Source organism: Pseudomonas sp. P4_C1, assembly GCF_056402155.1.
Genome location: NZ_JBFUHY010000002.1, coordinates 119,965 through 177,635 on the forward strand (window position 1 = coordinate 119,965; position 57,671 = coordinate 177,635).

The 57,671-nt window shown below is 60.7% G+C and carries 49 protein-coding genes and 1 pseudogene (2 of these 50 only partly in view); 28 read left to right on the forward strand and 22 right to left on the reverse strand.

From position 1 onward, the window contains the following. The 8 genes and pseudogenes from AC1DU9_RS02005 to AC1DU9_RS02040 all read right to left on the reverse strand — a co-directional run. A pseudogene (locus AC1DU9_RS02005) lies at positions 1 to 351 on the reverse strand (RHS repeat-associated core domain-containing protein); its annotated part reaches 9 nt to the left of the window's first position; the annotation flags it as partial. 133 nt (positions 352 to 484) lie between these two features. Beyond that, the gene (locus tag AC1DU9_RS02010; RefSeq protein WP_223456807.1) at positions 485 to 1,051 is read right to left on the reverse strand and encodes a GNAT family N-acetyltransferase; all 567 of its coding nucleotides are present in this window, start codon (positions 1,049 to 1,051) and stop codon (positions 485 to 487) included. A gap of 111 nt (positions 1,052 to 1,162) precedes the next feature. After that, positions 1,163 to 1,933 carry an electron transfer flavoprotein subunit beta gene (etfB, locus tag AC1DU9_RS02015; RefSeq protein ID WP_108216968.1) on the reverse strand — a complete coding sequence of 257 codons (771 nt, stop codon included), beginning with the start codon at positions 1,931 to 1,933 and terminating at the stop codon, positions 1,163 to 1,165. A 15-nt stretch (positions 1,934 to 1,948) separates the two neighbouring features. Further along, a complete protein-coding gene (gene etfA, locus AC1DU9_RS02020) occupies positions 1,949 to 3,169 on the reverse strand; it encodes an electron transfer flavoprotein subunit alpha (RefSeq protein WP_007985970.1) in 1,221 nt (406 codons plus the stop codon). Next, on the reverse strand, positions 3,169 to 5,115 hold the full coding sequence (gene dgcB / locus AC1DU9_RS02025; RefSeq protein WP_223456805.1) for a dimethylglycine demethylation protein DgcB: 1,947 nt from the start codon (positions 5,113 to 5,115) through the stop codon (positions 3,169 to 3,171). The genes etfA and dgcB overlap by 1 nt, the downstream gene beginning before the upstream one ends. Positions 5,116 to 5,299: 184 nt before the next feature. Next, complete coding sequence (dgcA, locus tag AC1DU9_RS02030) at positions 5,300 to 7,360, reverse strand: dimethylglycine demethylation protein DgcA (RefSeq protein WP_056726570.1); 2,061 nt, start codon at positions 7,358 to 7,360, stop codon at positions 5,300 to 5,302. A 15-nt stretch (positions 7,361 to 7,375) separates the two neighbouring features. Further along, a complete protein-coding gene (locus AC1DU9_RS02035) occupies positions 7,376 to 7,906 on the reverse strand; it encodes a DUF5943 domain-containing protein (protein WP_008048169.1) in 531 nt (176 codons plus the stop codon). A 78-nt stretch (positions 7,907 to 7,984) separates the two neighbouring features. Continuing rightward, positions 7,985 to 8,962 (reverse strand): dipeptidase, encoded by a 978-nt coding sequence (locus AC1DU9_RS02040; protein ID WP_108216971.1) that lies wholly within the window; start codon positions 8,960 to 8,962, stop codon positions 7,985 to 7,987. A 223-nt stretch (positions 8,963 to 9,185) separates the two neighbouring features. Here AC1DU9_RS02040 and AC1DU9_RS02045 point away from each other — a divergent pair, with 223 nt between their 5' ends. From AC1DU9_RS02045 to AC1DU9_RS02060, 4 genes are all read left to right on the forward strand, one after another. After that, positions 9,186 to 9,587 (forward strand): lysozyme inhibitor LprI family protein, encoded by a 402-nt coding sequence (locus AC1DU9_RS02045; RefSeq protein WP_223456803.1) that lies wholly within the window; start codon positions 9,186 to 9,188, stop codon positions 9,585 to 9,587. Positions 9,588 to 9,800: 213 nt separating this feature from the next. Beyond that, positions 9,801 to 10,055: a type II toxin-antitoxin system RelE family toxin gene (locus AC1DU9_RS02050; protein ID WP_056726567.1), complete on the forward strand. Its 255-nt coding sequence runs from the start codon at positions 9,801 to 9,803 to the stop codon at positions 10,053 to 10,055. Beyond that, positions 10,039 to 10,362 (forward strand): helix-turn-helix domain-containing protein, encoded by a 324-nt coding sequence (locus AC1DU9_RS02055; RefSeq protein WP_056726566.1) that lies wholly within the window; start codon positions 10,039 to 10,041, stop codon positions 10,360 to 10,362. Before AC1DU9_RS02050 ends, AC1DU9_RS02055 begins: the two co-directional genes overlap by 17 nt. Before the next feature lie 33 nt (positions 10,363 to 10,395). Then, positions 10,396 to 10,812: a DUF3010 family protein gene (locus AC1DU9_RS02060; RefSeq protein WP_108216975.1), complete on the forward strand. Its 417-nt coding sequence runs from the start codon at positions 10,396 to 10,398 to the stop codon at positions 10,810 to 10,812. A gap of 139 nt (positions 10,813 to 10,951) precedes the next feature. On the opposite strand, the gene AC1DU9_RS02065 is transcribed toward AC1DU9_RS02060, so the two are convergent. Beyond that, the gene (locus tag AC1DU9_RS02065; protein WP_223456801.1) at positions 10,952 to 11,896 is read right to left on the reverse strand and encodes a GlxA family transcriptional regulator; all 945 of its coding nucleotides are present in this window, start codon (positions 11,894 to 11,896) and stop codon (positions 10,952 to 10,954) included. A gap of 210 nt (positions 11,897 to 12,106) precedes the next feature. On the opposite strand from AC1DU9_RS02065, the gene choX reads away from it, so the two are divergent. From choX to AC1DU9_RS02095, 6 genes are all read left to right on the forward strand, one after another. Further along, the gene (choX, locus tag AC1DU9_RS02070) at positions 12,107 to 13,051 is read left to right on the forward strand and encodes a choline ABC transporter substrate-binding protein (RefSeq protein ID WP_223456799.1); all 945 of its coding nucleotides are present in this window, start codon (positions 12,107 to 12,109) and stop codon (positions 13,049 to 13,051) included. A gap of 95 nt (positions 13,052 to 13,146) precedes the next feature. Then, entirely contained in the window at positions 13,147 to 14,034 is an 888-nt protein-coding gene (gene cdhC, locus AC1DU9_RS02075) for a 3-dehydrocarnitine:acetyl-CoA trimethylamine transferase CdhC (RefSeq protein WP_008048151.1), read from the forward strand. A 144-nt stretch (positions 14,035 to 14,178) separates the two neighbouring features. Next, the gene (locus AC1DU9_RS02080) at positions 14,179 to 15,144 is read left to right on the forward strand and encodes an L-carnitine dehydrogenase (RefSeq protein ID WP_223456797.1); all 966 of its coding nucleotides are present in this window, start codon (positions 14,179 to 14,181) and stop codon (positions 15,142 to 15,144) included. Positions 15,145 to 15,308: 164 nt separating this feature from the next. Further along, positions 15,309 to 15,785 carry a thioesterase family protein gene (locus AC1DU9_RS02085; protein WP_223456795.1) on the forward strand — a complete coding sequence of 159 codons (477 nt, stop codon included), beginning with the start codon at positions 15,309 to 15,311 and terminating at the stop codon, positions 15,783 to 15,785. A 13-nt stretch (positions 15,786 to 15,798) separates the two neighbouring features. Next, positions 15,799 to 16,962 carry a gamma-butyrobetaine dioxygenase gene (locus AC1DU9_RS02090; RefSeq protein ID WP_223456792.1) on the forward strand — a complete coding sequence of 388 codons (1,164 nt, stop codon included), beginning with the start codon at positions 15,799 to 15,801 and terminating at the stop codon, positions 16,960 to 16,962. Between the two features lie 403 nt (positions 16,963 to 17,365). Beyond that, the gene (locus AC1DU9_RS02095) at positions 17,366 to 17,629 is read left to right on the forward strand and encodes a hypothetical protein (RefSeq protein ID WP_223456790.1); all 264 of its coding nucleotides are present in this window, start codon (positions 17,366 to 17,368) and stop codon (positions 17,627 to 17,629) included. Between the two features lie 113 nt (positions 17,630 to 17,742). Here the strand turns inward: AC1DU9_RS02095 and gbdR are convergent, their stop codons facing one another. Then, positions 17,743 to 18,846 (reverse strand): choline metabolism transcriptional regulator GbdR, encoded by a 1,104-nt coding sequence (gene gbdR, locus AC1DU9_RS02100; protein WP_007975492.1) that lies wholly within the window; start codon positions 18,844 to 18,846, stop codon positions 17,743 to 17,745. A gap of 552 nt (positions 18,847 to 19,398) precedes the next feature. Beyond that, positions 19,399 to 20,775 (reverse strand): L-serine ammonia-lyase, encoded by a 1,377-nt coding sequence (locus tag AC1DU9_RS02105; RefSeq protein WP_477809688.1) that lies wholly within the window; start codon positions 20,773 to 20,775, stop codon positions 19,399 to 19,401. Positions 20,776 to 21,210: 435 nt separating this feature from the next. Between AC1DU9_RS02105 and AC1DU9_RS02110 the strand changes: the two genes are divergently transcribed. The 3 genes from AC1DU9_RS02110 to choV all read left to right on the forward strand — a co-directional run bounded on the left by AC1DU9_RS02110 (position 21,211) and on the right by choV (position 24,256). Next, positions 21,211 to 22,158, forward strand: a complete 948-nt coding sequence (locus AC1DU9_RS02110; RefSeq protein ID WP_477809689.1) for a choline ABC transporter substrate-binding protein — start codon at positions 21,211 to 21,213, stop codon at positions 22,156 to 22,158. A 77-nt stretch (positions 22,159 to 22,235) separates the two neighbouring features. After that, a complete protein-coding gene (gene choW, locus AC1DU9_RS02115; RefSeq protein WP_110662211.1) occupies positions 22,236 to 23,081 on the forward strand; it encodes a choline ABC transporter permease subunit in 846 nt (281 codons plus the stop codon). Continuing rightward, complete coding sequence (gene choV / locus AC1DU9_RS02120; RefSeq protein ID WP_218431157.1) at positions 23,078 to 24,256, forward strand: choline ABC transporter ATP-binding protein; 1,179 nt, start codon at positions 23,078 to 23,080, stop codon at positions 24,254 to 24,256. Before choW ends, choV begins: the two co-directional genes overlap by 4 nt. Before the next feature lie 256 nt (positions 24,257 to 24,512). Here the strand turns inward: choV and AC1DU9_RS02125 are convergent, their stop codons facing one another. Then, complete coding sequence (locus tag AC1DU9_RS02125; RefSeq protein WP_223457004.1) at positions 24,513 to 26,453, reverse strand: BCCT family transporter; 1,941 nt, start codon at positions 26,451 to 26,453, stop codon at positions 24,513 to 24,515. 381 nt (positions 26,454 to 26,834) lie between these two features. On the opposite strand from AC1DU9_RS02125, the gene betI reads away from it, so the two are divergent. The 9 genes from betI to yccS all read left to right on the forward strand — a co-directional run bounded on the left by betI (position 26,835) and on the right by yccS (position 40,634). Beyond that, positions 26,835 to 27,428 (forward strand): transcriptional regulator BetI, encoded by a 594-nt coding sequence (gene betI / locus AC1DU9_RS02130; protein WP_223456782.1) that lies wholly within the window; start codon positions 26,835 to 26,837, stop codon positions 27,426 to 27,428. Between the two features lie 62 nt (positions 27,429 to 27,490). After that, positions 27,491 to 28,963: a betaine-aldehyde dehydrogenase gene (betB, locus tag AC1DU9_RS02135; RefSeq protein WP_223456780.1), complete on the forward strand. Its 1,473-nt coding sequence runs from the start codon at positions 27,491 to 27,493 to the stop codon at positions 28,961 to 28,963. 153 nt (positions 28,964 to 29,116) lie between these two features. After that, positions 29,117 to 30,817: a choline dehydrogenase gene (gene betA / locus AC1DU9_RS02140; protein ID WP_477809690.1), complete on the forward strand. Its 1,701-nt coding sequence runs from the start codon at positions 29,117 to 29,119 to the stop codon at positions 30,815 to 30,817. Between the two features lie 284 nt (positions 30,818 to 31,101). Then, on the forward strand, positions 31,102 to 32,544 hold the full coding sequence (locus AC1DU9_RS02145; protein ID WP_223456778.1) for a TldD/PmbA family protein: 1,443 nt from the start codon (positions 31,102 to 31,104) through the stop codon (positions 32,542 to 32,544). Further along, positions 32,544 to 33,881, forward strand: coding sequence for a TldD/PmbA family protein (locus AC1DU9_RS02150; protein ID WP_223456777.1), 1,338 nt, complete (start codon positions 32,544 to 32,546; stop codon positions 33,879 to 33,881). The genes AC1DU9_RS02145 and AC1DU9_RS02150 overlap by 1 nt, the downstream gene beginning before the upstream one ends. Before the next feature lie 146 nt (positions 33,882 to 34,027). Then, positions 34,028 to 35,455 carry a multidrug transporter subunit MdtD gene (gene mdtD, locus AC1DU9_RS02155; protein WP_223456776.1) on the forward strand — a complete coding sequence of 476 codons (1,428 nt, stop codon included), beginning with the start codon at positions 34,028 to 34,030 and terminating at the stop codon, positions 35,453 to 35,455. A gap of 105 nt (positions 35,456 to 35,560) precedes the next feature. After that, positions 35,561 to 36,898: an ATP-dependent RNA helicase DbpA gene (gene dbpA / locus AC1DU9_RS02160; protein WP_256589093.1), complete on the forward strand. Its 1,338-nt coding sequence runs from the start codon at positions 35,561 to 35,563 to the stop codon at positions 36,896 to 36,898. Positions 36,899 to 37,051: 153 nt separating this feature from the next. Next, positions 37,052 to 38,230 carry a BaiN/RdsA family NAD(P)/FAD-dependent oxidoreductase gene (locus tag AC1DU9_RS02165; RefSeq protein ID WP_223456775.1) on the forward strand — a complete coding sequence of 393 codons (1,179 nt, stop codon included), beginning with the start codon at positions 37,052 to 37,054 and terminating at the stop codon, positions 38,228 to 38,230. Between the two features lie 220 nt (positions 38,231 to 38,450). Then, on the forward strand, positions 38,451 to 40,634 hold the full coding sequence (gene yccS, locus AC1DU9_RS02170) for a YccS family putative transporter (protein ID WP_223456774.1): 2,184 nt from the start codon (positions 38,451 to 38,453) through the stop codon (positions 40,632 to 40,634). A gap of 157 nt (positions 40,635 to 40,791) precedes the next feature. On the opposite strand, the gene AC1DU9_RS02175 is transcribed toward yccS, so the two are convergent. After that, complete coding sequence (locus AC1DU9_RS02175; protein ID WP_223456772.1) at positions 40,792 to 41,529, reverse strand: substrate-binding periplasmic protein; 738 nt, start codon at positions 41,527 to 41,529, stop codon at positions 40,792 to 40,794. Positions 41,530 to 41,785: 256 nt separating this feature from the next. Here AC1DU9_RS02175 and AC1DU9_RS02180 point away from each other — a divergent pair, with 256 nt between their 5' ends. After that, positions 41,786 to 42,238, forward strand: a complete 453-nt coding sequence (locus AC1DU9_RS02180) for a GNAT family N-acetyltransferase (RefSeq protein WP_223456770.1) — start codon at positions 41,786 to 41,788, stop codon at positions 42,236 to 42,238. A gap of 108 nt (positions 42,239 to 42,346) precedes the next feature. Here AC1DU9_RS02180 and AC1DU9_RS02185 read toward each other — a convergent pair whose 3' ends face one another. Genes AC1DU9_RS02185 through AC1DU9_RS02195 form a run of 3 tightly spaced genes read right to left on the reverse strand, consistent with a single transcriptional unit; the run spans position 42,347 to position 45,338 of the window. Beyond that, positions 42,347 to 42,643, reverse strand: a complete 297-nt coding sequence (locus AC1DU9_RS02185) for a winged helix-turn-helix domain-containing protein (RefSeq protein WP_007894945.1) — start codon at positions 42,641 to 42,643, stop codon at positions 42,347 to 42,349. Positions 42,644 to 42,680: 37 nt separating this feature from the next. Next, positions 42,681 to 43,169, reverse strand: coding sequence for a YgjP-like metallopeptidase domain-containing protein (locus tag AC1DU9_RS02190; RefSeq protein ID WP_223456768.1), 489 nt, complete (start codon positions 43,167 to 43,169; stop codon positions 42,681 to 42,683). A 45-nt stretch (positions 43,170 to 43,214) separates the two neighbouring features. Next, complete coding sequence (locus tag AC1DU9_RS02195) at positions 43,215 to 45,338, reverse strand: putative bifunctional diguanylate cyclase/phosphodiesterase (RefSeq protein ID WP_223456765.1); 2,124 nt, start codon at positions 45,336 to 45,338, stop codon at positions 43,215 to 43,217. 321 nt (positions 45,339 to 45,659) lie between these two features. On the opposite strand from AC1DU9_RS02195, the gene AC1DU9_RS02200 reads away from it, so the two are divergent. Continuing rightward, complete coding sequence (locus AC1DU9_RS02200) at positions 45,660 to 46,325, forward strand: polysaccharide lyase family 7 protein (RefSeq protein ID WP_223456763.1); 666 nt, start codon at positions 45,660 to 45,662, stop codon at positions 46,323 to 46,325. A 106-nt stretch (positions 46,326 to 46,431) separates the two neighbouring features. Here the strand turns inward: AC1DU9_RS02200 and fba are convergent, their stop codons facing one another. The 6 genes from fba to tkt form a co-directional block, all read right to left on the reverse strand. Then, entirely contained in the window at positions 46,432 to 47,496 is a 1,065-nt protein-coding gene (fba, locus tag AC1DU9_RS02205) for a class II fructose-bisphosphate aldolase (protein WP_007981624.1), read from the reverse strand. 262 nt (positions 47,497 to 47,758) lie between these two features. Further along, positions 47,759 to 48,091: an MliC family protein gene (locus AC1DU9_RS02210; protein ID WP_223456762.1), complete on the reverse strand. Its 333-nt coding sequence runs from the start codon at positions 48,089 to 48,091 to the stop codon at positions 47,759 to 47,761. Between the two features lie 56 nt (positions 48,092 to 48,147). Continuing rightward, on the reverse strand, positions 48,148 to 48,369 hold the full coding sequence (locus AC1DU9_RS02215; protein ID WP_223456761.1) for a hypothetical protein: 222 nt from the start codon (positions 48,367 to 48,369) through the stop codon (positions 48,148 to 48,150). Positions 48,370 to 48,404: 35 nt separating this feature from the next. Then, on the reverse strand, positions 48,405 to 49,568 hold the full coding sequence (locus AC1DU9_RS02220) for a phosphoglycerate kinase (protein WP_223456760.1): 1,164 nt from the start codon (positions 49,566 to 49,568) through the stop codon (positions 48,405 to 48,407). A 12-nt stretch (positions 49,569 to 49,580) separates the two neighbouring features. After that, entirely contained in the window at positions 49,581 to 50,633 is a 1,053-nt protein-coding gene (gene epd, locus AC1DU9_RS02225; protein WP_223456759.1) for an erythrose-4-phosphate dehydrogenase, read from the reverse strand. Between the two features lie 151 nt (positions 50,634 to 50,784). Next, a complete protein-coding gene (gene tkt, locus AC1DU9_RS02230; RefSeq protein WP_223456758.1) occupies positions 50,785 to 52,782 on the reverse strand; it encodes a transketolase in 1,998 nt (665 codons plus the stop codon). A gap of 272 nt (positions 52,783 to 53,054) precedes the next feature. Here tkt and AC1DU9_RS02235 point away from each other — a divergent pair, with 272 nt between their 5' ends. The 4 genes from AC1DU9_RS02235 to AC1DU9_RS02250 all read left to right on the forward strand — a co-directional run. Further along, positions 53,055 to 54,050 carry an ArsR/SmtB family transcription factor gene (locus AC1DU9_RS02235; RefSeq protein WP_223456757.1) on the forward strand — a complete coding sequence of 332 codons (996 nt, stop codon included), beginning with the start codon at positions 53,055 to 53,057 and terminating at the stop codon, positions 54,048 to 54,050. 18 nt (positions 54,051 to 54,068) lie between these two features. After that, a complete protein-coding gene (gene metK / locus AC1DU9_RS02240; protein WP_223456756.1) occupies positions 54,069 to 55,259 on the forward strand; it encodes a methionine adenosyltransferase in 1,191 nt (396 codons plus the stop codon). 294 nt (positions 55,260 to 55,553) lie between these two features. Continuing rightward, positions 55,554 to 57,233: an NAD-dependent DNA ligase LigB gene (ligB, locus tag AC1DU9_RS02245; protein WP_223456755.1), complete on the forward strand. Its 1,680-nt coding sequence runs from the start codon at positions 55,554 to 55,556 to the stop codon at positions 57,231 to 57,233. Between the two features lie 96 nt (positions 57,234 to 57,329). Continuing rightward, a protein-coding gene (locus AC1DU9_RS02250) for a DUF1090 domain-containing protein (protein ID WP_108217011.1) crosses the window boundary here: on the forward strand, positions 57,330 to 57,671 show its 5' portion. The gene runs 54 nt beyond the window's last position; 342 of the gene's 396 nt are visible here — the first part of the coding sequence; it begins with the start codon at positions 57,330 to 57,332; its stop codon lies beyond the right edge, outside the window.

The window sequence follows — 57,671 nt, forward strand, 5'->3', positions numbered from 1 at the left end:
GAACGGACTCAACCGATCCGGGCTGTGGAACCGCATCAGCACCGGGTTATAGACCCGATGTCCATTGCCCAGGTGATAGCAACCGGTAGGACGCTCTCTGAGTTGCCCATTGAAGCCCAATGGGGTCGAAGCCTGATGCAGGCTGCTTTGCAAGCCATAGGGGGAATACGCAAAGTGGTTCGGACCATTGCGGTCCAACTCAGCGAGTATGCTTTGTTGCAGGTCCGTAGCCAGCAACAGGGTCCGGGGGTACGGCGGAGCCGCTGCAGGAGAGACTACTTCACGCTGGGTTTGGGCGGATGTGCGCATCAGCAGGATCCTTGATGAGGTCTGATCAACCCGCTGCGCCATGCATGATTCGGCATCCGAAGCTCTGACAAGCCCTGCTGGCGAAAGCGGGTATTAACTGCTCAGTACCCTAACAAGTCATCAGTAATGCGAACACTATCAGTTCTGCTAGGGTCACCCCTGCGCAGGAAACCCGCTAAGGCCATTGCATCAAAAAGGCTTCGCCCGTGACCCGAATCATCGGATGCGGCGTAACCTGGCAGCTATCAACGATGCGGAAGCCATGGCGCTCATAGAAACGCCGGGCACCGGTATTGGCGGCATAGTCGATGAGGCTCAAGCCATTGAGCCCGAGCTGGTTGGCGCGCGCCCTGGCATGGGCCAGGAATTGCACGCCAAGACCCCGGTTGCGCCAACCCTCATGCAGCGCCAGGCTCGAAATGTAGAGCGTGTCCGGGATTTCCATGTCGGCGTACGGCGCCAACACCGGGTCTGTTGTCGGTTCCGCCTGCAGATCGTGGCGCATCACGTAGCTGTGCATCATGCCGATGACTTCTCCACCGGCTTCGGCGATGAGGCAATTCTGGTAGGAGAAGTCCACATCGTCGCGGGCATAACGAATGGCGCCGACGTCCAGCAGATCCTGCCCGGGTTTCGCAAGTTGGCTCCAGATGTAATCCGAAGCGCCCTCCGACGAGATTTGAAACAAACGGGCAATCTCTCGCGCATCGGCGCGCACGGCCGAACGAAACACAACAGTCATTTACCTGAACTCCACAGGACAAGGAGCACCCGTTTTACCCGGGCGCTTACGGCGCGACAACTCGCCGGAGGGGCGGTTTTATATCCGGTTGTTGCAGCTTGAGGCGCCGCCTTAGCGGACCACGCCTTCTTCAATCAACAACTTGAGTATCGCCTCAGCCCCAGCTTGCGCCGTCACGCCTTTGAGCACCTGCCCGCCTCCACCACTGGCCTTGGCTGTCGCGGCTTTCATACGATCGGCGCCGCTCTTGGCCTTGATCACCTTCAGGCGCTTGGGCCGTGGCTTGGCTGGTTGCAGGCTGGCGACCGCAAGCAATTGATCATCGATGACTTCAACTTCCTGCGCTTGCAGCACGCCGCGTCGGGCCGGGCCGTAAGCGCTCTGGCGAGGCTTGGGCGCGGCGTTATCCACCGTTGCCAGAAACGGCAGGCGTACCTTCAGCCGCCGGCGTTGACCGCGCGGCAAGGCCTGCAGCACCAGCGCCGAACCGCCGTCAATGGACTCGACCTGCGCCAGCCCCACCACCAGCGGCCAGCCCAGGCTTTCGGCGAGCAGGAACGGCAACATGCCCGAGCCTTCGCCGGTTTCCGCCTGACTGCCGGTCAACACCACCTGAGCACCTGCATCGCGCAGATACTCGGTCAGCGCCGGTAGCGCATCGGCGCCTTGCGGTTGCTCCAACACATGCAGTTGCTCCAGCCCCATGCCCAGGTAAGCACGCAATGCAGGCTCGGCGATGTCGCCGGCATGCAGCACTTGCAGGTTATCCCCAGCCAGTTGCAGACCCAGTTCTACCGCCCGCGCATCCTGCTCCGCGCGACGTGGCCGACCGGACGTCGGGTGGGCGCCGATGGACACCAGGCTGATGATTTTCGTGCTCATAAACCTTTCCTTCCCTTAAGCCGCATCGCGCTTGGCGTCGTTGCGGTAAGCCTCTACCGCCTCGATCAAGGCTTGAAGAATCTCCGCGCTCTCACCGATCACCGAGAGGTCGGCACGCTTGATCATGTCGCAGCCAGGGTCAAGGTTGATCGCCACCACCTTGTCGCAGGCACCAATGCCTTGCAGATGCTGGATCGCCCCGGAAATCCCCACTGCCACATAGACCCGTGCGGTGACCCAGGTACCGGACGCGCCGACCTGACGATCGCGGGCCATGAAACCGTCGTCCACCGCCACCCGCGAGGCACCTTCGGTCGCGCCGAGGGCTTCGGCGGTCCTGTGGAAAAGTCCCCAATCCTTGACCCCGTTGCCGCCGGAGAAAATGAACTCGGCTTCGGCCATGGGGATTGCCGCCGGATCGACTGCCACCGCGCCCAGATCTTCGATCCGTGACAGGCTGCGTGCCACGGTTGTGGATAACTCTACGGGCAAGGCTTCGTGACGGGTTTCGCTGACCGGTTCGGCGCACTCGGCAGCCGCCAGAATCAAGCGCGCCAGCGGACGGGCAAGGTCTTGCAGGCCTGCGCCGGCGCGGCCGATGCACTCCTGATCCTTGACTTGCCAGACCCGCGTGGCCGGGCGTTCGCCCAGTGCCGCGGCGAAACGTCGGCCGAGCTCGCCACCACCGCTGCGACTGTCCGGCAGCAACCAGTGACGCGGGCTGAACTGGTTATCCACAGCCCGCAGGCCCTGGACCCGTTGTTCCGGTGCATAACCGTTGAATTCTTCGCCTTCCAGCACCAACAGGCGGTCGACGCCCGCCGTGGCGAAAGCGTTTTCCTTGTGCTCGCCGAACACCACGGCCAGCACTGCGCCGTCCTTGCCGGCCAACTGATGGGCCAGGCCCAGCAAGTCGCGGTCGTGGCTGCTCAAGCGACCACCGACCATGTCCGGCACCACGCTGATGTAAAACGCCGGCGCGGCCACCTGATGCAATGGCAACTGCACTTCAACAGCGGCTGAACGTTTAGTCGCCCCACCCTGCTGGGCGCCGCTACGGTCGATACGCTTGATGCCGTTGGGGCCGATAAAGCCAATGCCGTGGGGATTCTTGCGGATGACGCCATTCGGCCCCATCCAGCTGTGTTGCGCCGGTTGCATGGCCGCGTGTAGCGGGTGCAGCCGGTTGCGGGCGATCCATTCGGCCCGCGGGTCGCGGCGGATAATGTCGCTCATCAGTGCACCTCCGCAGGTTCACGTTTGGCCGGCGCCGCCGGCTTTGCCGCGTCGTCTTCCAGCAGCGCGTCGGCCACCAGTTCGGCAATGTCCTTGATCAGCGGACGGGGTTCGACTACGCCTTCGAGCATCGCCGTGCATTGTGGGCAACCCACGGCCACCAGTTCGGCGCCGGTTTCGCGAATGTCTTCCATGCGCATGTCGGGAATACGTTGCTTGCCGGGAATGTCGGTGATCGGCGCACCGCCACCACCGCCGCAGCAGCGCGAACGGAAGCCGGAACGTTGCATCTCTTTCACTTCGATCCCGAGGGCGCGCAACACCTGACGCGGCGCCTCGTACTCGCCGTTGTAGCGTCCGAGGTAGCACGGGTCGTGGTAGGTCACGCTGTCGCCTTTGTGCTGACCGAGATTGAGCGCGCCAGCATCGATGATTTCCGCCATGTAGGTGCTGTGGTGCTGCACCAGGTAGTTGCCATCGAAAGCGCCGTACTCGTTTTTCAGCACGTGGAAGCTGTGCGGATCGCAGGTGACGATGCGGTTGAAACTGTATTTGGCCAGGGTCTGAATGTTGCGCTTGGCCAACAGCTGGAAGGTCGCTTCGTCGCCCAGGCGCCGGGCCACGTCGCCGCTGTCGCGCTCTTCGAGGCCGAGCACGGCGAAGTCGATTTTCGCCGCTTTCAGCACTTTCACGAAGGCGCGCAGGGTGCGCTGGTTGCGCATGTCGAAGGCGCCGTCGCCGACCCAGAACAGCACGTCGGTGGATTTCTTTTCGCTGAGCAGATTGAGGTTCAAATCTGCCGCCCAGTTCATCCGCCCGCCCGGCGCGAAGCCGCCCGGGTTGTCGGTGGCGATCAGGTTTTCCAGGACTTCCGCGCCCTTGTTCGGGGTCGCGCCTTTTTCCAGGGTCAGATGGCGACGCATGTCGACGATGGCATCGACGTGCTCGATCATCATCGGGCATTCCTCGACACAGGCACGGCAGGTGGTGCATGACCACAGGGTTTCGGCATCTACCAGACCGTTGACGATCGGTTGATGCGGATTGCCTGCGTGCTCACCGATGGCCTTGCCTGGATACGGACTGCCGGCGAACTTGGCATCGGTGCCACCAGCCAGGCCGACGACCATGTCCTGAATCAGTTTTTTCGGGTTCAGTGGCTGGCCGGCAGCAAACGCCGGGCACGCTGCTTCACATTTACCGCACTGCACGCAGGCGTCGAAGCCGAGCAACTGGTTCCAGGTGAAATCCTTGGGTTTTTCCACGCCCAGTGGCGCGGTCGGGTCGTTCAAGTCCAGAGGCTTGAGGCCCGTGGAACGACCGCCACCGAAGCGCTCGGCGCGACGGTGCCAGGCCAGGTGCAAGGCACCGGCGAAGGCGTGCTTCATCGGCCCGCCCCAGGTCATGCCGAAGAACAGTTCCGACACGCCCCACAGCACGCCAACGCCGAGAATCGCCGCCAACAGCCAGCCACCGAAGTTTTCCGGGAGGATGCCCGCCACCGGCAGGGTCAACAGGAAGAACGAGGCCGAGAACGCCAGCAGGCTTTTCGGCAGGCGCATCCAAGGGCCTTTCGACAGACGCGACGGCGGGTTGCGCCGGCGCAGGTAAACAAAGATCGCACCGACGAACATCACAGCCGTCATCAGCAGCAACGCATAGCCGAGGAAGCGGTTATGCAGGCCGAAACCGTGCACCAGAATCGCCAGCACGATGGACGCCACCGCACCGCCGGCCGTGGCGACGTGGGTGTTGGCAATGTATTTGTCCCGCGCTACCACATGGTGCAAGTCGACCATGTAGCGCTTGGGCATGGCGAACAGGCCGCCGATCAGGTCGACTTTCGAAGCCCGGCCCCGGCGCCACATATTCACCCGCCGCAAAGCACCGAGGACGCCAAGGCCCAGGGCAGCGAACAGCAGGATTGGAAGAAGGGTGTTCAACATAGGTGAAGCTCCCAAAGACCGCAGGGTCTTGCAGGCCAAACTACCTGGATGCCTTGCCCGATTCCTTGTAGGAGCGAGCTTGCTCGCGAAAAACCTGAGAACGTCGCGTTAAATCAGACTCCCCGCGTCATCGTTCACGTCCATCGCGAGCAAGCTCGCTCCTACAAGGGTTATCCACAAGCTCTTAGAAATCCTTGCACAACCGCAGCGCGTCGTAGATCGCGGCATGCACGTTGCGCTGTGCCACGCAATCACCGATGCGGAACAGCAGGTAGCCGTCGCCGCTCTGCTCCAGGCAAGGTTGCGGCTTGATCGCGAACAAGGCTTCAACGTCGATCTGGCCTTTGTTGCGGGAGCCTTCCTTCAAGGCGTAGTAGATTTCCTCGTCCGGGCGCACACCGTTTTCGATGACCACCTGGTCCACCACCCGCTCCTCTTTGGCACCGGTGTATTCGTTTTCCAGCACTGCCACCAGCTTGTCGCCTTCGCGGTAGACCTTCTCCAGCATCATGTCGCCGGTCATGATCACTTCTTTCGGGTACATGCTGCGGTAGTACGTCGGGAACGACGTGCCGCCAATCGCCACGCCCGGCTTGATGTCGTCGGTGACGATTTCGACCTGGCTGCCCTTGTCCGCAATGAAGTCGGCGGTAGACATACCGGTGAACTCGCAAATGGTGTCGTAAACCAGCACGTTCTTGCCAGGCAGAACCTTGCCGTCGAGCACATCCCAGCTGCTGACCACCAGGCCTTCAGCCGCACCCCAGTGTTCGTTCTGCTCGATGAACGGATGTCCACCGACAGCCAGCACCACCACGTCTGGACGCAGGTCCATGATGGTCGGCGCATCCGCCGCAGTGCCCAGGCGCAGATCGACTTTCAACCGAGCCAGTTCCAGCTGGTACCAGCGGGTGATACCGGCGATCTGGTCCCGTTGCGGTGCTTTCGAAGCGGTGGTGATTTGGCCGCCGATGAATTCTTTCTTCTCGAACAGGGTCACGTTGTGGCCACGCTCGGCGGCAACGCGAGCGGCTTCCATCCCCGCAGGGCCGGCGCCAACTACCACCACTTTGCGTTTCACGCCGGTGGTTTTTTCGATGATGTGTGGCAGGCCCATGTATTCACGGGAAGTTGCGGCGTTCTGGATGCACAACACATCCAGGCCTTGGTATTGACGGTCGATGCAGTAGTTGGCGCCGACGCACTGCTTGATCTGGTCGATCTGGCCCATCTTGATCTTGGCGATCAGGTGCGGGTCGGCGATGTGGGCGCGGGTCATGCCGACCATGTCGACGTAGCCGCCCTCCAGAATGCGCGTGGCCTGGTTCGGGTCCTTGATGTTCTGCGCGTGCAGCACCGGAACCTTGACCACCTCCTTGATCCCGGCCGCCAGGTGCAGGAACGGCTCGGGCGGGTAACTCATGTTCGGAATCACGTTGGCCAGGGTGTTGTGAGTGTCGCAACCCGAGCCGACGACGCCGATGAAATCGAGCATGCCGGTGTCGTCGTAATACTTGGCGATCTGCTTCATGTCTTCGTGGGACAGGCCGTCCGGGTGGAACTCATCACCGCAGATGCGCATGCCCACGCAGAAGTCGTCACCGACCTCGGCGCGCACGGCTTTCAAGACTTCCAGGCCGAACTTCATGCGGCCTTCGAAGGTACCGCCCCATTCGTCGGTACGCTTGTTGACGCGCGGGCTCCAGAACTGGTCGATCATGTGCTGGTGCACGGCCGACAATTCCACGCCGTCCAGGCCACCGGCCTTGGCACGACGCGCAGCCTGCGCATAGTTGCCTATCACCCGCCAGATTTCTTCCGGCTCGATGGTCTTGCAAGTGGCACGGTGCACCGGCTCACGCACGCCCGACGGCGACATCAACGTTGGCCAGTTAAAGCCGTCCCAACGCGAGCGACGACCCATATGGGTAATCTGGATCATGATCTTGGCGCCGTGCTTGTGCATAGCATCGGCCAGATTCTGGAAGTGCGGAATGATGCGGTCGGTGGACAGGTTCACCGAGCTCCACCACTCCTGCGGGCTGTCGATCGCCACGACGGACGAGCCACCACAAATCGCCAGGCCGATCCCGCCCTTGGCTTTCTCTTCGTAATACTTGACGTACCGGTCGGTGGTCATGCCGCCGTCGGTGGCATAAACCTCGGCGTGCGCGGTGCTGAGCACGCGGTTGCGGATGGTCAGTTTACCGATCTGGATCGGTTGGAACATTGCTTCGAAAGCCATGGCGGGTTCCTCGACTTACAACGGCTTGACGGTGAACAAACCGTCTTCGTGGCCCTCTTCGGAGCCACCGTAGACTTGCTCGGCCACGGTGCGGATCTTGCTGCCGCGAGCGGCCAGGATCTGGTCCATGGCCCCTGCAAACCAGCCAGTGAACATGTAGTCGACCTTACGTCCGACCTTGCCGTACACATAGACGAATGCCGAGTGTTCGAGCTTGACGCTGGCGGTGCCTTTGTCGAGATCGATGTCCTGAATCTTGAACAGGCCCCAGCCGCGCTGCGACAGGCGCTTCATGTAGTGCTCGAACACCGCGACGCCTTCCAGGCCGTGGCATTCGGCTTCTTTTTCACACCAGTGCCAGGCGGACTTGTAGCCGGCCTTGTAGAGGATTTCGGCATAGGCTTCAGCGCCCAGCACTTCCTCGATGCCCATGTGGTTGTTGACGAAGAAATGGCGCGGCACATACAGCATCGGCAGGGCGTCGGAGGTCCAGACACCGGTTTCGCTGTCGACTTCGATTGGCAATTGCGGGGCGATTTTGGCCATGGAAACTTGACTCCAGAAAATTCGTTGCGTTGCCCGCTGCACGGACGGCAGCGGGAAAGGATTCAGAGATGCGGCGGCTTATTCGCCCCAAACGTCCTTGAGGACATTCACCCAGTTCTCACCCATGATCTTGCGCACCACGCGCTCGGAGTGGCCGCGCTTGAGCAGGGTCTCGGTCAGGTTCGGGAACTCGCCCACGGTGCGGATGCCCAGCGGGTTGATGATCTTGCCGAAGCTGGTCAAGCGGCGGGCGTAGCCCTTGTCGTGGGTCAGGTATTCGAAGAAGTCCTGGCCATGGCCCTGGGTGAAGTCGGTGCCGATGCCGATCGCGTCTTCGCCAACCAGGTTCATGGTGTATTCGATCGCTTCGGCGTAGTCGTCGATGGTCGAATCGATACCCTTGGCCAGGAACGGCGCGAACATGGTCACCCCGACGAAACCGCCGTGGTCGGCAATGAACTTCAGTTCTTCATCGGACTTGTTGCGCGGGTGCTCCTTGAGCCCCGACGGCAGGCAGTGGGAGTAGCAGACCGGCTTCTTGGATTCGAGGATGACTTCTTCGGACGTTTTCGAGCCGACGTGGGACAGGTCGCACATTACGCCGACCCGGTTCATCTCGGCGACGATTTCACGACCGAAACCCGACAGGCCGCCGTCACGCTCGTAGCAGCCGGTGCCCACCAGGTTCTGGGTGTTGTAGCACATCTGCACAATACCGACGCCGAGCTGCTTGAACACCTCGACGTAGCCGATCTGGTCTTCAAACGCGTGAGCATTCTGGAAACCAAAGAGAATGCCGGTCTTGCCCTGTTCCTTGGCCTTGCGGATATCGGCGGTGGTGCGCACCGGAATCACCAGGTCGCTGTTCTCGCGGATCAGCTTCTGGCTCGCGGCGATGTTGTTGACGGTGGCCTGGAAGCCCTCCCACACCGACACGGTGCAGTTGGCCGCGGTCAGACCGCCTTTGCGCATGTCTTCAAACAGCTCGCGGTTCCACTTGGCAATAATCAGCCCGTCGATAACGATGCTGTCGGCGTGCAATTCGGCTGGGCTCATCAGGCTGTCCCCTTATTAGCGATTCATGCGCCGAATCGTCTGCCGGCGCTTTGGGCCAGCATATGCCTCGGTGCCCAAGCAGCCGGGTGCAAAAACGACAGGGGAATTGCCGAAAGCGTCAATCCGCGACAAAGGGTCGTCGCCAGGCACTATCACCGACCTGTTCAAGGCCCTCGGCTTGGGCCAGAATTCGCCGCATCACTGGAATAGAGCGGCGACCTGAATGAAATCCATCCTTCTGGCTTTGGCACTGATTGCGACCGGCGTACACGCAGCCGAGGTGTCCGACGACAACCCGTGCGACAAAGTCGAAAACGACGTCCAGACCCTCGAGTGCTCGGCCTTCAGCAAAACCACCGCCGAAGACTTGCTCAAGGAAAACCTCCAGGGCCTGAACGACCGCATGCAGTCGCAGTACGGCAAAAACCCGTCGCAACTGGCCGACATCACCGCCAAGATCAAAGCCGCCCAACAGCAATGGCTGAAGACCCGCGACGCCGACTGCGCCGTCGAAGCCTTCCCGGCCACCAGTGGCAGCAAGGCGTTCACCATTGCCCAGAACGATTGCATTGCGCGGATGAGCGACGAGCGGTCGGAGTTTTTGGAGTCGATTGGGCAGGAATAGTCCTGAATGTCCCGCTGAAAGCTGGCACTACCACCAGCTTTCAATCGCCAAAAAAACCTTTTCCCGCAAAGCACTCTGATCTGACCTACAGCTTCTGTCCAAAGCCGCTGCTCTGCGGACTTTTCACGCAACATGCCGACAAATGTTGTTGATGGCCAACCATAAAAATATAAGTAAAGATTCGCAAATCTTATAAAAGACTTATATTCTTCCATGAACAGCATTCACTGGACTCGAAAGGCCGTTAAGCAACTCTTGAGATTGCATTCCGTTCACCAGATTCAGGTTCGTGATGCCATCACGGCGCTCGCTGGCATGCCTGAGGCAGGCAATGTCAAAGCACTGGTCGGTCATGACTATGCTTATCGACTGCGTGTCGGTAACTATCGGGTCATGTTTGATTGGGATGGCGCGATCAAAGTGGTCAGTATTCAAGAGGTCAAAAAACGCGATGAACGCACCTACTGACATTCAAATCATCAACGACGCCGAAGGCAATCCAGCCTTCGTGGTCATTCCCTATGCACAATACGTGGCGCAGAAAATCGAGCCCGACTTGATCCCTCATGAGGTGGTGAGCCGCATCGTCGATGGCGCTACCCCTATCCGCGCCTGGCGCGAACACTTGAACCTTACCCAGGATGAAGTGGCCAAACGCATGGGCATAACCCAGCCTGCCTTTGCCCAACAGGAAACCGTCGCCAAGCCCCGTAAAGCCACTCGCGAAAAAATCGCTTTGGCATTTGGCATCACTGCCAGCCAGCTTGAACTGTAAGCTGCACACCCTCTGTCACTAATGGGATTGAACATGAAAGTCTGCGGCATCGAAATCAAAGGCAGCGAAGCAATCATCGCCGTGGCCACCCTGGACGGTCAGGCACTGGGCCATGTCGCGCTCGCCACCAAGAAAATTGCCCTGGACGATGATGACGAAGCCGCCAACGTCAAAGTGTTTGCCGCTCAGGTCGCTTCGTTTGTCCGTGAGAATTCCATCGACCGCATCGCGATCAAGAAGCGCAGCAAGAAAGGCGAATTCGCTGGTGGGCCGACCACGTTCAAGATCGAAGGGGTTTTCCAGTTGCTGGAGAGTTGCGAGGTAGCCCTACTGTCGCCGCAGACCATCAATGCCCAGGCCAAGAAGCACAATTTTGAGCTGCCGGGGACGCTGAACAAATATCAGCATGAGGCCTATAAGGCAGCGTGTTCGGCATTGGTGAAGAAGTAACCTGATCCTCCAGGCACCAAAGAACTAATGTGGGAGCGAGCTTGCTCGCGATGGCGGTGTATCAGTCAACATCAATGTGTCTGACAGACCGCTATCGCGAGCAAGCTCGCTCCCACAGGTTTCTCCAGTGTTTTCAGAATCACGCCTTGGCGGTACGCCGATCTTCCCTCGGGCACCGCTCATACTTCGCCCGATAACTGCGGGTGAAATACGACGGCGATTCAAACCCGCAGGCAATGCTCACTTCAAGCACGCTCATGTCCGTCTGTCGCAGCAGCTGCCGGGCTTTCTCCAGCCTTAACCGCAGGTAGAAATTGCTCGGCGTGTCGTTCAGATGCAGGCGAAACAGGCGCTCCAACTGTCGCCGCGTCACCTTGATCGATTCCGCCAGTTCCAGCGTGCTCAGCGGCGGTTCGCTGTGCTGCTCCATCTCGCCAATCACATGCACCAGCTTCTTGTTGCTGATGCCGTAGCGCGTGGCGACTTCCATGCGCTGGTGGTCTTTGCGCGGGCGGATACGGCCGAGTACGAATTGTTCGCTGACCTGGATCGCCAACTCCGGGCCGTGGGCCTGGGCGATCAGATCCAGCATCAGATCAATGGAGGCGGTGCCGCCGGCGGAAGTAATGCGCCGACGGTCGATCTCGAACAGCTCCTGGGTGACGCTGAGCTGTGGATAAGACTCCTTGAAGGCGTCGATGGCTTCCCAGTGCAGGGTCAGGCGATGGCCGTCGAGCAAACCCGCCTCGGCGAGGATGAAGCTGCCGGTGTCGATGGCGCCAAGGGTCACGCCTTCGTTGTCCAGCCGGCGCAGCCAGTGTTCCAGCGCCGGGGTGGCGAATTTGAGCGGTTCGAAGCCGGCGACCACCAACAGCGTCGCGCCTTTCTTCAGCGGCTCCAGCGCCGCATCGGCGTTGACCGACATGCCGTTGCTGGCCAGCACCGCCCCGCCGTCCGCGCTTAACACATGCCAGCGGTACAACTCGCCGCGAAAGCGATTGGCGACCCGCAGCGGCTCGATGGCCGAGATAAATCCAATGGCCGAGAAACCCGGCATCAACAAGAGGTAGAAATCCTGGGACATGGAGCGCACTCGCTGAGCAGGTAACAAGAGGGCGGGCAGCGTAGGGATGTTGATACGCCAGTTGCACGCGGCATTCAAGAGCACAGGTCGCTGCAGTGCAAGAGCTGGTCGCCGCAGTGCGCTTTCACGGCCGCTTAGCTGCGTAACTTGGCATCACCGGCGCACAAAGACGACCGGACCCACAATAACGAAACTGCCGAGGAACCTGAGATGAAACGACTGATCAGCAGCTGTGTTCTTGCACTCAGTGGTACCGCTTTGCTGAGCGCCAGTGTCATGGCCGCCGAACCCGCCGCGTGCCAGAACGTGCGCATGGGTGTAGTGAACTGGACCGACGTGATCGCGACCAGTGCCATGACCCAGGTATTGCTCGATGGCCTCGGCTACAGCACCAAACAAACCAGCGCCTCCCAGCAAATCATCTTCGCCGGGATCCGCGACCAGCGTCTGGACCTGTTCCTCGGCTACTGGAACCCGCTGATGACCCAGACCATCACCCCGTTCGTCGACGCCAAACAAGTCAAGGTGCTTGAAGCACCAAGCCTGCAAGACGCCCGCGCGACCCTCGCCGTGCCGACCTACCTCGCGGACAAGGGCCTGAAAACCTTCGCTGACATCGCCAAATTCGAAAAAGAACTGGGCGGCAAGATCTACGGCATCGAGCCTGGCTCGGGCGCCAACACCCAGATCAAGGCGATGATCTCCAAGAACCAGTTCGGCCTCGGCAAGTTCCAGCTGGTCGAATCCAGCGAAGCCGGCATGCTCGCCGCCGTGGATCGCGCCGTACGTCGCAACGAAGCCGTGGTGTTCTTCGGCTGGGCGCCGCACCCGATGAACGTCAACGTGAAAATGACCTACCTCACCGGCAGTGAGAACGCCCTTGGGCCGGACGAAGGCAAGGCCACGGTATGGACCGTCACCGCGCCGACATACGCCGAGCAATGCCCGAACATCAGCCGTTTGCTGACCAACCTGACCTTCACCGCCGAAGACGAGAGCCGGATGATGCAGCCGCTGCTGGATCACAAGGACGCTTTCGAGTCGGCCAAACAATGGCTGAATGATCACCCGCAGGACAAAAAACGCTGGCTTGAAGGCGTCACCACCTTCGATGGCAAACCGGCCTCTGCAAACCTGAAACTGACCAGTAAATAAACCCGATTGAACCACCGACTCGCAGCCCTGATGGGCTGCGAACGGGATCACTACGCCTGGCCAAAACCAAAAACTCGCCTGTAAGGAACCGCCTCATGAACCACGACGTCATCATCACCTGCGCACTCACCGGTGCTGGCGACACGACCGCCAAGAGCCCACACGTGCCGGTCACCCCGAAACAAATCGCCGCTGCCGCCGTGGAAGCCGCCAAGGCCGGCGCCACCGTGGTTCACTGCCATGTACGCGACCCGCAAACCGGCAAGTTCAGCCGTGACGTGGCGCTGTACCGCGAAGTGATGGAGCGCATCCGCGAGGCGGACGTGGACATCATCGTCAACCTCACCGCCGGCATGGGCGGCGACCTGGAAATCGGTGCCGGCGAGAATCCGATGGAATTCGGCCCGAACACCGATCTGGTCGGCCCGCTGACCCGTCTGGCCCACGTCGAAGAACTGCTGCCGGAAATCTGTACCCTCGATTGCGGCACCCTGAACTTCGGCGACGGCGACACCATTTACGTGTCCACCCCGGCGCAACTGCGCGCTGGTGCCAAACGCATCCAGGAGCTGGGCGTTAAAGCCGAGCTGGAAATCTTCGACACCGGTCATCTGTGGTTCGCCAAGCAAATGATCAAGGAAGGCCTGCTCGACAACCCGTTGTTCCAGCTGTGCCTGGGTATCCCTTGGGGCGCGCCGGCGGACACCACCACCATGAAAGCCATGGTCGACAACCTGCCGGCCGATGCGGTCTGGGCCGGCTTCGGTATCGGTCGCATGCAGATGCCGATGGCAGCGCAAGCGGTGTTGCTCGGCGGCAACGTCCGAGTCGGACTGGAAGACAACCTGTGGCTGGACAAGGGCGTGCTGGCGACCAACGGCCAACTGGTCGAGCGCGCCGGCGAAATCCTCAGCCGCCTCGGCGCCCGCGTCCTGACCCCGGCTGAAGGCCGGGCAAAAATGGGCCTGACCAAGCGCGGTTAATTCAAAACAACTTTCCCCCTGTGGGAGCGAGCCTGCTCGCGATAGCGGTTTACCTGCCTCAATTGATGCATCGGATGTACCGACGCCATCGCGAGAAAGTTCGCTCCCACAGTTTTTTTTCCGAGCCAGATTCAGGAATCGACCATGAGCTTTATCACCGAAATCAAAACCTTTGCAGCGTTAGGCAGCGGTGTCATCGGCAGCGGCTGGGTATCCCGCGCCCTCGCCCATGGCCTGGATGTAGTGGCCTGGGACCCGGCACCCGGCGCTGAAGCCGCCCTGCGCAAACGCGTCGCCAATGCCTGGGGCGCGCTGGAGAAACAAGGCCTGGCGCCGGGTGCTTCGCAAGATCGCCTGCGCTTTGTCGCGACTATCGACGAGTGCGTGCGCGATGCCGATTTCATCCAGGAAAGCGCCCCGGAACGCCTGGAACTGAAACTGGACCTGCACAGCAAAATCAGCGCGGCAGCCAAACCCAATGCATTGATCGGTTCCAGCACCTCCGGTCTGTTGCCGAGCGAGTTCTACGAGAGCGCCACGCACCCGGAACGCTGCGTGGTCGGTCACCCGTTCAACCCGGTTTACCTGCTGCCGTTGGTGGAAGTGGTCGGCGGCAAAAACACCGCCCCTGAAGCGGTGCAAGCGGCGATGAAAGTCTATGAATCCCTGGGGATGCGCCCTCTGCATGTGCGCAAGGAAGTGCCGGGCTTCATCGCCGACCGTCTGCTCGAGGCGCTGTGGCGTGAGGCACTGCACCTGGTCAATGACGGTGTGGCGACCACCGGTGAAATCGACGATGCAATCCGCTTCGGCGCCGGTTTGCGCTGGTCGTTCATGGGTACGTTCCTGACCTACACCCTGGCCGGTGGCGATGCCGGCATGCGTCACTTCATGGCGCAGTTCGGCCCGGCGTTGCAGTTACCGTGGACCTACCTGCCGGCACCGGAGCTGACCGACAAGCTGATCGACGACGTGGTCGATGGCACCAGCGATCAACTGGGCAAACACAGCATTTCGGCGCTGGAGCGCTATCGTGATGACTGCCTGCTGGCGGTGCTGGAGGCGGTGAAGACCACCAAAGAGAAGCATGGGATGGCTTTCAGCGAGTAAGCCCAAGCTTTGGGGCCAGCAGCACTGGCCCGATCGCGAGCAAGCTCGCTCCCACAGGGGATCTGCTGAGTGACATAGATTGTATTCACACTGCAAATCACTGTGGGAGCGAGCTTGCTCGCGATAGCGGCAGTCCAGTCACCACACAAATTGGATCAGAAACCATGCCCACCCTCACCACCTACCAAACCACCATCATCCCAGACTGGGTCGACTACAACGGCCACCTGCGCGACGCCTTCTACCTGCTGATTTTCAGCTACGCCACCGACGCGCTGATGGATCGCCTGGGCCTGGACAGCAACAGCCGCGAAGCCAGCGGCAACTCGCTGTTCACCCTCGAACTGCACCTCAACTACCTGCACGAAGTGAAGCTCGACGCCCAAGTCGAAGTGCACACTCAAATCATTGCCCACGACAGCAAGCGCGTGCACCTCTATCACAGCCTGCATCTGGTCGGTGATGCCCAGGAACTCGCCGGCAACGAACAGATGCTGCTGCACGTGGATCTCGCCGGGCCGCGCTCGGCACCGTTCAGCGAACTGTCCTTGGGCCGACTGCAAGCCATTGTCGCCGAACAGGCGGACCTGCCAACGCCCGAGTACATTGGCCGAGTGATCGCATTACCCCCAAAAAAATAACAAGGAGATCGCCATGAACACCGCCGCAGCATTTGCCGACTTTCGTACCTATCCGTTGATCAGCGCGCTGACTGGCGTGCAGACCCTGGCGGACCGTGTTCTGGTGAATTGGGCCGACGATCGCGTCAGCCCTTTCCACCATCAATGGCTACGGGATAACTGCCCGTGCCCGCAGTGCGTCTACACCGTGACCCGCGAGCAAGTGCTGGAAATCGTCGATGTGGCTGAAGATCTGACACTTGAACAAGTGCACATCGACACCGAAGGTTGCCTGTCGGTTGACTGGCAGGACGGCCACAGCAGCCGCTTCGACCCCGGCTGGCTGCGCGCCCACGCCTATGACGACGAGTCCCGCGCCGAACGCCAGGCACGCAAGCCGAAAGCCAGGCTCTGGCACAGCGATTTGCAGTTGCCGGTGTTCGAGTATCAAGCGCTGATGAACGACACCGACGCCTTGTTACAATGGTTGTTGGCGGTTCGGGATTTCGGATTGACCCAGGTCCGTGGTGTACCCACCGAACCCGGCTCCCTGAAACTGATCGCCCAACGGATTTCCTTCATCCGCGAGAGCAATTTCGGCGTGCTGTTCAACGTGCAATCCAAGGCCGACGCCGACAGCAACGCCTACACCGCCTTCAACCTGCCGCTGCACAGCGATTTGCCAACCCGTGAGTTGCAACCGGGGCTGCAGTTCCTGCATTGCCTGGTCAATGACGCCGAGGGTGGCGAGAGCATTTTTGTCGATGGTTTTGCCATCGCCGACGCCTTGCGCCGGGAAGACCCCGAATCCTTCAAAAACCTCTGCGAAATCCCCGTGGAGTTTCGCAACAAGGACCGTCACAGCGACTACCGCTGCCTCGCGCCGATCATTGCCCTGGATGCGTTGGGGCAGGTGTCGGAAATCCGCATGGCGAACTTTCTGCGCGGACCGTTCGATGCGTCGGTGGAACAGATGCCCAGGCTCTATCGCGCCTACCGGCGCTTTATCGCGATGACCCGCGAGCCTCGGTTCAGGTTGATGCAGCGGCTCAATCCCGGGGAGTTGTGGTGCTTCGACAACCGCCGCACCCTGCATGCCCGCAACGCCTTCGACCCCGCCACCGGGGCGCGGCATTTCCAGGGTTGCTATGTGGACCGGGATGAGTTGTTGTCGCGCATCCTAGTGCTACAACGTTAAACCGCGTCATCGTTCATCGTCGGAACGCAGCCCGGAGCAAGCCCGCTCCCACAGGTTTGGCGTTGTTCGCCAAACCTGTGGCAACCCCGATCCTGTGGGAGCGTGGCTTGCCCGCGATGGCGTCCGGACAGACACCTCATATTTCCCTGATTCACAGACAAAAAAAACCCCGATCAAGCCGTGACAGGATCGAGGCAGAGGGTACTGAGGAGCTGCCGTGCGAGGGTGACCAAACCTTCGTGAAGCGAGCTGAGTCCAGTGTGCCCACTACCCCGCGAGCCAGGTTAGCCGAAAACGACATGTTCATAACCAATTGAGCCATTGCGACAATTCGCCCTTGCCGACACCCGGCACCACCACCAGAATCGAACCACGACACCGTTCCCTGAAGAAGGATTGCGTCATGATGCACGCCGATTTGATAGACCAGGAAGACCTGTTGGGCCAGCTCAAGTCGTTGGGGTTCAACGTGCCCAGTGGCGCCACCGCCGAGCAGGCTTGCGAGTGCGTGGTAAGGGGCTTGGACGATGCGCGAGCGTATGAGCTTCGCAAGATGGTCAAGGAGATGTACACCAGCAGCGCGACGATCCTGCCGGCGGTGCGCCAGGCCATCGACAAACAATTGCTGCCGGCGTTGTCGGAGTACCAGCAAAGCCATCGCGGCTGATAGATCCAATCGCGAGCAAGCTCGCTCCCACAGGGCTTTGTGTCGAACACAAAATTGATGTTCTGGCACAGAACCTGTGGGAGCGAGCTTGCTCGCGATGAAGGCGCTGCGGTCTAGAGCCTTACGCTGGCAAACGTCGACTCATTACGCGCCTGGCTCAGCGCCGACAACGGCCCGGACAACGGCGACAGCACCAGCGCTTGCGGCAGCGGCATCATCGCCACCTGCTGGGTAGTGTTGGACCCTACGCGCTCGTCACGCGGTGGAATGCCGAAGTATTCGCGGTAGCACTTGGAGAAGTGCGGCGTGGACACGAAACCGCACACCGACGCCACTTCGATTATCGACATCGGCGTTTGCTTGAGCAATTGCCGGGCGCGGATCAGACGCAGCTTCAGGTAATAGCGCGACGGTGAGCAGTGCAGGTACTTCTGGAATAGCCGCTCCAGCTGACGTCGCGAAACGGCGACGTACACCGCCAGTTCGTCGAGGTCGATCGGCTCTTCGAGGTTGGCCTCCATCAGCGCCACGATTTCCTGCAATTTCGGCTGGTTGGTGCCGAGCATGTGCTTGAGTGGCACACGCTGGTGATCCTGCTCGTTGCGGATGCGCTCGTAGACGAACATTTCCGAAATGGCGGCCGACAGTTCACGCCCGTGATCGCGGCTGATCAAGTGCAGCATCATGTCCAGCGGCGCGGTGCCGCCCGAGCTGGTGAAACGGTTACGGTCGAGGGTGAACAAGCGGGTGCTCATCGCTACACGGGGGAAAGCTTCCTGCATCGCCGCCAGGCATTCCCAGTGCACGCTGCAATCAAAACCGTCGAGCAGGCCGGCGCAGGCCAGGGCCCAGCTGCCGGTGCACACCGCGCCGAGGCGGCGGGACTGGCGGGCCTGGCTTTGCAGCCACGACACGTGTTCGCGGGTAACCGTGCGCTGGATGCCGATGCCACCGCAAACAATCACGGTGTCCATTGGCGGGGCTTTGTGCATGGAGGCGTCGGGGGTGATCTGCAGGCCGTCACTGGCCCAGACCTGACCGCCATCGACGGTGAGTGTGGTCCAGCGATACAGCTCGCGACCGGACAATTGGTTGGCCATGCGCAGGGGTTCCACTGCGGAGGCCAGAGAAATCAGCGTGAAATTGTCCAGCAGCAGAAAGCCGATGGATTGAGGCGCACGGTTCTGGGGTTGGGCCCCGGAGTTGAACGTCGTCATCGCGGTATCTCCTCACACAAAGCGGGTGATGGCCTCAGGCGGAGGCTCTTTTTATGGCCATCGTTCTCGCGTGGGAGACGGGCTTTGTAATGACAGAGCAATTGCCATGCCTATTTTTGAATGCGCGTTCAATAACTCCTGAAAACGACGTCGGAATGTGTCTACATATGTCTTGCAGGGCAGGGGGATTTAAATGGCCATCAGGGCTGGCAAGCGCCCTGGCCCAAGAGCTGTGAGCAATTCGGTAGCACTTGTGGGAACGGCGTTGCGCCGCGATGGAAAGGAGTGTCACCGCAGGCACGGGTGACGAGCGGTCGAAGGCTGGTTGGTGCCCGATCACTGGCAAGGCGATTTATCTGTTAGCGACGCGCTAAAAGGTGGCGCGTTTTCGAGCTGATGTTCACTTAGCGCGCAGTTTTGACTGGTCTGGCGCTATCGCGAGCAAGCTCGCTCCCACAGGGATCGAGGTGAACACAATTTTTGTGACCGACGCAAAACCTGTGGGAGCGAGCTTGCTCCGGGCGGCGTTCCGACGATGAAGGCGACTCGGTCTCAGCACTCCACCGCACTAACCGCCAACCCACCCCGCGATGTCTCTTTATATTTGTCATGCATATCGGCACCGGTATCGCGCATGGTGCGGATCACCCGGTCCAGCGAGATAAAGTGCTGGCCATCGCCCCGTAATGCCATTTGCGCCGCATTGATCGCCTTCACTGCGGCAATCGCGTTGCGCTCGATGCACGGCACCTGGACCAGTCCACCCACCGGGTCGCAGGTCAGGCCGAGGTTGTGCTCCAGACCGATCTCCGCCGCGTTGCACAGTTGCTCTGGTGTGGCGCCAAGAATTTCCGCCAGCCCGGCCGCCGCCATGGCGCAGGCCGAACCGACTTCGCCCTGGCAGCCGACTTCGGCACCGGAGATCGAGGCGTTCTTCTTGCACAGGATTCCCACTGCCGCCGCACTGAGGAAGTAGTCAACGACATTGGCGTCGGTCACCGCTTCGCTGAACTTCATGAAGTAGTGCAGTACCGCCGGAATGATCCCCGCCGCGCCGTTGGTCGGTGCCGTGACCATGCGCCCGCCGGCAGCGTTTTCTTCGTTGACCGCCAGGGCGAACAGGTTGACCCACTCCATGGCGCTCAAGGTCGAGCCGATCACGTTGGGTTTGTTCAGCTCCTGCAGGCTGCGGTGCAGCTTGGCCGCGCGACGGCGCACGTTCAGCCCGCCGGGCAGGATGCCTTCGTGCTTCAGGCCTTGTTCGACGCAATCCTGCATGGCGCGCCAGAGCTTCATCAGGCCGCTGCGAATTTCTTCTTCGCTGCGCCAGACCTTCTCGTTGGCCATCATTAATTCAGCCACGCGCAGGTTGTGCTTTTTACACAGCTCCAACAGCTCGGCCGCACTGGAAAAGTCATAAGGCAACACGGTGCGGTCGAGGTCGACGACACCGCTGGAGGCCTGAGCCTCATCGACGACAAAACCGCCGCCGACCGAATAGTAGGTGTCGCGATGCAACTCGCCGTCATCACCCTCGACTATCAAGGTCATGGCGTTGGGATGGAATGGCAGGTTCTCGTCGATCAGGCGCATGTCCCGGGCCCAGATGAAGGGCACCGGCAAGCGACTGTCGAGCAGCAGCGTATCGGTTTCGCGCAGGGCGGCGATGCGGATGCCGATTTGCGACGGATCGATCGCATCCGGCCACTCGCCCATCAGGCCCATGATCACGGCATTGTCGCTGCCGTGGCCGATACCGGTGGCCGACAAAGAGCCGAACAGCTGGACTTCGACACGCCGCACCTGCTCAAGCAGCCCGCGCTCGCGCAAGCCCTGCACAAACAACGCCGCCGCCCGCATGGGCCCCACGGTATGTGAACTGGAAGGGCCGATGCCGATTTTGAACAGGTCGAAAACACTGATAGCCATTACTGCCGAACTCCTGGATGGGCCCACTGCGCACGCAAAAGCGCACGGTGACGGAGCTGCTACGCTCAAGCTGCAATCCGCCGAGATGAGCGCATCATCAAGCTTTTATCCAGTTGTTCGACGTCTCTAACCGACGCACTCATGCCCACCAGCGCCGCGTGTCTTTTACGCCGTGTTTTCGCCGTTTTTTTGCGGTTCAGAGGGGAAAATCGGGCTGAAAAAATCTGTAAACGACGTCACCGACACTGGATGCGACCATCCCTGTACTGGATACGACGCACCCTGTAGGCGTCAGATTTTCACTGGTACATGATCATATCGACTCGATTGCAAGGCGACGTGGTAGAGCTGTCTCCAGAACGCCACCCAACCGCAACCTATAAGTGCGGTGGTCCAGTCGGAACACTGCCAAAAAAAACACCAAGGAGTCCATCCATGAAAGGTTCCCCGTCGTTGTTGTTGGCCGCCATGCTTAGTCTGCCGGTTCTGGCGCAAGCCGCAGAACCGGCACAGTGCAGTACCGTAAACTTCTCCGATGTCGGCTGGACCGACATCACCGCGACTACCGCGACCACCAGCGTCGTGCTCAACGCCCTCGGCTACAAGACCAAGACCACCATGATTTCCGTGCCCGTGACCTACAAGTCCCTGGCCGACGGCAAGAACATGGACGTGTTCCTGGGCAACTGGATGCCGACCATGGAAAACGACATCAAGGCCTACCGCGATGCCGGCACCGTGGAAACCGTGCGCACCAACCTCAAGGGCGCCAAGTACACCCTCGCCGTCCCTCAGGCGCTGTACGACAAGGGCCTGCATGACTTCGCCGATATCGCCAAGTTCAAGAAAGAGCTCGACGGCAAGATCTACGGCATCGAGCCTGGCAACGACGGCAATCGTCTGATCCAGTCGATGATCGACAAGAACGCCTTCGGCCTCAAGGACGCGGGCTTCAAGGTCGTCGAGTCCAGCGAAGCCGGCATGCTGTCGCAGGTCGACCGCGCGCAGAAACGCGACACCGCCGTGGTGTTCCTCGGCTGGGCGCCGCACCCGATGAACAAGCGCTTCAAGATTCAATACCTGACCGGTGGTGATGACTTCTTCGGCCCGGACTTCGGTGCCGCCACCGTGGCGACCAACACCCGCAAGGGTTACGCGCAGGAGTGCGGCAACGTTGGCCAGTTGCTGAAGAACCTGGAGTTCACCGTCGACATGGAAAGTGAACTGATGGGCAACATCCTGGACGACAAGATGAAGCCTGACGCGGCCGCCAAGGCCTGGCTGAAAAAGAATCCACAGGTGCTCGATACCTGGCTCGCTGGCGTGACCACCATTGACGGTAAATCTGGCCTGGAGGCCGTGAAAGCCAAACTGACGCCTTGAATTAGGGAGCATCGCTTATGCCGGACGGCCCACACCGTCCGGGCTGTTAATTACCTTGCATGCGGACGTTCACTACCATGCTGATTGATCAGAAAATACCCCTAGGCCAGTACATCGCGAGCTTCGTTGAATGGTTGACGCAACACGGCGCCAGCACCTTCGACGCCATCGCCGTGACACTGGAAACGATGATCCACGGCGTGACGTTTGCGCTGACCTGGTTCAACCCGCTGGCACTGATCGGCCTGATCGCACTACTGGCACACTTCATTCAACGCAAATGGGGCCTGACCGCGTTTGTCGTTGCCTCCTTCCTGCTTATCCTCAATCTGGGGTACTGGCAGGAAACCATGGAAACCCTCGCCCAGGTGCTGTTTGCCACCCTGGTCTGCGTAGTCATCGGCGTGCCGCTGGGCATCGTCGCCGCGCACAAGCCGATGTTCTATACTTTAATGCGTCCGGTACTCGATCTGATGCAGACCGTACCGACCTTCGTGTACCTCATTCCTACCCTCACCCTCTTCGGGCTGGGTGTGGTGCCGGGTCTGATCTCCACGGTGGTGTTCGCGATTGCCGCGCCCATCCGCCTGACCTACCTGGGTATCCGCGATGTTCCGGAAGAATTGATGGACGCCGGCAAGGCCTTTGGCTGCTCGCGACGTCAGCTGCTCTCGCGAATCGAACTGCCCCACGCCATGCCGAGCATCGCGGCCGGTATCACCCAGTGCATCATGCTGTCCCTTTCGATGGTGGTGATCGCGGCACTGGTGGGCGCCGATGGCCTGGGCAAACCGGTGGTCAATGCACTGAACACTGCTGATATCGCCCTGGGCTTCGAAGCAGGCCTGGCGATCGTACTGCTGGCGATCATGCTCGACCGTATCTGCAAACAACCCGACGCCAAAGTAGGGGGTGACGCATGAGCATTATTCGCTTCGATAACGTTGACGTTATCTTCTCCAAGGATCCACGCGAGGCGCTCAAGCTGCTGGATCAAGGCATGACCCGTAACGAGATCCTGAAAAAGACCGGGCAGATCGTGGGGGTCGAAAAGGCCAGCCTGGATATCGAAAAAGGTGAAATCTGCGTACTGATGGGCCTGTCCGGCTCCGGCAAGTCCAGCCTGCTGCGCTGCATCAACGGCCTCAACACTGTCAGCCGTGGCAAGTTGTTCGTCGAGCACGAAGGCAAGCAGATCGACATCGCTTCCTGCAGCCCCGCCGAACTGAAAATGATGCGCACCAAGCGCATTGCGATGGTGTTCCAGAAGTTCGCCCTGATGCCTTGGCTGACCGTTCGCGAAAACATCAGCTTCGGCCTGGAAATGCAGGGTCGTCCCGAGAAAGAACGACGCAAACTGGTGGACGAAAAGCTTGAGCTGGTGGGCCTGGCCCAGTGGCGCAACAAGAAACCCGATGAGCTGTCCGGTGGTATGCAGCAACGCGTGGGCCTGGCCCGTGCCCTGGCGATGGACGCCGACATTCTGCTGATGGACGAACCGTTCTCGGCACTCGACCCACTGATCCGCCAGGGCCTGCAAGACGAACTGCTGGAACTGCAACGCAAGCTGCACAAGACCATCGTCTTCGTGAGCCACGACCTTGATGAAGCGCTGAAACTCGGCAGCCGTATCGCGATCATGAAAGACGGCCGGATCATCCAGTACAGCAAGCCGGAAGAAATCGTCCTCAACCCCGCGGACGACTACGTGCGGACCTTCGTGGCTCACACCAACCCGCTGAACGTACTGTGCGGTCGCAGCCTGATGCGTACCCTGGACAACTGCAAACGCATCAACGGTTCGGTATGCCTCGATCCGGGCGGCGATTCGTGGCTGGACCTGGCCGAAGGCAACACTATCAAGGGCGCTCGCCAGAACGGGTCTGCGCTGGACTTGCAGAACTGGGTACCGGGTCAGGCCGTTGAAGGCCTGGGTCGTCGACCAACCCTGGTGGACTCGAACATCGGCATGCGCGATGCGTTGCAGATTCGTTATCAGACCGGCAACAAGCTGGTGCTGCACGACAACAACAAGGTGGTGGGGATTCTCGGCGACAGCGAGCTGTATCACGCGCTGCTCGGCAAGAACCTGGGGTAAGGCAACAGAAACGAAAACGCCGCGAGAGATCGCGGCGTTTTTGTTTATGGGATATCGGGTAATGCAGCTTTGATGCTGATGGCCCCTTCGCGAGCAGGCTCGCTCTCACATGGACGGAGAACGACCTGTGGGAGCGAGCTTGCTCGCGATAGCGGAGGGACAGTCAACACTCATGTTGAATGTTAAGCCCTCATCGCGAGCAAGCTCGCTCCCACAGGGGTTGCGGTGCATTCACTGCACCGCAGCTCCTCACAACTTAGCTATAAACCCGGCCAAGGAGCTGCCGATGGCTTTCAAACTGATCGAGCACGTCACGGGTGATCTGATCCTGAGTGAAGCCCATCAAGTCGTAGTCCTGGCTGCCGTTGTGCAGGTACACCTCGGCACGGTAGTAACGCTGACGCGCCTCGTCGGACTGAGCCGATTCGGTCGGTGTGGCCAGGTAACCGTCCAGGCTGACTTCGTAGACGAAAGGATTGCCCTCTTCCATCTCGACTCGCACGCCCATGCAGCGCTTGGACTTGCCCAGCAGCGTCTGCACTTGCAGACCTTGAGCACGCATTTGCACCGTCGCATCTTCCAGCGCCGGGCTGACGTGCTTGTCCATGAAACGCTGAACGACCGACTGGCTCGGTTGCAGGTCCAATTGGGTCAAGCGCTCGCTGAAACCACGGCGACCGCGTGCCGCCAGCTCCGCTTGCTCCTGTTCGATCTGCACGTCCTGGCGCATGGCCTTGTGCAAGCCAAACATGAAGAACACCAGCACCACCGAGAACGGTAGGCCGGCCAGCACCACCATGGTTTGCATGGCTTCGAAGTTGCCGGCGAACAGCAGGCCGATGGTCACCAGGGTGATCACCGCCGACCAGAAGATCCGCAGCCAGTGCGGCGCGTCTTCATCGACGGTGCCGCCCTTGCAAGACAGGTTGGCCATCATCACCGCGCCGGAGTCCGCCGGGGTCAGGAACAGCACGAAACCGACAAAGATCGACACGCCGATCACAACCTTCGACGCCGGGTAATGCTCAAGCAACTGGTAGATCGCCATGGACGGCTGTTCCAGCGCCGTCTTCCCGAGTTCTACCGCCCCGTGGTTCATCACCAGGTCCAGGGCCGAGTTACCGAAGATCGACAGCCACGCCAGGGTGAAGCCCAGCGGAATCAGCAGCACGCCGGCGACCAGTTCGCGCACCGTGCGACCACGGGAAATACGCGCGATGAACATGCCCACGAATGGCGCCCAGGAAATCCACCAGGCCCAGTAGAACAGGGTCCACAGGCCCAGCCAGCGGTCGGACTTCTCACTGTCGCCTTCGTAGACATAGAGGTCGAAAGTCTTCAGCACCACGCCGTTCAGGTAGTCACCGACGTTCTGCACGAAGCCGTTGAGCAGGTGCAGGGTCGGGCCAAACAACAGAACGAAAATCAGCAGGCCGCTGAACAGCACGATGTTCAGGTTGGACAGACGACGGATGCCGTTTTCCACGCCAGACACGGCAGCGATGGTCGCCACGGTGCTCATCACGATGATCACGATCAGCAGGTTGGTGTTGTTGTGCTCCATGCCGAACAGGTTTTCCAGCCCCGACGACACTTGCAGCGAACCAATCCCCAGGTTGGTCACCAGACCCAGCAGGGTCACGAACATGCCAAAGCCGTCCACCGCATGCCCGGCCGCGCCCTTGACCCAACGCTCGCCCACCAGCGGATACAACGCCGAACGCAACGCCAGCGGTTGGTTATGACGGTAAGCAAAGTAGGCAACGGCCAGACCGACCAGCGCGTAAATCGCCCAGCCGTGCAGTCCCCAGTGCAGGAACGTCAGCTGAACCGCCTGACGGGCGGCAAGGTTGCTACCGGCCACGCCTTCCGGCGGATTGAAGTAGTGGTCCAGCGGCTCCGACGCGCCGAAGTACAGCAGCGAGATGCCGATACCCGACGAGAACAGCATCCCCGCCCAGGCACCGTAGCTGAAGTCCGGGGTGTCGTCCTTGCTGCCGAGCTTGAGTTTGCCGTAGGACGAAAACGCCAGGCCGACGACAAAAATCAGGTAGGCGGCAATCACCACCATGTAGTACCAGCCGAAGCTGCGGGACAACCAGGCTTGCGCCGTACCCAGCATTCTGCCGGCCTCTTGCGGGGCGATGATCAGAATGGCGGTCAACAACAGAATCAACGCGGTAGAGGTGTAGAACACCCAACCGTTGACCGTCACCTTCTCGGGTGGGGTCTTTATTAGCGAGGCAGAACTCATGGCACAGATGCTCCGGGCAGTGCGAGAGAAGAACGCAAGGCAAACGAGTTACCCGACCAATCGGTTAGTGGGCAGCCGACCGGCGGGTGATATAAAGACAGCCCGAAAAAAGCCCGAAACCCCTGGAGCGCCGCAGCGCGTAGGTTTCGAGCAGTTTCGGAAGTCGTTTTTTCCGCCGCTACATGTAGGAAAAATCTGTAGGCAGCGACGATTTGTCGCAGATCTTATTCTTTGTTGATTGAACGTTCAATCAAAACAAAATAGACTGGCCCTCAACCCGGTAGCCGTTTGACGTCTGCCGGAAGGCCTAAGGAGATGTGCAAGATGCCCAAGGTCGGTATGCAACCCATCCGTCGCCAGCAATTGATCGAAGCCACTTTGCAGGCCGTCGATCAGGTCGGAATGGGGGACGCCAGCATTGCGCTGATCGCCCGTTTGGCCGGTGTCTCGAACGGCATCATCAGTCACTACTTTCAGGACAAGAACGGCCTGATTGCCGCCACCATGGGGTACCTGATGACGGTCCTGAGCGAGAACGTCACCCTGCGTCGTCAGGCGCTGACAGATGACAGCCCCCGGGCGCATCTGCAGGTGATCATCGAAGGCAACTTCGACGCCAGCCAGGTCAATGGCCCGGCAATGAAAACCTGGCTGGCCTTCTGGGCCACCAGCATGCACCAGCCGTCTTTGCACAGGTTGCAGCGGATCAACGATCACCGTCTGTATTCCAACCTGTGCTGCCAGTTCCGCCGCGTGCTGCCGCTCAATGATGCGCGCAGTGCCGCCCGAGGCCTGGCAGCGTTGATCGACGGATTGTGGTTGCGCGGCGCGCTGTCGGGAGATGCTTTCGACACCGAGCAGGCGCAACGGATCGCTTACGAATACATGGATACCCAACTGGCCAAGCGGGTGAGTTAGAGCACACATAAACGCTCAACCACCGGACCGTGCCAACCACTTAATGCTCTTGCGAGGACTTTATGGCCCGTTTCGAACTGCAAAAACTCTACATCGATGGCGCTTACAGTGACGCCAGCAGCGACGCCACTTTCGAAGCCATCAACCCGGCTAACGGCGAAGTCCTCGCAAAAGTACAACGTGCGACCAAGGAAGACGTCGAGCGCGCTGTGGTCAGCGCCGAAAAGGGCCAGAAAATCTGGGCCGCGATGACCGCCATGGAGCGTTCGCGCATCCTGCGTCGCGCCGTGGAAATCCTGCGCGAGCGCAACGATGAGCTGGCCGCCCTGGAAACCCTGGACACCGGCAAGGCCTACTCCGAAACCCGCTACGTCGACATCGTCACCGGCGCTGACGTGCTGGAGTACTACGCAGGCCTGGTGCCGGCCATCGAAGGCGAGCAGATTCCGCTGCGCACCACTTCGTTCGTCTACACCCGTCGCGAGCCGCTGGGCATCGTTGCCGGTATCGGCGCGTGGAACTACCCGATCCAGATCGCCCTGTGGAAATCCGCACCCGCCCTGGCCGCCGGTAACGCGATGATCTTCAAACCAAGTGAAGTCACCTCGCTGACCACCCTGAAACTGGCCGAGATCTACACCGAGGCTGGCGTGCCAAACGGCGTGTTCAACGTCCTGACCGGCAGCGGCCGCGAAGTCGGCACCTGGCTGACCGAGCACCCGCGCATCGAGAAAGTCTCGTTCACCGGCGGCACCGACACCGGCAAGAAAGTCATGGCCAGCGCTTCGGCTTCGTCGCTCAAGGACGTGACCATGGAACTGGGCGGCAAGTCGCCGCTGATCATTTGCGACGACGCCGACCTCGATCGCGCCGCCGACACCGCGATGATGGCCAACTTCTACAGCTCCGGCCAGGTCTGCACCAACGGCACTCGCGTGTTCGTACCGGCCCATCTGAAAGCCGCTTTCGAAGCCAAGATCGTTGAGCGCGTTGCGCGCATCCGCGTCGGCAACCCGCAAGACGAGAACACCAACTTCGGCCCGCTGGTCAGCTTCGCCCACATGGAAAGCGTGCTGGGCTACATCGCCAAGGGCAAGGAAGAAGGCGCCCGCGTCCTGTGCGGCGGTGAGCGTCTGACCGACGGCGAATTCGCCAAAGGCGCGTTCGTGGCCCCGACCGTGTTCACCGACTGCACCGACGACATGACCATCGTCCGTGAAGAAATCTTTGGCCCGGTGATGGCGATCCTCACCTACGAAACCGAAGAAGAAGTGATCCGTCGCGCCAACGACACCGACTTCGGCCTGGCCGCCGGTATCGTCACCAAGGACCTGAACCGCGCCCACCGCGTGATCCATCAGCTGGAAGCCGGTATCTGCTGGATCAACGCCTGGGGCGAGTCCGACGCGAAGATGCCGGTCGGCGGCTACAAGCAGTCGGGTGTCGGCCGTGAGAACGGCATCAGCTCGCTGAACAACTTCACCCGCATCAAATCGGTACAGGTCGAGCTGGGCGATTACGTCTCGGTGTTCTAAGGCGCCTTTTCGCGTCGCCTGCGAGGCCGTCATCGCGAGCAAGCTCGCTCCCACATTGGAATGCGTACTCCTGTGGGAGCGAGCTTGCTCGCGATTCGAGTGCGCAGCACTCGCCAGGCCTGACCTGAACCAACTTCAAAGAGGGTGCATTCAATGTCCCAAGAATTCGACTACATCATCATCGGTGCCGGCTCGGCCGGTAACACCCTGGCGACCCGTCTGACCGAAGACGCAGGCGTCACCGTTCTGCTGCTCGAAGCGGGCGGCCCGGACTACCGTCTGGATTTCCGCACGCAAATGCCGGCCGCTTTGGCGTTCCCGCTGCAAGGCCGTCGCTACAACTGGGCCTACGAAACCGATGCCGAGCCACACATGGACGGCCGTCGCATGGAATGCGGTCGCGGCAAGGGCCTGGGCGGTTCTTCGCTGATCAACGGCATGTGCTACATCCGCGGCAACGCCATGGACTACGACGGCTGGGCAAAACTGCCAGGCCTGGAAGACTGGTCGTACCTCGATTGCCTGCCGTATTTCCGCAAGGCCGAAACCCGCGACATCGGCCCGAACGACTACCACGGTGGCGACGGCCCGGTCAGCGTGACCACGCCGAAAGCCGGCAACAACCCGCTGTTCCACGCCATGGTTGAAGCGGGCGTGCAGGCCGGTTACCCGCGTACCGAAGACCTCAACGGCTACCAGCAGGAAGGCTTCGGCCCGATGGACCGCACCGTGACGCCCAAGGGTCGTCGTGCCTCCACCGCCCGTGGTTACCTGGACGTCGCCAAGAAGCGTTCGACCCTGACCATCGTCACTCATGCCCTGACCGACAAGATCCTGTTCGAAGGCAAGCGTGCGGTCGGCGTGCGTTACCTGGTCGGTGCGGCCGAAGAGCGTGTTGAAGTCAAAGCCCGCAAGGAAGTGCTGCTGTGCTCCGGCGCCATCGCTTCGCCGCAGATCCTGCAACGCTCCGGCGTCGGCCCGGCCGAACTGCTGAACAAGCTCGACATTCCGGTGGTCCACGACCTGCCGGGCGTTGGTGAAAACCTGCAGGATCACCTTGAGCTGTACCTGCAATACGCTTGCACCCAACCGGTCTCGTTGTACCCGTCGCTGCTCTTGCACAACCAGCCGGCCATCGGTGCCGAATGGCTGTTCAACGGCACCGGCATCGGCGCCAGCAACCAGTTCGAAGCCGGCGGTTTCATTCGCACCCGTCCGGAATTCGAATGGCCGAACATCCAGTACCACTTCCTGCCGGTAGCGATTAACTACAACGGCAGTAACGGTGTGAAAGAACACGGCTTCCAGGCGCACATGGGCTCCATGCGTTCGCCAAGCCGTGGTCGCATCCAGGCCAAGTCCAAGGACCCGCGCCAGCACCCGAGCATCCTGTTCAACTACATGGCCACCGAGCAGGACTGGCAGGAATTCCGCGACGGCATCCGCCTGACCCGTGAAATCATGCAACAGCCAGCGCTGGATGCCTTCCGCGGTCGTGAGATCAGCCCGGGCATCGAGGTGCAAACCGACGAGCAACTGGACAAGTTCATCCGCGAACACGCCGAAACCGCGTTCCACCCGTCCTGCTCGTGCAAGATGGGCACCGACGAGATGGCCGTGGTCGATGGCGAAGGTCGCGTGCATGGCATGCAGGGTCTGCGTGTGGTCGATGCCTCGATCATGCCGATCATCACCACCGGCAATCTCAACGCACCGACGATCATGATGGCCGAGAAAATCGCCGACAAGATCCGTGGCCGCAAGCCGTTGCCGCGCAGCTCCGCCACTTACTATGTGGCGGGTGAAGCGCCGGTGAAGGGCAAGCCGATGCGGGAATTGAGCCAGATCGCTTAAGGCACTGCACCGCGTCACGGCCAATCGCGAGCAGGCTCGCTCCTACAGGTTTCAGGTTGGATTGCAGATTTGTGATCCACCCTCAACCACTGTAGGAGCGAGCCTGCTCGCGATGAGGCCCTGACAACCTGCACACATCTTCCGGACAAACCCAGCAATCCCTCTCTCCACAGATCCAAACTTGATCCTCCCCCCGCGCAAGCCTAATCTAGCGCCACGCAATCGTTTCACCCCTCCCTTCGCAACACCGCGCCATCGCCACTCCATACCCAGGAGGTTCACGAATGTTCGATTTCCATCCCCAGCTCAAGCAGCGCTTCGCTGCCTTGCGCACGGGTGCCGAATTCTTTTCCCTGCGTTATGTGCGCGAATCCGGGCAGTACCTGTCGGTGCGCAAGAACGTCGCCGAACCGCCAAGCCTGAGCCGTGACGAAGGGGCGATGCTGACCGTGCGGGTCAATGGCGTCGAGGCCTATGCGGCCACCAACGACCTGTCGCAACAGGGCCTGCAAGCTGCCCTCGAACGCGCCGAACTCCAGGCCCGCCGACTCAAGCCCCACGCCTTGCTGGACCTGCGCGAGCAGGCTGTTTCCAGCGACCGCGCCGATTACTTTTCGCCCAACCTCGACCAGGCCTTCCCGCCCCTGAGCGACTGCTACCAACTGCTTGGCACCGAGTCGGCCGCCGTACCCAAGGACGAGCGCCTGGTGAATTGGCAGGTCAGCCTCGGCATGACCCACGTCGAGCAGATTTACCTCAACAGCGCCGGTGCCGAACTGCGCCAGGCCCAACGCTTTGTCTACCCTGGCCTGGACGTCACGGCCTACGACGGCAACGACAGCCAGACCCGTAGCCTGGGCCGCGAGAACTTCGGCCAGCAAGGCGCGGCGGACGTCATCAGCCGCTGCGGCCTGATCGGTGCCGGTGCCCAGGTGGCCGATCAGGCCCTGCAATTGCTCCTGGCGCCGAACACCCCGCAAGGCAAGCGCGACCTGCTGCTGATGCCCGACCAGATGATGCTGCAAATCCACGAATCCATCGGCCACCCGCTGGAACTGGACCGCATCCTCGGCGACGAGCGCAATTACGCTGGCACCAGTTTCGTCAAAGCCTGCGATTTCGGCCGCCTGCAATACGGTTCCGGCCTGCTCAACGTGACCTTCGACCCGGACATTCCCGAGGAACTCGCCAGCTACGGCCATGACGACGACGGCACGCCCGCCAGCAAACAGTTCCTGATCCGTGAAGGCCTGTTGCTGCGCCCGCTGGGTGGTGCGTTGTCGCAATTCCGTGCCGGCATGGACGGCGTCGCCAACAGCCGTGCGTGCGGCTGGAACCGCCCGCCCATCGACCGCATGGCCAACCTCAACATCGAGCCAGGCGATCAGTCCATCGAGCAGTTGATCGGCGGTATCGAACACGGCGTGCTGATGTCGACCAACCGCTCATGGTCGATCGACGATGCGCGCAACAAATTCCAGTTCGGCTGCGAATGGGGCCAACTGATCGAAAACGGCGAACTCAAGGACGTGGTGAAGAATCCCAATTACAGGGGCATCTCCGCGCAATTCTGGAAGAGCCTCAGCGCCGTCGGCGATGCCAGTACCTTCAAGGTCCTCGGCACACCGAACTGCGGCAAGGGCGAACCGAACCAGGTGATCCGCGTCGGCCACGCATCACCGGCCTGTGTGTTCAGCAACGTTGATGTATTCGGAGGAGACGCCTGATGAATCCTTCAAACAGCCAGTCCGCGTCGTTCAAGGCGCTGGTCAACAGCCTGCGTGCAGCCCTGCGCGAGCCCGAGCAGTTCACCCTCAGCTACGCCGCCGAATCGTCGGCCTTCGTGCGTTTCAACCACGCCAAGGTGCGTCAGGCCGGTCAGGTGCAGCAGGCGAGTATCGGCCTGAAGCTGATCAACGAAGGCCGCCATGCCGACCTGCACATCACCCTGGCCGGCGATCCGCAGGTGGATGCACAGCGCCTGAACGAAGGCCTGCAACAGTTGCGTGAAACCCTGCCACTGCTGCCTGCGGACCCGTACTTGCTGCTCAACCACAACGGCTGGCAGAGCAACAACGTGCAGTCGCACCCGCTGCCGGACACCGAGCAGGTAGTCGCGCAAATCACCCAGGCCGCCGAAGGCCTGGATCTGGTCGGATTCTATGCTGCAGGGCCTATCAGTCGTGGCTTTGCCAGTTCTTCGGGCGCCTTCGGCTGGCATCAGGCCAACAGTTTCAATTTCGACTTCAGCCTGTTCCACGAGAATGGCCAGGCCGTGAAAGCCAGCTACGCCGGGCACGACTGGAGCAGCGAAGGCTTTGCCAAACGCTTCCAGCAAGCCCGCGAACAGCTTGAGTTTCTGGGCCGGCCACTGCGCACCTTGGCGCCCGGCCAGTACCGCGCCTACCTGGCACCGGCGGCGCTGGAAGAAATCATGGGCATGCTGTGCTGGGGTGGTTTCTCGGCACAGTCGATTGCCAGCAAAAGCAGCCCGCTGCAAAAGCTCTACGGGGGTGACAGCGCCTTCAGCCCGCTGGTCTCGCTGGATGAAAAAGTCAGCGGCTCGCTGAGCCCGGCGTTTTCCGATGAGGGTTATCCGCGCAGCGACCTGGAGTTGATCGTCGACGGCAAGGCCCGGGCGCAACTGGTCGGCTCGCGCAGCGCCGCTGAATACGGTTTGACTGCCAATGGCGCCAGCGGCGGTGAATCACCGAGCGCACTGAACATGAAAGCCGGGACATTGCCTGACGCGGACATCCTCAAGCAATTGGGCACGGGGCTGTACATCAGCAACCTGTGGTACCTGAACTTCTCTGATCAACCGGCCGCACGCCTGACCGGCATGACCCGGTTTGCCACGTTCTGGGTCGAGAACGGCGAAATTCAGGCACCAGTCAGCACCATGCGTTTTGATGACAGCGCCTTCAGCCTGCTCGGTTCGCAACTGGAAGCGTTGACCGAGGAGCGGGAGTTGTTGCTGTCGGCCAGTACCTACAGCCAGCGGGCGACGGCTTCGGCGTTGTTGCCGGGGGCGCTGGTCAGCCGATTGACCCTGACCCTGTAGACACATACCCCTGTAGGAGCGAGCTTGCTCGCGATGGTCGTGAACGATGACGCGTGCTGTCTGGAAAAATGCATCGCCTTCACATTCATCGCGAGCAAGCTCGCTCCTACAGGAATGGAGTAAAGCTCACACTGACAAGAGGCCCCATGCCCAACCGCCCACCTCTCGACGCTGTCACCGCCCGCTGGGTGCCGTGGGTCGTCGCCATTGCCTTCTTCATGCAGTCCCTCGACGGGACGATTCTCAACACCGCCCTGCCGGCCATGGCCCGCGACTTGGCCGAAGACCCATTGCGCATGCAGGGTGTGATCATCGCCTACATGCTCACGGTCGCGTTGCTGATTCCCGCGTCCGGCTGGATCGCCGATCGCTTCGGCACCCGAAAGATCTTCTTCAGCGCCATTCTGTTGTTCAGCTTCGGCTCGTTGCTCTGCGCATTGTCGAGCAGCCTGACCATGTTGATCGGCGCCCGGGTGATCCAGGGCCTGGGTGGCGCACTGATGTTGCCGGTCGGGCGGCTGGTGGTGTTGCGCGCCTATCCGCGTTCGGAACTGGTGCGGATCATGGGCTTCATCACCATTCCCGGGCTGCTCGGCCCCTTGATCGGCCCGACCATGGGCGGCTGGATGGTGCAATACCTGACCTGGCACTGGATCTTCCTGATCAACCTGCCCGTCGGTGTCGTCGGTTGCTACGCCGTGTGGAAATTCATCCCCGACCTTCGTGGCACCGAGCGCACCCGTTTCGATAGCCTGGGTTTCGTGCTGTTCGGCGCGGCGATGATTCTGATCACAATTGCCATGGAAGGCCTGGGCGAACTGCACCTGCCGCATTTGCGGGTGATGTTGCTGCTGTTCGGCGGCATGGCTTGCCTCGCCGCGTATTGGTTGCGCGCCGGGCATATCGAAAACCCGTTGTTCGCGCCGTCGCTGTTCAAGACCCGGACCTTTGCCGTGGGCATTCTCGGCAACCTGTTCGCCCGTCTCGGCAGCGGCGCCCTGCCCTTTCTGGTGCCATTGCTGTTGCAAGTGGCGCTGGGCTATTCGCCGTCCCAGGCCGGGATGAGCATGCTGCCGCTGGCGGCGGCGGCGATGATCGCCAAGTGGGTCGCGCGGCCGCTGATCGAGCGTTTGGGTTATCGCATCGTGCTCACCGGCAACACCCTGGCGCTGGGGATCATGCTGGCGAGCATGGGCCTGGTCAGCGAGCAAACACCGTACTGGCTGCTGCTGTGCATGTTGGCGATCCTTGGTGCGATCAACTCCTTGCAGTTCACCGCGATGAACACCGTGACCCTGATCGACCTCGACGATGCCAGCGCCAGCAGCGGCAACAGCCTGCTGTCGGTGGTCGCGCAGTTGTCCCTGAGCCTGGGGGTTGCGTGTGCGGGTGCGCTGCTCGGTGGCTTTACGGCGGAGATTGGCAATGACGGCGTGGACACGGTTTTGGGCGCCTTTCAACTAACGTTCGTGACGGTTGGAATCATGGCAATGCTCGCCGCAACCATCTTCTCCCAGCTCTCGAAGCAAGACGGACGGCGTGTCAAACGTCCGGAACAGCACATCGAACCTTAGGGCGAATGGCCATCGGACTGGTACACTGCGCGACATTTTGTTTTGCAGGCCAGTCCCGTGACCACCATCGCCACCGAATTTAATACTTTGCCGCTGTCCGCCGCCATGCTGGCTAACCTCGACTCCCTCGGTTATGCCCAGATGACGCCGATCCAGGCGCAAAGCTTGCCGGTGATCCTCAAGGGGATGGACCTGATCGCCCAGGCCAAGACCGGCAGCGGCAAGACCGCCGCGTTCGGCATCGGCCTGCTGAACCCGATCAATCCGCGCTACTTCGGTTGCCAGGCGCTGATCCTGTGCCCGACCCGCGAGCTGGCCGATCAGGTCGCCAAGGAAATCCGTCGCCTGGCCCGTGCCGAAGACAACATCAAGGTCCTGACCCTGTGCGGCGGTGTGTCCCTCGGCCCGCAGATCGCTTCGCTGGAACATGGCGCGCATATCATCGTCGGCACCCCGGGCCGTATTCAGCAGCACCTGCGCAAGGGCTCGCTGGTGCTCCACGGCCTGAACACCCTGATCCTCGACGAAGCCGACCGCATGCTCGACATGGGTTTCTACGACTCCATCGAAGAAATCATCATGCAGGCCCCGGAGCGTCGCCAGACCCTGCTGTTCTCCGCCACCTACCCGGTAGGCATCAAGCAGTTGGCCTCGAAGTTCATGCGCAATCCGCAGCAAGTGAAAGCCGAAGCTTTCCACGACGACACGCAGATCGAGCAGCGCTTCTACGAGATTTCCCCGGATGACCGCATGAGTGCGGTGACCAAGGTCCTTGGCCACTTCCGCCCGGCCTCCTGCGTGGCTTTCTGCTACACCAAGCAGCAGGTTCAGGAAACCGTCGACCACCTGACCGCCAAAGGCATTTCCGCCGTCGGCCTGCACGGCGATCTGGAACAGCGAGACCGCGACCAGGTGCTGGCGATGTTCGCCAACCGCAGTACTTCGGTACTGGTGGCGACTGACGTCGCCGCGCGCGGCCTCGATATCGACTCCCTGGACATGGTGATCAACGTCGAATTGGCCCGTGATTCGGAAATCCACATCCACCGCGTCGGCCGTACCGGTCGTGCCGGTGAGAAAGGCCTCGCGATCAGCCTTGTCGCGCCGTCCGAAGCACAGCGCGCACAAGCCATCGAGCAATTGCAGAAGACGCCGCTGACCTGGGATCAGGTCGACAACCTCACCTCCAAGGGCGGCGGCCCGCTGCTGCCGCAGATGAGCACCCTGTGCATCGCTGCCGGCCGCAAGGACAAGGTTCGTCCGGGCGACATTCTCGGCGCATTGACCGGCGACGCCGGCATCCCCGGTGCCCAGGTCGGCAAGATCGCGATTTTCGACTTCCAGGCCTATGTGGCCGTGGAGCGCGGCGTCGCCAAGCAGGCCTTGCAACGCCTGAACGACGGCAAGATCAAGGGCCGTTCGTTGCGCGTGCGTATCCTGTAAGAACAACGCACATCCCCTGTAGGAGCGAGCCTGCTCGCGAAAAACCTGAGCTCACCGCATTGAGCCAGGCTGCCGGCGTTATCGTTGACGTCCATCGCGAGCAGGCTCGCTCCTACAGTTAGTTTTGTGGTGAAACACCGTGAGGACACCGTTTTGCGCTCTACCGAAGTCGTGATCATTGGCGCTGGCGCCGCAGGGTTGATGTGTGCACTGACCGCCGCCGGGCGCGGGCGCAAGGTGCTGCTGCTCGACCATGCCAACAAGGCCGGCAAGAAAATCCTGATGTCGGGTGGTGGCCGCTGCAATTTCACCAACATGTACACGGAACCGGGCAATTTCCTCTCGCAGAACGAGCACTTCTGCAAATCCGCCCTGGCCCGCTACACCCAGTGGGATTTCATCGGCATGGTGGCCAAGCATGGCGTGCCGTACCACGAGAAAAAACTCGGCCAGTTGTTCTGCGATAACAAATCCAGCGACATCCTGGAAATGCTCCTGAATGAGTGCGACCAGGTCGGCGTCAGCCTGCACCTGGACACGTCGATCCAGACCATCGAGAAGCTCGAAAAGGGCTATTTGCTGGACACCACGCACGACCAAATCACCTGCGAATCCCTGGTGATCGCCACCGGCGGCCTGTCGATCCCGACCCTGGGTGCCACCGGTTTCGGTTACCAGGTGGCCAAACAGTTTGGCCACGAACTGCTGCCGACCCGCGCCGGTCTGGTGCCGTTCACCATCACCGATCAGCTCAAGGCCTTGTGCACCGAGTTGTCCGGTACGTCGGTGGATTGCCTGGTGAGCTGCAACGACCAGAGCTTTCGCGAGAACATCCTGTTCACCCACCGCGGCCTCAGTGGCCCGGCGATTTTGCAGATCTCGTCGTTCTGGGAATCCGGGGATACCGTCGAGATCAACCTGATGCCCGACCACGACGTACCGAGCTGGCTGCAACAGCAACAGGCCGAACGTCCCAATAGCGAGCTGAAAACCCTGCTCGGGGAAATCTTCACCAAGAAGATGGCCAACCTGCTGGCGGACAACTGGTTCGTGTCCAAACCGATGAAACAGTACACCCACGCCGAACTGGCCGATATCGCGGAAAAACTGGCGAGCTGGAAAGTCGTGCCGGCGGGCACCGAAGGCTATCGCACCGCCGAGGTGACCCTGGGTGGCGTCAACACCAATGAAGTGTCGTCCAAGACCATGGAATCGCTGAAAAGCCCGGGGCTGTACTTCATCGGCGAAGTACTCGACGTGACCGGGCATCTGGGTGGCTTCAACTTCCAGTGGGCGTGGGCTTCGGGCTACGCCGCTGCGCAGTACGTCTGATCCAACCCAAAACCTGTAGGAGCGAGCCTGCTCGCGATAGCGGCCTAACAGTCGACATCAATATTGAATGTACCGGCCTCATCGCGAGCAGGCTCACTCCTACATTGGATAGGTGTGGCGTCAAGGAACAGATTTTGCTGTCTGATGTGATCGACGCCATTGCGTCGGCGTCATTAGTGGCTCAATTTAGCGTCATTGCCTCGGAAGGCCTTCGCATTTCATGTCATCGACTTCGTTCCGCCAGTCTCTGCGTCGCCTTTGGGCGCTGGATAAATTCAGCTACAGCGTGCGGGTATTCATTGCCCTGACCGGCACCATGGCGCTGTGTTGGTATCAGGATGAAATGGGCCTGCTGATCCCGTTGTTCCTGGGGATTATCGCCAGTGCCCTGGCTGAGACCGACGACAGCTGGCAGGGCCGTCTCAACGCGCTGGCCGTAACACTGGTGTGTTTCGCGGTCGCCGCCCTGTCCGTCGAACTGCTCTTCCCCTACCCCTCGCTGTTTATCATCGCCTTCGCCCTGGCTGCGTTCTGCCTGACCATGCTCGGCGCCTTGGGCGAGCGCTATGGCGCGATTGCCTCGGCGACACTGATTCTGTCGGTCTACACCATGATCGGCGTGGACCAGCGCGGCGGTGCGGTCATCGATGTCTGGCACGAGCCGGTGCTGCTGGTGGCCGGTGCCGCCTGGTACGGCCTGCTCTCGGTGTTGTGGCAGGCGCTGTTTTCCAATCAGCCGGTGCAGCAGAGCCTGGCGCGCCTGTTCCGCGAGCTGGGCTTTTACCTGAAGCTCAAATCCTCGCTGTTCGAGCCAATCCGGCAGATGGACGTGGAGGCACGGCGCCTGGAACTGGCCCAGCAGAACGGTCGGGTGGTGGCGGCATTGAACGCTGCCAAGGAAATCATCCTGCACCGGGTCGGCAACGGTCGCCCGGGGTCGAAAGTCAGCCGCTACCTGAAACTGTACTTCCTCGCGCAGGACATCCACGAACGTGCCAGCTCATCGCACTATCCATACAACGCCCTGGCCGACGCCTTCTTCCACAGCGACGTAATGTTCCGCTGTCAGCGCCTGTTGCGTCAGCAAGGCAAAGCTTGCCGAGCCCTGGCCGAATCGATCCAGATGCGCCAGCCGTTCACCTATGACGCCAGTTTCGCCGAGGCCCTGAGCGACCTGGATGCCTCCCTCGAACACCTGCGCATCCAGAGCAACCCGGCCTGGCGCGGCTTGCTGCGTTCACTGCGGGCACTGGCGGCCAACCTTGGCACTCTCGACCGCTTGCTCAGCGATGCCAGCAACCCCGACGCTCTGGCCGACGCCACCGACAGCAGCTTGCTCGACCGTTCGCCGCGCAGCCTCAAGGACGTGTGGCTGCGCTTGCGCACGCAGCTGACGCCGACCTCGCTGCTGTTCCGCCATGCCCTGCGATTGCCCCTGGCCTTGAGCATCGGCTACGCCATGGTGCATTTGATTCACCCGTCCCAAGGCTACTGGATCATCCTCACTACGCTGTTCGTCTGCCAACCGAACTACGGCGCCACCCGCCGCAAACTCGGTCAACGGATCATCGGCACTGCCATCGGCCTGACCCTGGCCTGGGCGTTGTTCGACCTGTTCCCGAACCCGCTGATCCAGTCGTGTTTCGCCATCGCCGCCGGGGTGGTGTTCTTTACCAACCGCACCACCCGCTACACCCTGGCGACGGCGGCGATTACCCTGATGGTGCTGTTCTGCTTCAACCAGGTGGGTGACGGTTACGGGCTGTTCCTGCCACGGCTGTTCGATACCTTGCTCGGCAGCCTGATTGCCGGGCTGGCGGTGTTCCTGTTCCTGCCGGACTGGCAGGGTCGACGCCTGAACAAAGTGCTGGCCAACACCCTGGCCTGCAACAGCATTTACCTGCGCCAGATCATGCAGCAATACGCCGACGGCAAAAGCGACGACCTGGCTTACCGCCTGGCCCGCCGTAATGCGCACAACGCCGACGCGGCGCTGTCGACCACACTGGCCAATATGCTGATGGAGCCTGGGCATTTCCGTAAAGAAGCGGATGTCGGATTCCGCTTCCTGGTGCTGTCGCACACGCTACTCAGCTACCTGTCAGGCCTGGGCGCACACCGGGAAACCCAACTGCCAGCGCACGTGCATGACCATTTGATCGACGGGGCCGGGGTGAAACTGGCTGCGAGCATCGACGAAATCGCCCATGGGCTGGCGAGCAAATCCTCAATTGCGATTCAAAGCGATGAGGAAGAAGCACTGGCCAATGAACTGGAACAAATGCCCGATGAGATCGACGAGGGCCAGCGGTTGGTGCAGACGCAACTGGCGCTGATTTGTCGGCAGTTAGGGCCGCTGAGGACATTGGCGGCGCACCTGATCAAGGACACCAGTGAGGATTGAGATCAGTGGTGTCTGGGCTGGCCTCATCGCGAGCAAGCTCGCTCCCACAGTAGATCTTCAGTCGACACAAATTTTGTAAACACCAGAGAACCTCTGTGGGAGCGAGCTTGCTCGCGATGAGGCCATCAGCAACAACATAAAAACTGGCTGAACTCACTCACATCCCATGCTGCTTCATCAAATTGTCATAACTCCCGTCCACCTTCATCGCCGCAATTTCCCGGTCGAAACTGGCGACGATCTGCTCATGCTGCGGATTCTTCAGGCTGACCAGAATGTGCAGGCTGTTCTCGCTCAAAGCCTTGGGCAGGAATTCCACGGCGTTTCGTACCTTGGGTGACTCACGGGACAGGTAGTAGCGGGCGACGTACTCATCTTCCAGTGTCAGTTTGACCCGGTCGGCCGCGACCATGCGCACTGCCATGGCGAAGCTGTGCACCGGAATTTTCTGTAATGAGTCGTCGTTGTCGAACGCGGGCGAATAGGCGTAACCGCGCACGACGGCAATCGGATAGGTGTGCAATTGCTGCAGGTCGTTGAACTCGATGGGCGCGTCTTTACGCTTGAGAAACCGTACGCGATTGAGCAGGTATTCGCCGGAAAACTGGCCGAATTTTGTACGCTCGTCGTTGTACCAGGCGTTGACCAGCACGTCGTAGCGGCCCTCGCCCACACCCATCAAGGCCCGCGCCCAGGGCACTTGTTCAAACTCACTGGCATAGCCGGCCCTGGCGAGCGCGGTACTGACAATATCCGTGGCCAAACCACCGTTGACGAGCGTGGCATCGGTAAAGGGGGGCCAGGCATCAGCGACCAACCGCAGTTTTTCTGCCGCTGCTCCCTGAACCAGCAACAGCAATCCAATCAAAGCAAAAGCTCGATGCAATCGCGGCATGCCAGAAATCCTTAGCGGGCGGATTGCCCTACGTGTTTTCAGCCAAAACCCCAAGGCCTCGTACTGACAAGACCCGGGTACGAAACATTAGCTCATCGAAGCCACAGCACAGCGCTTCGATCCAGATTACACAAAGAAGACATCCGCGCGAGAAATGAATGATGGCATTTTGGCCTATGTCACAGATTCTTCCGCCATAAAGACTTCTGGAGCGACTGCGCTTAGTATCGGAACGACGTTTTCAGGGAATCAAAACATGACAGTCGATTGGATCTGCAAACACCACAGCGACCTGGGCAAGGAGCAGCTGTACGCCATTTTGCAGCTGCGCGCCGAGGTGTTCGTCGTCGAGCAGCAATGCGCTTATCAAGACGTGGATGGCCAGGACCTGGAAGGTGACACTTGCCACTTGATGGCCTGGGACGGCAATCAACTGGTGGCCTATCTGCGGCTGCTCGACCCGGAACTGCAAGGCGGGGACGTAGTGATCGGTCGGGTGATCATTGCTCCACACGCACGAGGCGCCGGGCTTGGACATGAGTTGATGGACCAGGCGTTGAAGCAGATTGAAGAACGCTGGCCGCAAACGCCGATCTACCTCTCGGCCCAGACGCATTTGCAGGGGTATTACGGGCGGTACGGGTTTGTCGTGACGGGCGAGGAGTTTATCGAAGATGGCATTCCACACATTGGCATGCGTCGTCCTTGAAGGCCCCATCGCGGGCAAGCCCGCTCCCACACTGAACTGTGTTCACAACTCCAATCAACTGTGGGAGCGAGCTTGCTCGCGATGGCGTCAGTTCAGTCACCGCTGGAGTCAGGGATACTCCAACACCGCCTTGATCTGCCGCAGATTACGCTCGATCCACCCGCGATCGATCGCACCCCACTCGCGAATCCGATAGCGCCCCGCATGGTTGCGCGCACCCTCTTCCTGCTCGAATTCACAGACAATATCCAGATCCGCCAGCGCCGCGATGGTGTCCTGCGCCGTGCGCCGGGGCATGCCGGTGACCTCGGTCAGCGCCGGGACACTGCTGGCCAGCCCGCTGTCGATCAGGTACGCCACGTACAACCGGCGGTAGAAGCTGCTCTTGGTCTTGCTCACGTCCATCCAATGCTCCTCAAAAGATCGCAGCCTGCGGCAGCTCCTACAGATCCCGCCACGTCAGATATACCCGCACATCGAATTCCACCTGGTGATAACCCGGCAGCATGTGCTCGCACAGTTTGTAGAAGGCCTTGTTGTGGTCCGACTCCTTGAAGTGCGCCAACTCATGCACCACGATCATTTTCAGGAACTCGCAAGGCGCTTCCTTGAACAGCGAAGCGATGCGGATTTCCTTCTTGGCCTTGAGCTTGCCACCCTGCACCCTGGAGATCGTGGTGTGCAGGCCGAGCGCGCGATGAGTCAGGTCCAGACGGTTGTCGAACAGCACCTTGTCAATTGCCGGAGCATTACGCAGGTACTCCTGCTTGAGGTCCAGGGCAAAGGTGTATAGCGCCTTGTCGCTCTGCACCCCGTGCTTTTCCGGGTAACGCTGGCTCAGGTAATCGCCCAGCCGACCGTCGGCGATCAGCTGGCGCACCTGATCCTGCAAGGTAGCGGGATAAGCCTGGAGATATTTCAACACGGTCATCGGGGCGGCAATACACGTCACTAAAAGGTCGCCAGTGTAGCGAATTCAGCGGGGCAGCGCGCTCCAGTCAAACGGCTGGACAAAGACCCCGGTGTCTTCGGCCATCATCGGCCGGGCCACCAGAAAGCCTTGCACATATTCACATCCGTTGGCCTGCAGCCATTCATACTGCGCGACGGTTTCCACCCCTTCGGCGATCACCAGCATCCCGAACTGCTTGCACAGCTCGATGACACTGCGTACCAGCGCCGCATCCCTTGCCGACTCCGGCAACCGGGCGATCAAATGCCGGTCGAGCTTGAGGGTATCCAGATCCAGGTCGCGCAAGTGCGACAGGGCGCACGGTCCGGCCCCGAAGTCATCCAGTGCCACCCGTACGCCCAGATTGTGCAGCAGGCGCAATTGCTTGCGGGTTTCTTCGGGGTTGTGCATCAAGGCCTCTTCCGTGACCTCGACTTCTAGATAACGCGGTTGCAAGCCATGGCGCTCAAGCACCTGACGCAACTCAGTGACCAGGTTGGGCATGCCGAACTGCGTACTGCTCAAACTGACGCCGAGCACCAGGTCCTCGGTAAACAGGGACTCCCAGGCTTTGCGCTGCCCGGCGCTGCGATGGTAGATCCAGCTGCCCAGACGACTGATCAGCCGCGCCTCCTCCAGCAATGGCAAAAACAGCCCCGGGGGTACATCGCCAACGCTCGGATGCTGCCAGCGCAACAAGGCCTCGAAGCCACGGATCCGCCCGTCGGCAATCGCCACCTGAGGCTGATACACCAGATTGAAATCCCGATTCTCAATGGCGGTTCGCACACTTTCTTCCAGCATCAGCCGCGAGCGCGCCCGGCCGTTCATTTCGTGATCGTAGAAGCGATATTGCTGGCGACCGGCACGCTTGGCTTCGTACATGGCAATGTCGGCCGCCCGCAGCATCCCGTCGAGATTGGCACCACAATCCGGGAACGTGGCGATGCCGATACTGGCACCCAAGGCGATATCGAGGCCATCGATCTGCTGACAGATCGACACTCGCTCGATGAGTTTCTCGGCAATCTTCGCCGCTTGCTCGGGGAACTCCAGATCCAGCAGCGCGGTGAATTCGTCACCGCCCATCCGCGCCAGAATGTCGAAGGGCCGCAGGCAAGCCTTCAACTGTTCGCAGACCCAGCGCAGCACCCGATCGCCGGCATCGTGCCCGAGCGAATCATTGACGCGCTTGAAGCCGTCGAGGTCCAGGTACATCAAGACCCAGGAACTGTCGGAGTGCTCACCGCGCAACAGCAGGTTCTCTACGGTCTGGTAGAAACCCCGGCGGTTGAGCAATCCGGTCAGCGGATCGGTGACCGCCTGAAATTCCAGTTGCTTATGCAGATGGCGCACCACCGACATGTCCAGCACGGTGACCACCATCGCATGCTGCTCGGCAGGCAACGGCGCGCAGGACAAGGCCACCGGCACCTGCTGGCCGGGTGCCGTACGTAGCAGGGCATCGTGCAGGCGCAGGGTTTCTCCGCGTTTATATCCGGCCAGCAACTCGGAATCGGCCCAGATCGGGATATGCGGTTTTTGCAGGTAGTCCAGAAACTCCTTGCCTTGCAGTTCCTGCACCGTGGCATTGAGCAGCCGTGACATCGCCGGATTGGCAAAACGAATCAGACCGTCCTCACCCAATACCAGAATGCCTTCGGCAGCGTTGTCCAGCACCGACGCATTAAAGGCACGAGCGGATTCCAGATCATGACTCAGACGCTGCAAAGCCCGGCGGTTACGCTGGTGTTCGAGCAACGCCTGGACCTTGGGCGTGAAGATCTGTGGGTCGAACGGCTTGAACAGGTAATCCACCGCACCACTGGCATAGCCCTTGATCACCGCGTCCTGGGACTGTTCGTTGGCGGTCAGGAAAATGATCGGCGTGAGACGGGTCCGCTGGCTACCGCGCATCAGGCGCGCCACTTCATAGCCGTCCATGCCCGGCATCCGCACGTCCAGCAGCACCAGGTCGATATCGTGTTCAAGCAACACGCCGAGGGCCTCGAAGCCCGAGGCGGCAGTCATGACCCGCCAGCCCTGGCGCTGTAACAACGCGCGCATGCTGATCAGGTTTTCAGGGTAATCATCGACGACTAAAAGGGTTGAGCCGCCTTCTACTGGCGTGGGTTGCGCGCATTCCATGCTGCTTCTCTAATTGCGGGGCGTCAGACCGGCTTCTCGTGAAAACCGGACAAATACTGTGCCATCACTCTAGACCCGGTTCTGCAAAAGCAGAAGGTGTCAGTGAGCCATCACTCATCATTGTGTCTTTTTACCGACTAACGGTCGATGGTTCAGACTCATGAAACCGGGATAGATGGCATTCCGACAGGATGTTGACGTCAACCACCCGTCCGACGAGCGTTAACAAAATATCCCGCTACGCTTATAAAGGCTGCCCCAAAGGTGCGGCCTAGAGCTTCTGGCACACCTGTGCAGCATGAATCGAGCGGATGAACCGACATGATCGATCTCGCAACCTGGAACCTCAGCGTCCCCGTCGGCAGCCCGCCGTACACCGTCGAAACCGCCAAGCTGGTGGATGGTTTCAAGGATCAATACTTCCATTCCGACACCGGCACATTGTTTTTCTGGACGCCCGTGACCGGTTCCCGTACCGAAAACGCGATTTATCCGCGCACTGAATTGCGTGAAACCTACAGCAATGGCACGTTGCACAACTGGTATTACCCGGATGCCGACAATTTGTTACATGCCACGCTGGCAGTGAATCAGGTGCCCAGTTCCGGGAAGATCGTCATCGGCCAGATCCATACCTTTCAGAGCCAGAAACCTCTGGTGAAGGTCGAATACCAATACAAAACCAGTACAGCCACCGGCAATATCGTCGCCAAGGTCCGCATGCACCCCGACGACACCCCCCGAGTCATCACCATCGCCACCGGCGTGAAACTCAATCAGGAATTCTCCTACCTCATCCACCTCAGCCCCGGCGGTGCATTGGGCATCAGTGCGGCGGGCTATCAGTGGAATACCGATATCAGCACGATGTGGCGTGATAAGCCGCTGTACTTCAAGGCTGGGGTTTATGTACAGGACAACACGGGGTACACCACTGAAGGCGGGGAAGTGACGTTCAGCCATCTGGATATCGATCACAATCAATAGTATTTACCGTTGAAACGATCGCAGCCTTCGGACGATCTTTTGATCTTGCGCTCACAAAAAACCCGCATTTCTGCGGGTTTTTCATGCGACTAAAACGCTGACGGTCTTAGTTGACCTTGGCGTTCAACTCACCCTTCAGGTAACGCTGATACATCCCTTCCAACGAGATCGCCTTGATCTTCGAAGCGTTGCCGGCAGTACCGAAGGCTTCGTAGCGAGCGATGCACACATCGCGCATGGCGGTCACGGTGGCGCCGAAGAATTTACGCGGGTCGAACTCGCTCGGGTTGGTGGCCATCAGGCGACGCATTGCGCCAGTGGATGCCAGGCGCAGGTCGGTGTCGATGTTGACCTTGCGCACGCCGTGCTTGATACCTTCGACGATTTCTTCAACCGGTACGCCGTAGGTTTCCTTTATGTCGCCGCCGTACTGGTTGATGATCGCCAGCCATTCTTGCGGAACCGAAGACGAACCGTGCATCACCAGGTGAGTGTTCGGAATGCGCTTGTGGATTTCCTTGATGCGGTCGATGGCCAGCACGTCGCCGGTAGGCGGCTTGGTGAACTTGTAGGCGCCGTGGCTGGTGCCGATAGCGATGGCCAGGGCATCAACCTGAGTGCGTTTTACGAAGTCAGCGGCTTCTTCCGGGTCGGTCAGCATCTGGCTGTGATCCAGAACGCCTTCGGCGCCGATACCGTCTTCCTCACCGGCCATGCCGGTTTCCAGCGAACCCAGGCAGCCCAGCTCGCCTTCTACCGAAACGCCGCAGGCGTGAGCCATGGCCACGGTTTGTTGGGTCACACGCACGTTGTAGTCGTAGTCGGTCGGGGTCTTGCCGTCTTCGCCCAGGGAACCGTCCATCATCACCGAGCTGAAGCCCAGTTGAATGGAGCGCTGGCAGACGTCAGGGCTGGTGCCGTGGTCCTGGTGCATGCACACCGGGATGTGCGGGAACTCTTCGATGGCTGCCAGGATCAGGTGACGCAGGAACGGTGCGCCGGCGTATTTGCGAGCACCGGCCGAAGCCTGGACGATCACCGGGGAGTCAGTCTTGTCAGCGGCTTCCATGATGGCGCGCATCTGCTCAAGGTTGTTGACGTTGAAGGCTGGAACGCCGTAGCCGAACTCGGCTGCGTGGTCCAGCATCTGGCGCATGCTGATAAGTGCCATTGTGTATATCTCTCCCGGTTGAGGGTCGTTAATCGTGCCAGCCTGCCGTAGCGGCGGCGGCTATTCAAGTTATTGCAGATCGGGGGTTGGCCCGGGCTGCGGATTCGGGTGTTACCAAAATCTTAAATACGACACAGAAACCCTGTGGGAGCGAGCTTGCTCGCGATGGGGGCGGCACATTCAGCATTGATGTGACTGTGATACCGCTATCGCGAGCAAGCTCGCTCCCACAATTGAATCTCTGTACATCAAATGAATCGTGTTATTCAGCCTTGCAACCGCGGCCGATCAAATCATTGGTGGCGACCCAGTAAACCAGGCCTTCCTCACCTTTTATGTGAAACGCCAGCATGTCATTGCTGTACAGCGAACCCGATGCACCCGGTTCCTGCTTCAGGCGGTAGACCTGATCGGCACCGCCCAGGCGCACGTCGACTTCCCTGCGGCTGTCGTCGGTGTAGCGCCACAGCACTTTGGCCTGGCTGTCGCAGGTCCAGGTGGTCCAGTTATCCACAGGCGCGGACGAATGGAACAGGTTCAACTGAGCACAACCGGCCAACAACGCCAATGCCGCAACTGCGATAAAACCTTTCATCCGTGTCCCTCGGCTGACGGCGCACGCTGCCAGCCCTGAGTAAAGAGTCTGACCCGTCAAGGGCAGCCATGTTCCTTGGCGGGTGCCTGGGTCTCGTATTTGTCCAGACCCTCGGGACCTGCGCGCTTGTTGAGCACCGGGTTGGTTTCGGCCTGCCAGTCAGCCTGGTAGCAGCCTTTTTCCGACTCGGACGGCGCAGGTTCCGGCGTGGCCTTCGGGTTACTCCCGCACGCCACCAGTGAACCCGCGACGATCAACAGCGCTAACGTCTTGACCATGTAAACACTCCCTTGCCTGGTCTAACGGGCGACCCTCAGGCCTTGGCCCGGCTTTCCAGGACTTCAACGGCTGGTAGAACCTTGCCTTCGACGAATTCGAGGAACGCGCCACCACCGGTAGAAATGTAGGAGATCTGCTCGGCCACGCCATACTTGTCGATGGCAGCCAGGGTGTCGCCACCGCCGGCAATGGAGAACGCCGCGCTGTCTGCGATGGCCTGGGCCAGCACTTTGGTGCCATTACCGAACTGATCGAACTCGAACACGCCGACCGGGCCGTTCCACAGGATAGTCTTGGACGACTTCAGCAGCTCGGCGAAATTCGCCGCGGTCTGCGGGCCGATGTCCAGGATCATGTCGTCGGCAGCGACGTCAGCGATCAGCTTGACGGTCGCAGCGGCGCTTTCAGCGAATTCCTTGGCAACCACCACGTCCACTGGCAACGGCACGCTGACTTTGGCGGCGATGGCGCGAGCGGTATCCAGCAGATCCGGCTCGTACAGCGACTTGCCGACTGGATGACCGGCAGCGGCCAGGAAGGTGTTGGCGATGCCGCCACCAACGATCAACTGGTTGCAGATCTGGCTCAGGCTGTTGAGTACATCGAGCTTGGTCGACACCTTGGAGCCGGCGACGATGGCCGCCATCGGCTGGGCCGGGGCGCCCAGGGCTTTGCCCAGTGCGTCCAGTTCAGCGGCCAGCAGCGGGCCGGCAGCAGCGACTTTGGCGAACTTGGCCACGCCGTGGGTCGAACCCTCGGCACGGTGAGCGGTGCCGAAAGCGTCCATCACGAACACGTCGCACAGGGCAGCGTATTGCCGGGCCAGTTCGTCAGCGTTCTTTTTCTCGCCTTTGTTGAAACGCACGTTTTCGAACAGCACGATGTCGCCGGCCTTGACGTCGACGCCGTCCAGGTAATCGGCCACCAGCGGCACTTCACGGCCCAGGGCACGGCTCAGGTAGTCGGCGACTGGCTTGAGGCTGTTCTCGGCCGAGAACTCGCCTTCGGTCGGACGGCCAAGGTGCGAGCAGACCATCACGGCCGCGCCTTTTTCCAGGGCCAGCTTGATGGTCGGCAGCGAGGCCAGGATACGCGCATCGCTGGTGACAACACCGTCCTTGACTGGGACGTTGAGGTCTTCGCGGATCAATACGCGCTTACCTTGCAGATCGAGGTCGGACATCTTCAACACGGTCATGGGTCGCACTTCCTACGGTTTTTTTGAAATTGCTGATTGCAGATAGTGTTCTGCAACGTCCAGCATTCGGTTGGCAAAACCCCATTCGTTGTCGAACCAGGCCAGGATGTTCACCAGCCGTGGGCCGGAAACGCGGGTCTGACTGGCATCGACGATCGCCGAATGTGGGTCATGGTTGAAATCACAGCTTGCGTGGGGTAGCTCGGTATAGGCCAGAAGGCCTTTGAGCGGGCCGCTGGTGGCGGCTTCGCGCAGGATCCGGTTAACCTCGGTGGCATCGGTCGCGGTAGCGGTCTGCATCGTGATATCGAGGCAGGACACGTTGACCGTTGGCACCCGCACGGCTTTGGCCTGAATTCGTCCGGCAAGTTCCGGCAACAGGCGTTCGATACCACGCGCCAGACCGGTGGACACTGGAATCACCGACTGGAACGCCGAACGGGTGCGGCGCAGGTCTTCGTGGTGATAGGCATCGATGACCGGCTGATCGTTCATGGCCGAGTGAATGGTGGTGATCGACACGTAATCCAGGCCAATGGCCTGATTCAGCAGGCGCAACAGCGGCACGCCGCAGTTGGTGGTGCAAGACGCGTTGGACACCAGCAGTTCGTCGCCGGTCAGGCAATCCTGGTTCACGCCATAGACGATGGTCGCGTCGACGTCCGTCTCGCTGGCCATCGGCTGGGAAAACAGCACACGCGGGGCGCCGGCATCGATAAAACGCTGGCCATCTTCGCGGGTGTGGTAAGCGCCGGAGCACTCCAGCACCAGATCGACGCCCAGAGACGCCCAATCGATGCCTTCGGGGGTGGCGCTGCGCAGGACCTTCACGCAGTCGCCATTGATATGCAGACAATCGCCGTCGACCTTCACTTCGCCGGGAAAACGCCCGTGGGTGGAGTCGAAGCGTGTCAGGTATTCGATGCTGGCCATGTCGGCCAGATCGTTGATCGCGACAATCTCGAACCCGGCCTTGTCGCCTCGCTCGAACAACGCACGCAAGACGCAACGACCAATCCGGCCGTAGCCGTTGAGTGCAACTTTGTAGGGACGCGGTTGAGGCATGGGGTTCTCGATTACCGTGGTGAATCCGTTAGTGCAGCGTCGCCTGATCGACCGCTATCGCGGGCAAGCCCGCTCCCACAGGGTACTCACCGTCCTTGTGGGAGCGGGCTTGCCCGCGATGGCGTCAGACCAGACAACACAACTGTCGGACTTAGTCTTCCAGCAGCTCTTCAGCCTGACCCAGGATGTTTTCCAGGGTGAAGCCGAACTCTTCGAACAAGGCTGGCGCAGGCGCCGACTCGCCGTAGGTGGTCATGCCGATCACGCGGCCTTCCAGGCCCACGTACTTGTACCAGTAGTCGGCATGGGAAGCCTCGATGGCGATACGGGCACTGACCTGCAACGGCAGGACCGCTTGCTTGTAGCCGGCGTCCTGGGCATCGAACACGCTGGTGCACGGCATGGAAACCACGCGCACCTTGCGGCCTTGTTCGGTCAGTTTGTCGAAGGCCTGAACGGCCAGACCGACTTCCGAACCGGTGGCGATCAGGATCAGCTCAGGCTCGCCAGAGCAGTCCTTCAACACGTAGCCGCCACGGCTGATGTCGGCGATCTGCAGGGCGCTGCGGGTCTGGTGCTGCAGGTTCTGACGGGAGAAGATCAGAGCCGAAGGACCGTCCTTGCGCTCCAGTGCGTACTTCCAGCTCACCGCCGATTCAACGGCGTCGGCTGGACGCCAGGTATCGAGGTTCGGCGTGCAGCGCAGGCTGGCCAGTTGCTCGATTGGCTGGTGAGTCGGGCCGTCTTCGCCCAGGCCGATGGAGTCGTGGGTGTAGACGTGGATCACGCGCTGCTTCATCAGGGCCGACATGCGTACCGCGTTACGGGCGTATTCCATGAACATCAGGAAGGTTGCGCCGTAAGGCACCAGGCCGCCGTGCAGGGCTACGCCGTTCATGATCGCGGTCATGCCGAATTCGCGCACGCCGTAGTACATGTAGTTGCCGCTGGCGTCTTCAGCGGTGACGCCTTTACAACCTTTCCACAGGGTCAGGTTGGAACCGGCCAGGTCAGCCGAGCCGCCAAGGAACTCGGGCAGCAGCGGGCCGAACGCGTTCAGGGCGTTCTGGCTGGCTTTACGGCTGGCAATGGTTTCGCCCTTGGCCGCCACTTCGGCGATGTAGGCATCGGCCTTCTCGGCGAAGTCGGCTGGCAGGTCACCGCTCAGACGACGCACCAATTCGTTGGCTTCGGTCGGGAAAGCGGCAGAGTAGGCAGCGAAACGCTGATCCCACTCGGCTTCCACGGCGCAACCGGTTTCCTTGGCGTCCCACTCGGCGTAGATGTCGGCCGGGATTTCGAACGGGCCGTGATTCCATTTCAGCGCCGCACGGGTCAGGGCGATTTCCGCGTCACCCAGCGGGGCGCCGTGGCAATCTTCCTTGCCTTGCTTGTTCGGTGAACCGAAACCGATGGTGGTCTTGCAGCAGATCAGGGTTGGCTGCTCGCTTTTGCGCGCAGTGTCGATCGCCGTCTTGATCTCTTCCGGGTCGTGACCGTCGACATTGCGGATCACTTGCCAGTTGTAGGACTCAAAGCGCTTCGGCGTGTCGTCGGTGAACCAGCCTTCGACTTCGCCATCGATGGAAATGCCGTTGTCATCGTAGAAGGCGATCAGTTTGCCCAGGCCCAGGGTACCGGCCAGGGAAGCGACTTCGTGGGAAATGCCTTCCATCATGCAGCCATCACCCAGGAAAACATAGGTGTGGTGGTCGACAATGTTGTGGCCAGGACGGTTGAACTGCGCTGCCATGACTTTCTCAGCCAGGGCAAAACCCACGGCGTTGGCCAGGCCCTGACCCAGTGGACCGGTGGTGGTTTCAACGCCCGGGGTGTAGCCGAGTTCCGGGTGGCCCGGGGTACGGCTGTGCAGTTGGCGGAACTGCTTCAGATCATCGATCGACAGGTCATAGCCGGTCAGGTGCAGCAGCGAGTAGATCAGCATCGAGCCATGGCCGTTGGACAGTACGAAGCGGTCACGGTCGGCGAATGATGGATTGCTCGGGTTGTGCTTGAGGTAGTCGCGCCAAAGTACCTCGGCGATATCTGCCATACCCATAGGGGCACCGGGATGGCCGCTGTTGGCTTTTTGCACGGCATCCATGCTGAGGGCACGAATGGCGTTGGCACGCTCACGACGGCTAGGCATCGCTGTTCTCCTGGGATTCTGAAACAAGAGTGAGTAAATCGAAACGGAAAAAAGGCGAGCATTTTCCCTCACCGGGCCGCCTCGGGGCAATGACAGATAGTCATCTGGAGGCGTTTTTCCAAAGGATAACGACGTATTAACGTGATGAAACCTTTCTGCTCTGGCTTTGTTGACTGAACCTAACGCCAAGAAGTGCCATCCATCGAGCAATATCAAAACTTTTTGATATTGCTCTTGCGATGCCTTCGACCCGTGACTAGACTGCCGGCCTTATGAATTTACGTGTGCCCTCCATTCAACATGACGATTGCGATGAGCTGGCGGCCTTGTGCAAGGCTGGCGGTGATCCCCTGCGTTTGAATGTTTTGCGCGCACTGGCCAACGACTCGTTCGGTGTGCTGGAACTGGCGCAGATCTTCGGCATCGGCCAGTCAGGCATGAGCCACCACCTCAAGGTACTGGCCCAGGCCGGCCTGGTGGCGACGCGCCGCGAAGGCAACGCGATTTTCTACCGTCGCGCCCTGCCCCACACCGAACTGCCGGGCGGCAAACTGCACGCAGCCCTGCTCGAAGAAGTGGACAACCTGACGCTGCCAACCGACGTACAGTCGCGCATCGCCCAGGTCCATGGGCAACGCGCGGCCGCCAGCCAGGACTTTTTCTCACGGGTTGCGGAAAAGTTTCGCGCCCAGCAAGACTTGATCGCCGGCCTGCCGCAATACCGCGAAAGCGTGGTGGCCCTGCTCGACAAGTTGAGCTTCGACAAAGACGCCACGGCCATTGAAGTCGGCCCCGGCGATGGCGCATTCCTGCCGGAACTGGCGCGCCGCTTCTCGCAAGTCACGGCGCTGGATAACAGCACCGCGATGCTCGAACTGGCGCGCCAGGTCTGCGAACGCGACAAACTGACTAACGTTAGCCTGCAACTGGCCGATGCATTGAACGGCGTCAGCCTCAAGGCCGATTGCGTGGTACTGAACATGGTGCTGCACCATTTTGCCGCACCGGCCGATGCGCTCAAGCACATGGCCCACTTGCTGCAACCAGGCGGTAGCCTGTTAGTGACAGAGTTATGTAGCCACAACCAGAGTTGGGCCAGGGAGGCCTGCGGTGATCTCTGGCTGGGGTTTGAACAGGACGATTTGGCCCGTTGGGCCACCGCTGCGGGACTCGCTCCCGGGGAAAGCCTCTATGTAGGCTTACGCAATGGTTTCCAGATCCAGGTCCGCCATTTTCAGCGACCGGCTGGCGACACTCACCATCGGTAAATTCAGGAAAACATCGAGATGAGCGAATACTCCCTTTTCACCTCCGAGTCCGTGTCTGAAGGGCATCCGGACAAAATCGCCGACCAGATTTCTGATGCGGTGCTGGACGCCATCATTGCTGAAGACAAGTTCGCCCGTGTGGCGTGCGAGACTCTGGTGAAAACGGGCGTGGCGATCATCGCCGGCGAAGTCACCACCTCGGCCTGGGTCGACCTGGAACAGATCGTTCGTGACGTGATCACCGACATCGGCTACACCAGCTCCAACGTCGGCTTCGACGGTGCGACCTGCGGCGTGATGAACATCATCGGCAAGCAGTCCCCTGACATCAACCAGGGTGTCGACCGTGCCAAGCCTGAAGATCAGGGTGCCGGCGACCAGGGCCTGATGTTCGGCTACGCCAGCAACGAAACCGACGTGCTGATGCCAGCACCGATCACCTTCTCGCACCAGCTGGTGCAGCGCCAGGCCGAAGCCCGCAAATCCGGCCTGCTGCCTTGGCTGCGTCCGGACGCCAAGTCGCAAGTGACCTGCCGCTACGAAAACGGCAAGGTTGTCGGCATCGACGCCGTTGTCCTGTCGACCCAGCACAACCCTGAAGTGTCGTACAACGACCTGCGCGAAGGCGTGATGGAGCTGATCGTCAAGCACGTGCTGCCTGCCGAACTGCTGAGCAAGGACACCCAGTTCCACATCAACCCGACCGGCCAGTTCATCATCGGCGGCCCGGTGGGTGACTGCGGCCTGACCGGTCGCAAGATCATCGTCGACAGCTACGGCGGCATGGCCCGTCACGGTGGCGGCGCGTTCTCCGGTAAAGATCCATCGAAGGTTGACCGTTCGGCAGCCTACGCCGGTCGTTACGTGGCCAAGAACATCGTTGCTGCCGGCCTGGCCGAGCGTTGCGAAATTCAGGTTTCCTACGCCATCGGCGTTGCCCAGCCGACTTCGATCTCGCTGAACACCTTCGGCACCGGCAAGATCAGCGATGACAAGATCGTCAAACTGGTCCGCGAAGTGTTCGACCTGCGTCCATACGCGATCACCACCATGCTCGACCTGCTGCACCCGATGTATCAGGAAACCGCTGCGTACGGCCACTTCGGTCGCACCCCGGCAACCAAGACCGTTGGTAACGACACCTTCACCACGTTCACCTGGGAAAAAACCGACCGCGCCGACGCTCTGCGTTCCGCTGCCGGCCTGTAAGATTTCCCCGCAACACCCGAAGCCCCGCATGGTTCGCGCCTTGCGGGGCTTTTTATTGCCATTCGCTTTACACCGTGTTGCGACTATCGCGGGCAAGTCGAATCGTCGCACCGCCGCTCCCACAGGGTTATGAGTTGGTCAGATGATTTGTGAACACCACCGTCAACTGTGGGAGCGAGCTTGCTCGCGATGAGGCCAGCACATCCACCGGAAATACCCGGCAAAACACCCCCTCGCTATGCCAACTGATACTGACCTAGCCTTCACACACCTCACCGAGCAAGGACGCTCAAGATGCTTCCCGACCTGCGCCTGTTTCTCGCCTTTCTACTGACCTTTGCCCACCTGACCGCCAATGCCACCGAGTGCCCGGACTGGCCATCCGAACGCGCCCTGAACGAAGTCAACAAACTGCAACAGCAGATCGACTTCTGGGACGACAGCTATCACCGCCAGGGACGCTCACTGGTAGCCGATGAACTCTACGACCAGTCCCGCGTACGACTCACCCAATGGCGCCACTGCTTCAATCTGAGCCCGTCCGCAGACCCCTTGCGCACTGCACGCGGCACACTGCCCCACCCCATCGCCCACACCGGCCTGGACAAACTGCACGATCGGCCCGCCGTGGAAAACTGGCTGCGTGGCCGGGTGGACGTCTGGGTCCAGCCTAAAATCGATGGAGTGGCGGTGACCCTGGTTTACCGTAACGGCCTGTTGGCCCAGGCAGTCAGCCGTGGTGACGGCCAGAGCGGTCAGGACTGGACGGTTCCTGCACGGCAGATTCAGGCCATCCCGCAACGGCTATCGCAAGCCCGGGACTTGATCGTGCAAGGCGAACTGTATTGGCGCCTGACCGATCATGTGCAGGCCCGGGCCGGTAGCCTCAATGCCCGTGGCTCGGTGGCCGGCCTGATGGCGCGCAAGGTCTTGAGCGCCGAACAGGCCGCCAACATCGACTTGTTTGTCTGGGACTGGCCCCAAGGGCCGGCGAGCGTGCCCGCGCGTGCCGCGGCGCTGACTGCGCTGGGCTTCCCGAGTACCACGGCATACAGCCAGCCAGTCACCTCCGTCATCGATGCCGAACGCTGGCGCGAACACTGGTATCGCTCCCCCCTGCCCTTTGCCAGCGACGGCATTGTCCTGCGCCAGAACCAACGCCCGGCCGCCGAACGCTGGCAGGCCAGGTCACCTTACTGGGCCATCGCCTGGAAATACCCCTTCGCCCAGGCACTGGCCGAAGTCCGCCAGGTTCACTTCAAAATCGGCCGGACCGGGCGGATCACTCCGGTACTTGAACTGACCCCGGTGAAGCTCGATGACCGGCAGATCAAACTCGTCAGCGTCGGGTCGTTGCAACGCTGGCAGGCGCTGGACATACGTCCGGGTGACCAGGTCGCCATCAGCCTGGCCGGGCTGACCATTCCCAGGCTCGATAGCGTTGTATTGCGCAGCAGCGCACGCGCCGAATTGAACGTGCCGCTGGCAGAGGACTTTAATTCATTGAGTTGCTGGCGACCGACTCCGGGCTGTGAGAGCCAGTTTCTCGCGCGCCTGACCTGGCTCAGCAGCAAACAGGGTCTCGCGCTGCCCAATGTGGGTCCGGGCACTTGGGAAAAACTTCTTGCAACAGGTCGCCTGAACGGTCTGCTGGATTGGTTGCCCCTCGATGCTCAAGAGCTTGCTACCATTGACGGTTTCGGCGAGCGCAGCGCGGTTCGCCTCGCAGACAGCTTCAACCGGGCCCGGCAACGCCCGTTCGCGCACTGGCTGAAAGCCCTGGGATTACCGCCGACAGGTCAGGTGCACCTCGGCAATTCATGGCAGGCACTGGCGCAGCGAGACATCGAACAATGGCGGGCCGAGACCGGTATCGGTCCGGGACGCGCGGCGCAACTGAACGCTTTTTTCCGCGATCCGCAGGTCCTGGCCTTGAGTGAAACGTTACGTGATGCGGGGATTGACGGCTTTTAGCGGTCAGCCTTGCGCCCAGCGGGAACCCCAGGGGACCGCAGGGCTCCAACAAGCCATTGCCACACCGGCCCGCCTGTCTTCTTACATGGAGCTTTTATGAAATTTCTTTCACCGCTCGTCCTGTTGGCCCTTTGCAGCGTGCTGGCCACTCCGTTGATGGCGGACGAGGAAGCGCCGGGGCTGACCGGTTGCGCGGCCAGGAAGCAAGGTATCGTCAACCAGATCGAATTGGCCAAGGTCCACGGCAACGCCGACCAGCAGGCCGGCCTGGAAAAAGCCCTGAGCGAAGTCGAGGCGAACTGCACCGATGCCTCACTGAAGAAGGAACGGGAAAACAAGGTGCTTGACGCCAGGCACGAGGTCAGCAAGCGTCAGGCGGACCTCGACAAGGCCATGAGCAAAGGCGACTCTGACAAGATCAACAAGCGCAAAGACAAA

Excerpts from the sequence above, each read along its gene's own strand:
- betA (WP_477809690.1), top strand. The coding sequence starts at position 29,117 with ATGTCCCAAGAATTCGACTACATCATCATCGGTGCCGGCTCGGCCGGT.
- AC1DU9_RS02105 (WP_477809688.1), bottom strand. The coding sequence starts at position 20,775 with ATGGCTATCAGTGTTTTCGACCTGTTCAAAATCGGCATCGGCCCTTCC.
- AC1DU9_RS02210 (WP_223456762.1), bottom strand. The coding sequence starts at position 48,091 with ATGAAAGGTTTTATCGCAGTTGCGGCATTGGCGTTGTTGGCCGGTTGT.
- AC1DU9_RS02080 (WP_223456797.1), top strand. The coding sequence starts at position 14,179 with ATGAGCTTTATCACCGAAATCAAAACCTTTGCAGCGTTAGGCAGCGGT.
- AC1DU9_RS02220 (WP_223456760.1), bottom strand. The coding sequence starts at position 49,568 with ATGACCGTGTTGAAGATGTCCGACCTCGATCTGCAAGGTAAGCGCGTA.
- epd (WP_223456759.1), bottom strand. The coding sequence starts at position 50,633 with ATGCCTCAACCGCGTCCCTACAAAGTTGCACTCAACGGCTACGGCCGG.
- choX (WP_223456799.1), top strand. The coding sequence starts at position 12,107 with ATGAAACGACTGATCAGCAGCTGTGTTCTTGCACTCAGTGGTACCGCT.
- AC1DU9_RS02060 (WP_108216975.1), top strand. The coding sequence starts at position 10,396 with ATGAAAGTCTGCGGCATCGAAATCAAAGGCAGCGAAGCAATCATCGCC.
- dgcB (WP_223456805.1), bottom strand. The coding sequence starts at position 5,115 with ATGTTGAACACCCTTCTTCCAATCCTGCTGTTCGCTGCCCTGGGCCTT.
- AC1DU9_RS02180 (WP_223456770.1), top strand. The coding sequence starts at position 41,786 with ATGACAGTCGATTGGATCTGCAAACACCACAGCGACCTGGGCAAGGAG.
- AC1DU9_RS02175 (WP_223456772.1), bottom strand. The coding sequence starts at position 41,529 with ATGCCGCGATTGCATCGAGCTTTTGCTTTGATTGGATTGCTGTTGCTG.
- yccS (WP_223456774.1), top strand. The coding sequence starts at position 38,451 with ATGTCATCGACTTCGTTCCGCCAGTCTCTGCGTCGCCTTTGGGCGCTG.
- AC1DU9_RS02010 (WP_223456807.1), bottom strand. The coding sequence starts at position 1,051 with ATGACTGTTGTGTTTCGTTCGGCCGTGCGCGCCGATGCGCGAGAGATT.
- AC1DU9_RS02040 (WP_108216971.1), bottom strand. The coding sequence starts at position 8,962 with ATGAGCCCAGCCGAATTGCACGCCGACAGCATCGTTATCGACGGGCTG.
- betB (WP_223456780.1), top strand. The coding sequence starts at position 27,491 with ATGGCCCGTTTCGAACTGCAAAAACTCTACATCGATGGCGCTTACAGT.
- AC1DU9_RS02055 (WP_056726566.1), top strand. The coding sequence starts at position 10,039 with ATGAACGCACCTACTGACATTCAAATCATCAACGACGCCGAAGGCAAT.
- AC1DU9_RS02050 (WP_056726567.1), top strand. The coding sequence starts at position 9,801 with ATGAACAGCATTCACTGGACTCGAAAGGCCGTTAAGCAACTCTTGAGA.
- fba (WP_007981624.1), bottom strand. The coding sequence starts at position 47,496 with ATGGCACTTATCAGCATGCGCCAGATGCTGGACCACGCAGCCGAGTTC.
- choV (WP_218431157.1), top strand. The coding sequence starts at position 23,078 with ATGAGCATTATTCGCTTCGATAACGTTGACGTTATCTTCTCCAAGGAT.
- betI (WP_223456782.1), top strand. The coding sequence starts at position 26,835 with ATGCCCAAGGTCGGTATGCAACCCATCCGTCGCCAGCAATTGATCGAA.
- gbdR (WP_007975492.1), bottom strand. The coding sequence starts at position 18,846 with ATGACGACGTTCAACTCCGGGGCCCAACCCCAGAACCGTGCGCCTCAA.
- ligB (WP_223456755.1), top strand. The coding sequence starts at position 55,554 with ATGCTTCCCGACCTGCGCCTGTTTCTCGCCTTTCTACTGACCTTTGCC.
- AC1DU9_RS02095 (WP_223456790.1), top strand. The coding sequence starts at position 17,366 with ATGATGCACGCCGATTTGATAGACCAGGAAGACCTGTTGGGCCAGCTC.
- AC1DU9_RS02085 (WP_223456795.1), top strand. The coding sequence starts at position 15,309 with ATGCCCACCCTCACCACCTACCAAACCACCATCATCCCAGACTGGGTC.
- AC1DU9_RS02215 (WP_223456761.1), bottom strand. The coding sequence starts at position 48,369 with ATGGTCAAGACGTTAGCGCTGTTGATCGTCGCGGGTTCACTGGTGGCG.
- AC1DU9_RS02035 (WP_008048169.1), bottom strand. The coding sequence starts at position 7,906 with ATGGCCAAAATCGCCCCGCAATTGCCAATCGAAGTCGACAGCGAAACC.
- AC1DU9_RS02145 (WP_223456778.1), top strand. The coding sequence starts at position 31,102 with ATGTTCGATTTCCATCCCCAGCTCAAGCAGCGCTTCGCTGCCTTGCGC.
- AC1DU9_RS02090 (WP_223456792.1), top strand. The coding sequence starts at position 15,799 with ATGAACACCGCCGCAGCATTTGCCGACTTTCGTACCTATCCGTTGATC.
- choW (WP_110662211.1), top strand. The coding sequence starts at position 22,236 with ATGCTGATTGATCAGAAAATACCCCTAGGCCAGTACATCGCGAGCTTC.
- cdhC (WP_008048151.1), top strand. The coding sequence starts at position 13,147 with ATGAACCACGACGTCATCATCACCTGCGCACTCACCGGTGCTGGCGAC.
- AC1DU9_RS02185 (WP_007894945.1), bottom strand. The coding sequence starts at position 42,643 with ATGGACGTGAGCAAGACCAAGAGCAGCTTCTACCGCCGGTTGTACGTG.
- AC1DU9_RS02195 (WP_223456765.1), bottom strand. The coding sequence starts at position 45,338 with ATGGAATGCGCGCAACCCACGCCAGTAGAAGGCGGCTCAACCCTTTTA.
- AC1DU9_RS02200 (WP_223456763.1), top strand. The coding sequence starts at position 45,660 with ATGATCGATCTCGCAACCTGGAACCTCAGCGTCCCCGTCGGCAGCCCG.
- etfB (WP_108216968.1), bottom strand. The coding sequence starts at position 1,933 with ATGAGCACGAAAATCATCAGCCTGGTGTCCATCGGCGCCCACCCGACG.
- AC1DU9_RS02110 (WP_477809689.1), top strand. The coding sequence starts at position 21,211 with ATGAAAGGTTCCCCGTCGTTGTTGTTGGCCGCCATGCTTAGTCTGCCG.
- dgcA (WP_056726570.1), bottom strand. The coding sequence starts at position 7,360 with ATGGCTTTCGAAGCAATGTTCCAACCGATCCAGATCGGTAAACTGACC.
- AC1DU9_RS02065 (WP_223456801.1), bottom strand. The coding sequence starts at position 11,896 with ATGTCCCAGGATTTCTACCTCTTGTTGATGCCGGGTTTCTCGGCCATT.
- AC1DU9_RS02045 (WP_223456803.1), top strand. The coding sequence starts at position 9,186 with ATGAAATCCATCCTTCTGGCTTTGGCACTGATTGCGACCGGCGTACAC.
- etfA (WP_007985970.1), bottom strand. The coding sequence starts at position 3,169 with ATGAGCGACATTATCCGCCGCGACCCGCGGGCCGAATGGATCGCCCGC.
- dbpA (WP_256589093.1), top strand. The coding sequence starts at position 35,561 with ATGCTGGCTAACCTCGACTCCCTCGGTTATGCCCAGATGACGCCGATC.
- AC1DU9_RS02150 (WP_223456777.1), top strand. The coding sequence starts at position 32,544 with ATGAATCCTTCAAACAGCCAGTCCGCGTCGTTCAAGGCGCTGGTCAAC.
- tkt (WP_223456758.1), bottom strand. The coding sequence starts at position 52,782 with ATGCCTAGCCGTCGTGAGCGTGCCAACGCCATTCGTGCCCTCAGCATG.
- AC1DU9_RS02190 (WP_223456768.1), bottom strand. The coding sequence starts at position 43,169 with ATGACCGTGTTGAAATATCTCCAGGCTTATCCCGCTACCTTGCAGGAT.
- metK (WP_223456756.1), top strand. The coding sequence starts at position 54,069 with ATGAGCGAATACTCCCTTTTCACCTCCGAGTCCGTGTCTGAAGGGCAT.
- AC1DU9_RS02235 (WP_223456757.1), top strand. The coding sequence starts at position 53,055 with ATGAATTTACGTGTGCCCTCCATTCAACATGACGATTGCGATGAGCTG.
- mdtD (WP_223456776.1), top strand. The coding sequence starts at position 34,028 with ATGCCCAACCGCCCACCTCTCGACGCTGTCACCGCCCGCTGGGTGCCG.